The 54,454-nt window shown below is 59.2% G+C and carries 58 protein-coding genes and 1 pseudogene (2 of these 59 cut by a window edge); 29 read left to right on the forward strand and 30 right to left on the reverse strand.

Annotated elements, in window-relative coordinates; all coding sequences use genetic code 11:
• Positions 1–671, reverse strand: the 5' portion of a protein-coding gene (locus tag QQF73_RS05350) for a succinyl-CoA synthetase subunit beta (protein WP_228743322.1). It extends 232 nt beyond the left edge of the window; the window shows 671 of its 903 coding nt (coding positions 1–671); it begins with the start codon at positions 669–671; the stop codon falls past the left edge of the window.
• 47 nt (positions 672–718) lie between these two features.
• Entirely contained in the window at positions 719–997 is a 279-nt protein-coding gene (locus QQF73_RS05355; RefSeq protein ID WP_091987063.1) for a peptidylprolyl isomerase, read from the reverse strand.
• 195 nt (positions 998–1,192) lie between these two features.
• Here QQF73_RS05355 and QQF73_RS05360 point away from each other — a divergent pair, with 195 nt between their 5' ends.
• From QQF73_RS05360 to QQF73_RS05375, 4 genes are all read left to right on the forward strand, one after another.
• Positions 1,193–2,779 (forward strand): ABC-F family ATPase, encoded by a 1,587-nt coding sequence (locus QQF73_RS05360; protein WP_219866489.1) that lies wholly within the window; start codon positions 1,193–1,195, stop codon positions 2,777–2,779.
• An 85-nt stretch (positions 2,780–2,864) separates the two neighbouring features.
• Positions 2,865–3,428 carry a DUF1415 domain-containing protein gene (locus QQF73_RS05365; RefSeq protein ID WP_219866488.1) on the forward strand — a complete coding sequence of 188 codons (564 nt, stop codon included), beginning with the start codon at positions 2,865–2,867 and terminating at the stop codon, positions 3,426–3,428.
• 72 nt (positions 3,429–3,500) lie between these two features.
• Complete coding sequence (locus QQF73_RS05370; protein WP_219866487.1) at positions 3,501–4,232, forward strand: polyamine aminopropyltransferase; 732 nt, start codon at positions 3,501–3,503, stop codon at positions 4,230–4,232.
• 16 nt (positions 4,233–4,248) lie between these two features.
• Positions 4,249–5,151: an NAD-dependent protein deacetylase gene (locus QQF73_RS05375; protein WP_285367496.1), complete on the forward strand. Its 903-nt coding sequence runs from the start codon at positions 4,249–4,251 to the stop codon at positions 5,149–5,151.
• Positions 5,152–5,153: 2 nt separating this feature from the next.
• Here the strand turns inward: QQF73_RS05375 and QQF73_RS05380 are convergent.
• The 3 genes and pseudogenes from QQF73_RS05380 to QQF73_RS05390 all read right to left on the reverse strand — a co-directional run.
• Positions 5,154–5,534 (reverse strand): annotated as a pseudogene (locus QQF73_RS05380) (metal-dependent hydrolase); the annotation flags it as partial.
• Between the two features lie 137 nt (positions 5,535–5,671).
• Positions 5,672–7,084, reverse strand: a complete 1,413-nt coding sequence (locus QQF73_RS05385; protein WP_285367500.1) for a sodium-dependent transporter — start codon at positions 7,082–7,084, stop codon at positions 5,672–5,674.
• A gap of 83 nt (positions 7,085–7,167) precedes the next feature.
• The gene (locus QQF73_RS05390; protein ID WP_285367502.1) at positions 7,168–8,268 is read right to left on the reverse strand and encodes a Leu/Phe/Val dehydrogenase; all 1,101 of its coding nucleotides are present in this window, start codon (positions 8,266–8,268) and stop codon (positions 7,168–7,170) included.
• Between QQF73_RS05390 and QQF73_RS05395 the strand changes: the two genes are divergently transcribed.
• The 4 genes from QQF73_RS05395 (at position 8,267) to QQF73_RS05410 (ending at position 10,680) form a co-directional block, all read left to right on the forward strand.
• Positions 8,267–8,581, forward strand: coding sequence for a hypothetical protein (locus tag QQF73_RS05395; RefSeq protein WP_219866483.1), 315 nt, complete (start codon positions 8,267–8,269; stop codon positions 8,579–8,581). The two genes, QQF73_RS05390 and QQF73_RS05395, sit on opposite strands and share 2 nt — an antisense overlap.
• Before the next feature lie 380 nt (positions 8,582–8,961).
• Positions 8,962–9,504 (forward strand): hypothetical protein, encoded by a 543-nt coding sequence (locus tag QQF73_RS05400; RefSeq protein ID WP_219866482.1) that lies wholly within the window; start codon positions 8,962–8,964, stop codon positions 9,502–9,504.
• Between the two features lie 130 nt (positions 9,505–9,634).
• Positions 9,635–10,372, forward strand: a complete 738-nt coding sequence (locus tag QQF73_RS05405) for an AzlC family ABC transporter permease (protein ID WP_219866481.1) — start codon at positions 9,635–9,637, stop codon at positions 10,370–10,372.
• On the forward strand, positions 10,369–10,680 hold the full coding sequence (locus QQF73_RS05410) for an AzlD family protein (RefSeq protein ID WP_219866480.1): 312 nt from the start codon (positions 10,369–10,371) through the stop codon (positions 10,678–10,680). Before QQF73_RS05405 ends, QQF73_RS05410 begins: the two co-directional genes overlap by 4 nt.
• An 18-nt stretch (positions 10,681–10,698) precedes the next feature.
• On the opposite strand, the gene QQF73_RS05415 is transcribed toward QQF73_RS05410, so the two are convergent.
• On the reverse strand, positions 10,699–11,469 hold the full coding sequence (locus QQF73_RS05415; RefSeq protein ID WP_285367531.1) for a DUF3750 domain-containing protein: 771 nt from the start codon (positions 11,467–11,469) through the stop codon (positions 10,699–10,701).
• Positions 11,470–11,619: 150 nt separating this feature from the next.
• Here QQF73_RS05415 and QQF73_RS05420 point away from each other — a divergent pair, with 150 nt between their 5' ends.
• Positions 11,620–11,835, forward strand: coding sequence for a dodecin (locus QQF73_RS05420; RefSeq protein WP_219866478.1), 216 nt, complete (start codon positions 11,620–11,622; stop codon positions 11,833–11,835).
• On the opposite strand, the gene QQF73_RS05425 is transcribed toward QQF73_RS05420, so the two are convergent.
• The 3 genes from QQF73_RS05425 to QQF73_RS05435 are packed head-to-tail and all read right to left on the reverse strand — an operon-like array spanning position 11,822 to position 14,139.
• A complete protein-coding gene (locus QQF73_RS05425; protein WP_219866477.1) occupies positions 11,822–12,493 on the reverse strand; it encodes a hypothetical protein in 672 nt (223 codons plus the stop codon). The two genes, QQF73_RS05420 and QQF73_RS05425, sit on opposite strands and share 14 nt — an antisense overlap.
• 50 nt (positions 12,494–12,543) lie before the next feature.
• The gene (locus QQF73_RS05430; protein ID WP_285367534.1) at positions 12,544–13,722 is read right to left on the reverse strand and encodes a GNAT family N-acetyltransferase; all 1,179 of its coding nucleotides are present in this window, start codon (positions 13,720–13,722) and stop codon (positions 12,544–12,546) included.
• A gap of 57 nt (positions 13,723–13,779) precedes the next feature.
• Positions 13,780–14,139: a hypothetical protein gene (locus QQF73_RS05435; protein WP_219866475.1), complete on the reverse strand. Its 360-nt coding sequence runs from the start codon at positions 14,137–14,139 to the stop codon at positions 13,780–13,782.
• Positions 14,140–14,318: 179 nt separating this feature from the next.
• Here QQF73_RS05435 and QQF73_RS05440 point away from each other — a divergent pair, with 179 nt between their 5' ends.
• Positions 14,319–15,005 (forward strand): response regulator transcription factor, encoded by a 687-nt coding sequence (locus tag QQF73_RS05440; protein WP_285367535.1) that lies wholly within the window; start codon positions 14,319–14,321, stop codon positions 15,003–15,005.
• Positions 15,002–16,318 carry a sensor histidine kinase gene (locus tag QQF73_RS05445; RefSeq protein WP_285367536.1) on the forward strand — a complete coding sequence of 439 codons (1,317 nt, stop codon included), beginning with the start codon at positions 15,002–15,004 and terminating at the stop codon, positions 16,316–16,318. Before QQF73_RS05440 ends, QQF73_RS05445 begins: the two co-directional genes overlap by 4 nt.
• Here QQF73_RS05445 and QQF73_RS05450 read toward each other — a convergent pair.
• The gene (locus QQF73_RS05450) at positions 16,277–16,486 is read right to left on the reverse strand and encodes a hypothetical protein (protein ID WP_285367537.1); all 210 of its coding nucleotides are present in this window, start codon (positions 16,484–16,486) and stop codon (positions 16,277–16,279) included. The two genes, QQF73_RS05445 and QQF73_RS05450, sit on opposite strands and share 42 nt — an antisense overlap.
• Before the next feature lie 15 nt (positions 16,487–16,501).
• Between QQF73_RS05450 and QQF73_RS05455 the strand changes: the two genes are divergently transcribed.
• From QQF73_RS05455 to QQF73_RS05470, 4 genes are all read left to right on the forward strand, one after another.
• On the forward strand, positions 16,502–17,107 hold the full coding sequence (locus QQF73_RS05455) for a YigZ family protein (RefSeq protein ID WP_219866471.1): 606 nt from the start codon (positions 16,502–16,504) through the stop codon (positions 17,105–17,107).
• Positions 17,108–17,185: 78 nt separating this feature from the next.
• Complete coding sequence (locus QQF73_RS05460; protein ID WP_285367538.1) at positions 17,186–17,713, forward strand: DUF4136 domain-containing protein; 528 nt, start codon at positions 17,186–17,188, stop codon at positions 17,711–17,713.
• 36 nt (positions 17,714–17,749) lie between these two features.
• Positions 17,750–18,106, forward strand: a complete 357-nt coding sequence (locus QQF73_RS05465; protein ID WP_285367539.1) for a translation initiation factor Sui1 — start codon at positions 17,750–17,752, stop codon at positions 18,104–18,106.
• A 136-nt stretch (positions 18,107–18,242) separates the two neighbouring features.
• Positions 18,243–19,496, forward strand: a complete 1,254-nt coding sequence (locus tag QQF73_RS05470; protein ID WP_285367540.1) for a D-amino acid dehydrogenase — start codon at positions 18,243–18,245, stop codon at positions 19,494–19,496.
• A gap of 70 nt (positions 19,497–19,566) precedes the next feature.
• On the opposite strand, the gene QQF73_RS05475 is transcribed toward QQF73_RS05470, so the two are convergent.
• The 8 genes from QQF73_RS05475 to QQF73_RS05510 all read right to left on the reverse strand — a co-directional run bounded on the left by QQF73_RS05475 (position 19,567) and on the right by QQF73_RS05510 (position 27,564).
• On the reverse strand, positions 19,567–21,210 hold the full coding sequence (locus QQF73_RS05475; protein ID WP_219866467.1) for a fatty acid--CoA ligase: 1,644 nt from the start codon (positions 21,208–21,210) through the stop codon (positions 19,567–19,569).
• A gap of 155 nt (positions 21,211–21,365) precedes the next feature.
• Positions 21,366–21,647 carry a pyrimidine/purine nucleoside phosphorylase gene (gene ppnP / locus QQF73_RS05480; protein WP_218635126.1) on the reverse strand — a complete coding sequence of 94 codons (282 nt, stop codon included), beginning with the start codon at positions 21,645–21,647 and terminating at the stop codon, positions 21,366–21,368.
• Between the two features lie 107 nt (positions 21,648–21,754).
• Positions 21,755–22,087, reverse strand: a complete 333-nt coding sequence (locus tag QQF73_RS05485; protein WP_285367541.1) for a Na+/H+ antiporter subunit G — start codon at positions 22,085–22,087, stop codon at positions 21,755–21,757.
• A gap of 39 nt (positions 22,088–22,126) precedes the next feature.
• Positions 22,127–22,396 carry a K+/H+ antiporter subunit F gene (locus QQF73_RS05490; RefSeq protein ID WP_219866465.1) on the reverse strand — a complete coding sequence of 90 codons (270 nt, stop codon included), beginning with the start codon at positions 22,394–22,396 and terminating at the stop codon, positions 22,127–22,129.
• Positions 22,393–22,881 (reverse strand): Na+/H+ antiporter subunit E, encoded by a 489-nt coding sequence (locus QQF73_RS05495; protein ID WP_219866464.1) that lies wholly within the window; start codon positions 22,879–22,881, stop codon positions 22,393–22,395. The genes QQF73_RS05490 and QQF73_RS05495 overlap by 4 nt, the downstream gene beginning before the upstream one ends.
• Positions 22,881–24,398, reverse strand: a complete 1,518-nt coding sequence (locus tag QQF73_RS05500) for a monovalent cation/H+ antiporter subunit D (protein WP_285367543.1) — start codon at positions 24,396–24,398, stop codon at positions 22,881–22,883. The genes QQF73_RS05495 and QQF73_RS05500 overlap by 1 nt, the downstream gene beginning before the upstream one ends.
• Positions 24,395–24,763 (reverse strand): Na+/H+ antiporter subunit C, encoded by a 369-nt coding sequence (locus QQF73_RS05505; RefSeq protein ID WP_219866462.1) that lies wholly within the window; start codon positions 24,761–24,763, stop codon positions 24,395–24,397. The genes QQF73_RS05500 and QQF73_RS05505 overlap by 4 nt, the downstream gene beginning before the upstream one ends.
• Positions 24,763–27,564, reverse strand: a complete 2,802-nt coding sequence (locus tag QQF73_RS05510; RefSeq protein ID WP_219866461.1) for a monovalent cation/H+ antiporter subunit A — start codon at positions 27,562–27,564, stop codon at positions 24,763–24,765. The genes QQF73_RS05505 and QQF73_RS05510 overlap by 1 nt, the downstream gene beginning before the upstream one ends.
• 353 nt (positions 27,565–27,917) lie before the next feature.
• On the opposite strand from QQF73_RS05510, the gene QQF73_RS05515 reads away from it, so the two are divergent.
• Complete coding sequence (locus QQF73_RS05515; RefSeq protein WP_219866460.1) at positions 27,918–29,972, forward strand: NADPH-dependent 2,4-dienoyl-CoA reductase; 2,055 nt, start codon at positions 27,918–27,920, stop codon at positions 29,970–29,972.
• A gap of 63 nt (positions 29,973–30,035) precedes the next feature.
• Here QQF73_RS05515 and QQF73_RS05520 read toward each other — a convergent pair whose 3' ends face one another.
• Positions 30,036–30,200 carry a hypothetical protein gene (locus QQF73_RS05520; RefSeq protein ID WP_219866459.1) on the reverse strand — a complete coding sequence of 55 codons (165 nt, stop codon included), beginning with the start codon at positions 30,198–30,200 and terminating at the stop codon, positions 30,036–30,038.
• Between the two features lie 106 nt (positions 30,201–30,306).
• Positions 30,307–31,287 carry a GlxA family transcriptional regulator gene (locus tag QQF73_RS05525; protein WP_285367544.1) on the reverse strand — a complete coding sequence of 327 codons (981 nt, stop codon included), beginning with the start codon at positions 31,285–31,287 and terminating at the stop codon, positions 30,307–30,309.
• Between the two features lie 124 nt (positions 31,288–31,411).
• On the opposite strand from QQF73_RS05525, the gene QQF73_RS05530 reads away from it, so the two are divergent.
• From QQF73_RS05530 to QQF73_RS05555, 6 genes are all read left to right on the forward strand, one after another.
• Entirely contained in the window at positions 31,412–33,214 is a 1,803-nt protein-coding gene (locus QQF73_RS05530) for an acyl-CoA dehydrogenase (protein ID WP_219866457.1), read from the forward strand.
• A 181-nt stretch (positions 33,215–33,395) separates the two neighbouring features.
• On the forward strand, positions 33,396–33,653 hold the full coding sequence (locus QQF73_RS05535) for a hypothetical protein (protein WP_219866456.1): 258 nt from the start codon (positions 33,396–33,398) through the stop codon (positions 33,651–33,653).
• An 89-nt stretch (positions 33,654–33,742) separates the two neighbouring features.
• On the forward strand, positions 33,743–34,036 hold the full coding sequence (locus QQF73_RS05540) for a hypothetical protein (RefSeq protein ID WP_219866455.1): 294 nt from the start codon (positions 33,743–33,745) through the stop codon (positions 34,034–34,036).
• A gap of 195 nt (positions 34,037–34,231) precedes the next feature.
• A complete protein-coding gene (locus QQF73_RS05545) occupies positions 34,232–36,262 on the forward strand; it encodes a PhoX family protein (protein ID WP_285367545.1) in 2,031 nt (676 codons plus the stop codon).
• 218 nt (positions 36,263–36,480) lie between these two features.
• Positions 36,481–38,121 (forward strand): methyl-accepting chemotaxis protein, encoded by a 1,641-nt coding sequence (locus QQF73_RS05550; protein WP_219866453.1) that lies wholly within the window; start codon positions 36,481–36,483, stop codon positions 38,119–38,121.
• A gap of 70 nt (positions 38,122–38,191) precedes the next feature.
• Entirely contained in the window at positions 38,192–38,554 is a 363-nt protein-coding gene (locus QQF73_RS05555; RefSeq protein ID WP_219866452.1) for a DUF4870 family protein, read from the forward strand.
• Positions 38,555–38,834: 280 nt separating this feature from the next.
• Here QQF73_RS05555 and QQF73_RS05560 read toward each other — a convergent pair whose 3' ends face one another.
• Positions 38,835–39,128 carry a DUF6316 family protein gene (locus QQF73_RS05560; RefSeq protein ID WP_219866451.1) on the reverse strand — a complete coding sequence of 98 codons (294 nt, stop codon included), beginning with the start codon at positions 39,126–39,128 and terminating at the stop codon, positions 38,835–38,837.
• 163 nt (positions 39,129–39,291) lie between these two features.
• Complete coding sequence (locus tag QQF73_RS05565) at positions 39,292–40,599, reverse strand: MFS transporter (RefSeq protein WP_416383196.1); 1,308 nt, start codon at positions 40,597–40,599, stop codon at positions 39,292–39,294.
• 200 nt (positions 40,600–40,799) lie between these two features.
• Between QQF73_RS05565 and QQF73_RS05570 the strand changes: the two genes are divergently transcribed.
• Positions 40,800–41,639: a 23S rRNA (adenine(2030)-N(6))-methyltransferase RlmJ gene (locus tag QQF73_RS05570; protein ID WP_285367547.1), complete on the forward strand. Its 840-nt coding sequence runs from the start codon at positions 40,800–40,802 to the stop codon at positions 41,637–41,639.
• A gap of 83 nt (positions 41,640–41,722) precedes the next feature.
• Here QQF73_RS05570 and QQF73_RS05575 read toward each other — a convergent pair whose 3' ends face one another.
• Entirely contained in the window at positions 41,723–42,820 is a 1,098-nt protein-coding gene (locus tag QQF73_RS05575; RefSeq protein ID WP_219866448.1) for a TRAP transporter substrate-binding protein, read from the reverse strand.
• 93 nt (positions 42,821–42,913) lie between these two features.
• Between QQF73_RS05575 and QQF73_RS05580 the strand changes: the two genes are divergently transcribed.
• Together QQF73_RS05580 and QQF73_RS05585 are read left to right on the forward strand one after the other, a co-directional pair.
• Entirely contained in the window at positions 42,914–43,822 is a 909-nt protein-coding gene (locus QQF73_RS05580; protein WP_219866447.1) for a DMT family transporter, read from the forward strand.
• On the forward strand, positions 43,812–44,090 hold the full coding sequence (locus QQF73_RS05585) for a GIY-YIG nuclease family protein (protein WP_219866446.1): 279 nt from the start codon (positions 43,812–43,814) through the stop codon (positions 44,088–44,090). The genes QQF73_RS05580 and QQF73_RS05585 overlap by 11 nt, the downstream gene beginning before the upstream one ends.
• Here QQF73_RS05585 and QQF73_RS05590 read toward each other — a convergent pair.
• A complete protein-coding gene (locus QQF73_RS05590; RefSeq protein WP_285367548.1) occupies positions 44,068–44,961 on the reverse strand; it encodes an alpha/beta hydrolase in 894 nt (297 codons plus the stop codon). The genes QQF73_RS05585 and QQF73_RS05590 overlap by 23 nt on opposite strands.
• Positions 44,962–45,040: 79 nt before the next feature.
• Between QQF73_RS05590 and QQF73_RS05595 the strand changes: the two genes are divergently transcribed.
• Positions 45,041–46,072 (forward strand): alpha/beta hydrolase, encoded by a 1,032-nt coding sequence (locus QQF73_RS05595; RefSeq protein ID WP_219866444.1) that lies wholly within the window; start codon positions 45,041–45,043, stop codon positions 46,070–46,072.
• 19 nt (positions 46,073–46,091) lie between these two features.
• On the forward strand, positions 46,092–46,748 hold the full coding sequence (locus QQF73_RS05600; RefSeq protein WP_218635100.1) for a YiaD family glycine zipper/OmpA-like lipoprotein: 657 nt from the start codon (positions 46,092–46,094) through the stop codon (positions 46,746–46,748).
• A gap of 93 nt (positions 46,749–46,841) precedes the next feature.
• Here QQF73_RS05600 and QQF73_RS05605 read toward each other — a convergent pair whose 3' ends face one another.
• Positions 46,842–47,126: a hypothetical protein gene (locus tag QQF73_RS05605; protein WP_219866443.1), complete on the reverse strand. Its 285-nt coding sequence runs from the start codon at positions 47,124–47,126 to the stop codon at positions 46,842–46,844.
• Positions 47,127–47,368: 242 nt separating this feature from the next.
• Positions 47,369–48,598 (reverse strand): phosphoglycerate dehydrogenase, encoded by a 1,230-nt coding sequence (serA, locus tag QQF73_RS05610; protein WP_219866442.1) that lies wholly within the window; start codon positions 48,596–48,598, stop codon positions 47,369–47,371.
• Between the two features lie 193 nt (positions 48,599–48,791).
• Between serA and QQF73_RS05615 the strand changes: the two genes are divergently transcribed.
• Positions 48,792–50,195 (forward strand): FAD-binding oxidoreductase, encoded by a 1,404-nt coding sequence (locus QQF73_RS05615; RefSeq protein WP_285367550.1) that lies wholly within the window; start codon positions 48,792–48,794, stop codon positions 50,193–50,195.
• Positions 50,195–50,872, forward strand: a complete 678-nt coding sequence (locus QQF73_RS05620) for an SIR2 family NAD-dependent protein deacylase (RefSeq protein ID WP_285367551.1) — start codon at positions 50,195–50,197, stop codon at positions 50,870–50,872. The genes QQF73_RS05615 and QQF73_RS05620 overlap by 1 nt, the downstream gene beginning before the upstream one ends.
• 33 nt (positions 50,873–50,905) lie before the next feature.
• Here the strand turns inward: QQF73_RS05620 and QQF73_RS05625 are convergent, their stop codons facing one another.
• The 4 genes in view from QQF73_RS05625 to QQF73_RS05640 are tightly spaced (at most 45 nt apart) and all read right to left on the reverse strand, a layout consistent with a single transcriptional unit that may run on beyond the window.
• Complete coding sequence (locus QQF73_RS05625; protein WP_219866439.1) at positions 50,906–52,219, reverse strand: ABC1 kinase family protein; 1,314 nt, start codon at positions 52,217–52,219, stop codon at positions 50,906–50,908.
• Positions 52,220–52,264: 45 nt separating this feature from the next.
• Entirely contained in the window at positions 52,265–52,927 is a 663-nt protein-coding gene (locus QQF73_RS05630; protein ID WP_219866438.1) for a fumarylacetoacetate hydrolase family protein, read from the reverse strand.
• A 21-nt stretch (positions 52,928–52,948) separates the two neighbouring features.
• Positions 52,949–53,491, reverse strand: a complete 543-nt coding sequence (locus QQF73_RS05635) for an adenine phosphoribosyltransferase (RefSeq protein WP_219866437.1) — start codon at positions 53,489–53,491, stop codon at positions 52,949–52,951.
• Positions 53,492–53,522: 31 nt separating this feature from the next.
• Positions 53,523–54,454, reverse strand: partial view of an NCS2 family permease gene (locus QQF73_RS05640; RefSeq protein ID WP_219866436.1) — the 3' portion only. 367 nt of this gene lie beyond the right edge of the window; only the last 932 of its 1,299 coding nucleotides appear in the window; its start codon lies beyond the right edge, outside the window; the stop codon is at positions 53,523–53,525.

A 54,454-nucleotide genomic window follows, 5' to 3' on the forward strand; every position in this document is an offset into this window, starting at 1 on the left:
AGCGTCATGGGCAGGGGGCTCGGGTCTGGATTGAACAGGCTGATGTTCAACCGGTCATACTCGCGCCAGTCGGCCGGGAGGTTCACCAGGGACGCGCCGGAGTACAGGTCTGTGTCCAGCTCAATCCGGAGGCTTCGGCCATGATCCCGGACTGGGTGAGGCGAAGGGGCCAGGTCGCCGTGCCAGAAGGCTGAGGGGTCCTCGTGTTCAAAGTCATACAGCTTCGGCAACAGGTGGCTCACCTCGAACTGCCGGGCCGCCACCATGCCCGTGGACCCCAGTTCGACCATCACGAACAGGGTACTCGCCACGGCCAGACCGATCATCAAAGCATTGGGCCTGACCCTGCCCGCGATCAGCGGGTGCCACGCCAGAATCAGCCAGACGCCGATCAGATTGCGCAGGATGTCGTGCCAGTCCGCCTCCCGATCCAGCTGAGACTGCGCGGCTTCAATCAGTGTGCCGACGACGACCATGATCGCGGTCGCAGCCAGCCAGAGTCGCCAGCCTTCGAGCCACCGCCACGGGCGGAGCGTCAGGGTCAGCAGGGCGAAGAATACGATATGGCCCAGATTCCATACCGAGGTGCTCAGCGGGCCGGGTAGCCAGTCGGGACTGCCAATAAAAAGCAGTGGCGCCATGACAAGAACGCCCGCAGAGGCCAACGTCATCAGACGCTTTCCTTTGTGGGCGTTCCTGGGGGAAGGGCCGAAACCCATCAGCTGCGGCTGGTAACTTCCAGCAGGTGGTAGCCGAACTGGGTCTTGATCGGGCCAATCACGGTGTTCAGTTCGCTGTTGAACACAGCCTTGTCGAACTCGGGGACCATCTGGCCCGGGCCAAACGCACCCAGGTCGCCGCCATTGCGGCCTGACGGACAGGATGAGTGCTGCTTCGCGACTTCCGCGAAATCCTGGCCACCTTCAATGGCTTTCTTCAGTTCTTCACACTTCGCTTCGCTGTCTACCAGAATGTGGCGGGCTGTTGCCTGTGCCATGCTCGGTCTCCTCTTGGGGTGAATGAAAACAACAGAACCGGAATGCTGCCCGTACCCACGTTCTGAGGCAAGCGCTTTTTATCCGTGTTTCTGCGGTCTCACGGTCGGGACTCCAAACCTGTACAATGCCGGCTTTCTCTCGCCGGTGCCAGGGTGCCCGTACCCCGCCGGCCCTCACGTGTATAGGTTTCTTTCTTGATCTCCACCGCCAATATCACCATGCAGTTCGGGGCCAGGCCCCTGTTCGAAAACGTTTCCGCCAAGTTCGGCAATGGCAACCGCTACGGCCTGATCGGCGCCAACGGCTGCGGAAAATCCACGCTGATGAAGATTCTCGGTGGCGATCTCGAACCCTCTGCCGGCCAGGTCATGCTGGAGCCGAACGTCCGGCTGGGTAAACTGCGCCAGGACCAGTTCGCCTACGAGGACTGCACGGTGATGGATACCGTGATCATGGGCCACGAAGAACTCTGGCAGGTGAAGAAGGAGCGGGACCGGATCTATTCCCAGGCCGAGATGAGCGAGGCAGACGGCATGGCCGTGGCGGATTTGGAAGTCCAGTTCGCCGAGATGGACGGTTACACCGCCGAGGCCCGTGCCGGGGAGCTGTTGCTGGGGCTGGAAATCCCACTGGAGGACCATAACGGACCGATGAGTGCGCTGGCGCCGGGCTGGAAGCTGAGGGTATTGCTGGCTCAGGCCCTGTTCTCCGATCCGGACGTGCTGTTGCTCGACGAGCCCACCAACCATCTGGATATCAACACCATCCGTTGGTTGGAAAACATCCTGGTTGCCCGCAACAGCACCATGATCATTATTTCTCACGACCGCCACTTCCTGAACAGTGTGTGCACCCACATGGCGGATCTGGACTACGGCGAGCTGCGCCTGTTCCCGGGCAACTACGACGAGTACATGACCGCGGCCACCCAGGCCCGCGAACGCATGCAGGCCGACAACGCCAAGAAGAAGGCTCAGATTGCCGAACTGCAGCAGTTCGTCAGCCGCTTCTCTGCGAACGCTTCAAAAGCCAAACAGGCCACCTCCCGGGCCCGTCAGATCGACAAGATCCAGCTGGAAGAGGTCAAGCCGTCCAGCCGGGTGAGTCCGTTCATCCGTTTCGAGCAGGGCAAGAAACTGCACCGTCAGGCCGTTACGCTCAGGGATCTGACCAAGGGTTTCGATGGCCAGCCCCTGTTCAACAAACTGAACCTGCAGGTCGAGGCCGGCGAGCGCGTGGCCATCATTGGGCCCAACGGTATCGGCAAAACCACGCTGCTTCAGTGCATGGCCGGCGCCTATGAGCTCGACGGCGGCGAAGTTAAGTGGACCGACAGTGCCGAGGTCGGCTACTTCGCTCAGGACCACACCGCCGATTTCGCCGCCGACGACACCCTGACTGACTGGATGGCCCAGTGGACCACCGGCGGCGAGCAACTGGTGCGGGGCACCCTCGGCCGTATGTTGTTTTCCGGCGACGACATCGGAAAATCGGTAAAGGTGATTTCGGGTGGTGAGCAGGGACGTATGCTCTTTGGCAAGCTTATCCTGCAAAAGCCCAACGTCATGCTGATGGATGAGCCCACCAACCACCTGGACATGGAATCCATCGAGGCGTTGAACCTGGCGCTGGAGAACTACCCCGGCACACTGATCTTTGTCAGTCATGATCGGGAGTTTGTTTCTTCGCTGGCGACGCGCATTATCGAACTGAGTGCGGACGGGGTGACGGATTTCAGTGGCTCCTACGATGATTATCTTCGGAGTCAGGGTTACCTTTGATCAATTTGCGATGGGGCTTGGGCAGCTCTTCCCGGCCGCCCGATCAAAACTTTGCGCGGCCCTCACATTTTAAAGAGAGACCAGCATGGAAGAGACAGACGTCATAAACGCAACACGGAAATGGGTCGAGGACGTAGTCGTTGGTTACAACCTCTGCCCATTTGCGAAGCGGGAGTTGGTTCGGGATCGGGTACGGTTCGCCGTCTCTGACGCTGCCGATGAAGATGCCCTGCTGCAGGCGCTTCATTCCGAACTCCAGCGCCTCAACGATGAGCCTGAGGTCGAAACCACGGTACTGATCCATCCGGGTGTATTGCAGGACTTCGCAGCCTACAATGAGTTTCTGGATGCCGCTGATGGTTTGCTGGCGTATCTGGAGATGGAAGGCATTTACCAGATTGCGAGTTTCCATCCGGACTATCAGTTCGAAGGCACGGAGCCGGATTCGGCGGAGAACTACACCAACCGGTCGCCGTACCCGATGCTTCACCTGTTACGGGAAGCCAGTCTGGAAGCCGCGATTGACAGCTATCCTGACGTAAATGGTATCCCGGATAGAAACATTGAACTGATGGAACAGCTCGGGGCAGACAAGATGCGGAAAACTCTCGCCAATTGCCTGAAAGACTCCAGGGTTGCCGGGGAGTAAAAAGGGGGCTCTGCCTGCGATAGCACGGAGCCGAAACAGGCCAGCCAAGAACTCAGACAAAGAGGCAAACCCTTGGGACTTCTTTTCGAACAGATCGACAGCCAACCCTCCGAAATCGGTGAGATTACCCTCCGTCGCCGACGGATTCCGGCGATCGGCGACCGGGATATCTTCGAGGTCAAGCTCGGCGAAGAATTCCTGATGTCGAGCATGTTCGTGGATGCTGAGGTCGCCCTGTCAGACCTTGGCCTGAACGAAACCGAAGGCGATGACCTCAGCGTGGTCGTTGGCGGCCTGGGCCTCGGCTACACAGCGGTGGCGGCGCTCAAACACGAGCGGGTGGGGGAACTGCTGATCGTCGAATACCTGGAGCCGGTCATCCGCTGGCACCAGCAGGAACTGGTACCCCTGGGCAAGGACATTAACGCCGACGCCCGCAGCCGCTACGTCCACGGTAGCTTCTTCGACCTCGCCATTGGCGAGCCGGATATCGGGGGATTCGACCCCGAATCGCCCGGCAAGACCTTCGATGCCATCCTGCTCGACATCGACCACTCACCCAGGGCTCTGCTGCACGATTCCAACGCCAGCTTCTACACCGCCGAAAACATCGGTCGGATGGCCGGACAGCTGAAGCCACGTGGAATCTTTGCCATGTGGTCAAATGAAGGCGAAGATGACGAGTTCATGACGGTGTTGCGTGAGGTGTTTACCGATGTCGCCTGCCATGTTGTAACCTTCTTCAATCCGTTCCAGAACAGGGAGTCGTTCAACACCGTGTATGTAGCCCGAAAACCGGGCTGAACTATCCGGAGTTTGTATGCCTGTAATGCGCCACCGAGCCCGCCCCTTCAGCTCCAGTTACCGCTTGCCGGCGTCTGATGAAGCACCGGTTCGGCACGAACCGGAGCACGCCGGCCACCTGCTGGCGGATTTTATCCGGAAGCACCCGCGGCTGCTGATCCTCACGGGGGCGGGTGTGAGCACAGACTCGGGTATTCCGGATTATCGGGATGGCGAGGGTGCCTGGAAGCGCAAACAGCCGGTTCAGCACCAGGCCTTCATGGACAGTTACGAAACCCGGCAGCGTTACTGGGGACGAAGCCTGATTGGCTGGCCGGTGATGCGCAATGCCACCCCGAACCCCTCACACCACCATATCTCCGACCTGGAGCTGCTCAACCACAGCAGTCTGGTGGTCACCCAGAATGTGGACCGGTTGCACCAGAAAGCAGGTACCCGAGCCGTGACGGATTTGCATGGCCGCGCCGACGAAGTCCTCTGCATGAGTTGCGGCTACCGTTGTCCCCGGGATGAGGTGCATCATCGCTGTGCCGAGCTGAATCCGGGCTTTGGCCATTACCGCGCTGACACGGCGCCAGACGGTGATGCGGATCTGGAGGTGGACTTCAGTGACTTCCGGCCAGCGGATTGCCCCAAGTGTGCCGGCATTCTGAAACCGGATGTGGTCTTCTTCGGGGATTACGTGCCCAGGGAACGGGTCTACTCCGCGCTGGATGTGCTCAAGGCCAGCGACGGTTTGCTGGTGGTCGGCTCTTCGCTGATGGTGTACTCGGGATTTCGTTTCTGCCGGTATGCGAAAGAGTGGGACAAACCGATTGCCACGCTGAACCTGGGGCGGACCCGGGCCGAGCCGCTGGCGGATCTGAAACTGAATGCGCGGATCGGGGAGACCCTTAAGGCCTCCCTCGACCAACTTTAGGGTTACCGGGATTTGTTGAATCCGAGCAGTTTTCGCCAGCGATTCAGCAAGAACTCCGTGTGGTGGTCCCAGGGATGGAATTCGGGCCTGAAGTATTCCAGATACCCCGGAATGATGGCGGTGAACATGCCATTTGGGCCCCATACGCGGTTCAGGCCTTGCGCCCAGGAACGCAGGTTCAGAAGCTGTTTGTCCTCCCGCATCAACTCTACAATGAAGCTGTGAATGGCAACCATGATCAGCGTCGTGATCAGGGCCATCACCCCCATCCGGATGGCGTAATCCACCAAGGTTTTGTCATAGAGCTGCTGGTAGGTATCGAAAGCCACCGCCTTGTGTTCATTTTCTTCGATGCAGTGCCACGCCCACAGTGTGCGCATGGACGGGTCGCTGTCGACCCAGTGAGGTTACGGTAAAGGTGGGGGTAATCGCCGGTTATTACGGGCCATAAACCGGTCATCTCTGGCGAGGGACCGGATAAGAAGATCCGGGGGCCGCCTCAGCGGCCCCCGGGAGAGTGTTAAACGAGGTTGTAGATGAACACCGCCGCCACGGCAATGGGGGTGAAGTAGCGGATGGTGATGTACCACAGCTTGAACATCGGCTCGGACAGCGACAGCTCGTTCTCGATGGCCTCCCGGGACATGACCCAGCCGGCGAAGACAGCCACCAGCAGTCCGCCCAGCGGCAACAGGACGTTGGCGGTGAAGAAGTCGAGCAGGTCGAAGATGGTCTTGCCTTCGAACATCGCGATGCTGCCCAGCGGTGCGAAATCGGACCACAGGTTCAGGGACAGGATTGAGGCAATGCCCAGCGCCCAGCATACGAAGCCGGCGCCGAGGGTACTGATGGTGCGGTTCATGCCTTTCTGTTCTTCGAGCCACTCCACGATCGGTTCCAGCAGGGAAATACCGGACGTCCAGGCGGCAAAAATCAACAGTACGAAGAACAGGGTGCCAAACAGACTGCCCATAGGCATCTGACCGAATGCCAGTGGCAGGGTCTGGAAAATCAGGCCAGGTCCTGCGCCCGGCTCCAGGCCGTTGGCAAAGACGATCGGGAAGATGGCCAGACCGGCCAGCAGGGCAACGCCCGTGTCGATCACCGAGACGGCAATGGACGTCTTGGCAATGGAAATGTTCTTTGGCAGGTAAGAACCGTAGGCCATCATCACCGCCATACCCAGGCTCAGGGTGAAGAAGGCGTGGCCGAGTGCCACCAGGATGCCGGAGGTGGTGAGCCTGGAGAAGTCCGGCTGGAACAGGAAGCTGGCCGCACGACCGAACTCGCCGGTCGTCATGGCGTAACCCACCACAATCATCAACAGGACAAACAAACCGGGCATAAGGATGCTCACGGCCCGCTCAAGGCCTGAGCGAACACCCTTGGCAACCACCACCATGACCAACGCCATGAAGACGGTGTGCCAGGTCAGCAGCGTCATTGGATCGCTCAGCAGGCCGGAGAAAATGGCGCCAACTGCCTCTGCGGACTGGCCCACCAACTGACCACTGGCCGCTGTGCCAACATAGGACACCGCCCAGCCACCGATCACGGAATAGAAGGACAGAATCAGGAAACCGGCGAGCACGCCAACAGCGCCCACCATGCGCCAGGCCGGCTTCAGCCGGTCTCGTTCTGCGATCAGTCGCAGGCTGTTGACCGGGCTGCGGCCGCCCCGGCGACCAATAAGCACTTCCGCCATCATGATCGGCAGGCCGACCGCGGCGATGCAGAGAAGATAGACCAGGACAAAAGCGCCACCGCCGTTTTCACCAGTAATGTACGGGAACTTCCAGATGTTGCCGAGACCCACGGCGGAGCCGGTCGCCGCGAGAACGAAGGCAAGGCGCGAGGACCAGAGCCCGCGCTTGGCGTTGGAACCTTCCAGTGCCTCCGAATAGGTGGCACTACCTGATTGTGATACAGACATAACTGTCTCCTGCTTGATACTTGTTTTTGTTGGGGGGGGAGAGGCCGCGCCAGGCACGGCCTCAAAGACACTGGGCCCGGCTGTTACCCGACCCGGGCCAGACGCTCGGGGTTTGCATTGCCCCGGGCCTCGTGTTTGCGGAAACGTTCTTCCGCCAGCTCATTGGCGATGGCGCCCGTCGGACGGCCACTGCGATCAGAGCGGGTAAAGATTTCCGTCAGGGTGTCGCCGATGGCGTCCACATGGGCGCGAACCGTTTCGGGCGTTTCCCCGGTGCGCTCGTAGAACACGTCAATGATGCCACCGGCATTGATGGCGAAGTCCGGGGCATAAAGAATGCCCCGGTCTTTCAGGGCCTGATCGTGGTCCGCGCGTTCGAGCAGGTTGTTGGCTGCTCCGGCTACCACCTTGGCCTTCAGCTGCGGAATACTGTCGTCGTTCAGCACCGCACCCATGGCGCAGGGCGCCACCACGTCCACCGGCAGGTACAGAATGTCCTCAGCGGAGGCGGGCTTGGCACCCAGTTCATCCACGGCGCGTTGCATGTTCTCGGCAAAGATGTCGTACACCCAGAGCTGGGCACCGGCTTCTTTCAGGTGCCTGGCCAGGCGGAAGCCGACATTGCCGATGCCCTGGATGGCGACCTTCAGGCCGCTGAGGTCATCCCGGCCCAGCTTGTGGCGGACGGCGGCTTTCAGGCCGATAAAAGTGCCATAGGCCGTGGCCGGAGATGGATCGCCGTTGCTGGGCTGGCCGTCAAAGCCAATGCGCTCTGCAATGCCGGCGACATGCTGTGTGTGTCGCCCCATAACTTTCAGGTCCGGTACGCTGGTTCCGGAATCCTCGGCGGCAATGTATTGGCCGCCCAGACCCTCCAGATGCTTGCCCATGGCTTCGAGCAGGGCTTCGCTCTTCTCTTTGCGAGGATCACCAATAATGACGGACTTGCCGCCACCCAGGTCCAGGTTGGCAAGTGCTGATTTGTAGGTCATGCCTTTGGACAGGCGCAGTACGTCGCGCAGTGCCTGCTCGTCGGTGGTGTAGGGGAACATCCGGCAACCGCCCAGGGCAGGGCCGCGCGAGGTGTTGTGAATCGCAACAATGGCTTTCAGTCCGGTTTCCGGATCGCAGAAAAAGGACAGGTGCTCGTGGTTATCGAACTCGGGATGGCTGAATACGTTCATGGCGTTTCACCTTTCTTCCTTGGCTGTCGCTACCCTTGTGGGGCCTGCGGTAGCCGATGTTTTGTTGTTAGACCGCGGTAGTCGCGATTGGTTGGTACTCAGGGCGCGCGGTGCGTCCTTCCTGATTGGCTATCACCGTTTCCAGAAATCAGCAGGTGCAGTCAGCCGCAAACGGGGCTGGGGCCTGCGTTGGCTGACCATGGCGGAGCGAAAATCGGGGCCGGGCTGGCCTCTGGAAACGGAAGACGTCGATGGTATTGGGCGGGCACGAATACGCGAGGCGCACTCCCGCCGGGGGGCGTGTTGTGTCTGACATAATGAAACCCTCTCCACCTGGCCGGATCTCGGCATGAGTGGCTGTCTTGTTTTTGTCGTCCGGCTTGTGGCCGGCCTTTTGATTTCAGGTGTCCGCTTTCCTAGAGAGGAATTGCCCTTTTGGGGCCGGACGGAAAATAAATTAGTGACTTTTTACGTTAACGTCAATGCGAAAGGCGCGAACAATTCGGGTGAGCTAAGGCAAACCCCCGCAAGGTTTTGTGCACCGGGCAAAAATTTTTTTATAGGAAATGAATATATCCCGCTTTTCGTTAGCGCGAATCGTTTTCAGTCCCTCGCCGGTGGCCGCTCCGGTGTGGGTTATACTCGGATAAGAAAGCTGTGGCGACCCGCTCTGACTGAGCGAAGGAGAGAGTTATGAAACGGCTTTTCTACTTGGTTGATTCCATCGACAGCGTCGAAAGCATTTCCGATGACCTGCATCAGGAAGGCGTCACCAACTGGCGTTTCCACATCGTCAGCAAGGATGAAGCGGGTCTCTATACTCACCGCCTTCACTCTGCCAGCGTTCTGGACCGGACCGATCTGGCCAGGTTCGTGGAGCGCGGGCTGATTATCGGTGGGTTGTTCGCCCTGTGCTTCGTGTTGCCACTGGCGCTGTGGGGCGGCCTGGACTGGCCGGCGTCCGCTTTTGTTGCCATGGGCGTGTTTATGGTGCTGGCGGGTGGCTGGCTCGGTGGTTTTGGCGGGATCGGAACCGAAAACTACCGGATCCGGCGATTCCACAAGGACATTGAAGCCGGGAAGTACCTGATCATGGTGGATGCGCCGAAAGCGAATGTTGATCAGATGAAAGCACTGATGGCAAAGAACCATCCGGAGGCGGTCCTGCAGGGAGAGGGCAGCAGCTTCAATAATCCTTTCGCAGCGGGCGACGGTCGGGTTCATGTCATTCACTAGGCGGTCCTGGATCGGGTCTCAGGTACTGGCCTCAGAGATGACCTTGCAGATAGGACCTTAGTCTGAGAAAGGCCGCAAACTTCGGTATTCACCTATACGCGATCCGGGGGATCTGCCTTAGCTTCCTCTGATGTCTGTCGCTTCCTATTCTTATACCATTCAGCCGCGAAAAGTCCGTCAGGAGTTTGTCCGGCTTTTTCCCATCTCCCTGTTTGTGGTGGCATTCGGTGCTGCCTTTGGGCTCGCGGCTACCCAGAAAGGCCTGTTGCCGCTGGAAGCACTCCTGATGAGCACGGCGGTGTTTGCCGGTGCTTCGCAGTTTGCGGCGACGGACATGTGGGGCAGTGAGGTTTCGGTCCTGCCACTGATCGCGGTTGTGTTTGCCATCAATTCCCGTCATCTGCTCATGGGCGCGTCGTTGTATCCGATGCTCAAAGACGTTGCTCCGGCGAAACGGTATGGGTTGCTTTTGCTGCTAACGGACGCGAACTGGGCGGTATCTGCCCAGGATTACCAGAATGGCAAACGCAATCTGGAAGTGATTCTGGGCGGAGGCCTGGTGCTCTGGATGGCCTGGCTTGTAGGCACCTGGCTGGGTGTTTACTTCGGCGGACTGCTGCAGAACCCGAAGAGTCTAGGGTTGGATATGGTGCTCGGGTGCTTCCTGCTGGCCATGGCGCTCGGGGGGAAGAAATCGCCGCGGGTGCTGGTTGCCTGGACTGTGGCCGCACTGGCATCCCTGGCGGCGTGGAAGTGGCTGCCACCGAATACTCACGTGGTGGTGGGGGCGCTGGCCGGTGGTGTAATCGGGTACTTCTGGCTGGATAAAAAACCGGTCAGTGCCGCTGCCGAGGGAGAAGCGGCGTGACCATCGAAACCACGACGGCAGGCGTTCTGGCATTGATCGCCATCATGACGATCGTCACCCTGGCGACTCGATTCGGTGGTGTGTTTGTCATGTCGTTCGTACGAATCAGCCCCCGCATCGAGAGTTTCATCAATACCATGGCCAGCTCCGTGCTGATCGCCATTGTCGTGCCCATGGCCTTTGCCGGGGACCTCGGGGCCATCGCGGCGCTGTCGGTTACCACCGTCACCATGCTGGCGCTCAGGAAACCCCTGCCCGCGATCGCCGCCGGCATCGCCGCTGCCGGTATCGTCCGCTATCTGATCTGAAATCGGCGCGTGCTCGCGCTAGGGGGCACCGTCTTGCATCGGGTTGGGGTTGCGCAGCGCCAGCTCGCCGATACCGGGCAGTTTGATACCCAGGGCCAGGGGATTAACCCCCAGTGACAGGCCCAGAATGTTGAGCTCCAGTCCTTCCCGGACACCGGCCAGCAGGCCGAAATACCCCCCCAGGGAGAACTGGTAACCGGCGCCGCCGGGTACCTCGGCAACCACGCTGTTACCCAGATAATCCTTGCCAATGGCGTTACTGGGTAAGGCAACCTCGAGGCCGGGCACCTCCCGAATCACCCAGGCGATAAAGGTATTGCTGTTCGGTCCGGGCCAGGCCTCATACTCCGTTGGGTAGGGGTAACGCTCGATCGCCTCGTAGATCGACGGAATCAGCGTCCCGGCCTCGGCCCCGCGAACGTCTGCGTAGAGTTCGGGCCTGGCCCCGTACCAGTGGCGGTCCGGCTCGCCCGGGCGGGAGTTGACCACATAGCTGCGCCACCCGGTAACTTCGTGAACCCGGTACTCGTCGGCCCCCTTCTCCTTGGTGGCAATCCAGGTGTGGACGGCAAAGTAGCCGCGCCAGCTCCAGGCCCGGGCACCGTAAACCTGGATGATAGCGCCTTCATGTTGCTCCGGCCGGGGCGCAATTCCGGCGCTTTCCCGGCTGGCAGTTTGCCAGCTTTCTGCGCCCTGGAGGCTGCTGCTGGTGGCCAGCAGTACCGGCCCTACCAATAACAGGAACAGGCCGGCCAGGGGCCAGGCGGTGTACTTCAGGAGACGCTTCATATCAGGGTTCCGGATAGGTTGGGTGCTTTAATTCTAGTCGGTACGACATGGCCCTGTCGCCGGATCCGTTCTGGACAGTGCGGGTTTGCCGGGGTTCCGCTTGTCTTCTAGGCTCAAGGTAACAGTCATTGAAGAGAGAGGAGTGGCGTTATGACCGATCACCATGTGTACAAAAAAGTCGAAATCGTCGGTTCGTCGCGCAAAAGCATCGAGAACGCCATTGAAAATGCCCTGGAGGAGTGTGGCAAGAGTATCCGCAACATGGAGTGGTTCGAGGTGGTCGAGACCCGCGGCCATATCGTCGATGGCAAGGTCGGCCATTATCAGGTTGTCATGAAGGTGGGATTCCGCATCAAGGATAGCTGACGTTGATAACCCGGTTCCGGATGGCGCCGGCCAGGCGGCTCATCAGGTCCCGGGCTTCGCCGTCGTAAAGGGCGTGACATTTGTCCCGCAACACGCGGCGCTCATGATCGGAGGCGGAGCCGGATACTTCCTTCGACATGTCCAGGTGCTGGCAGGCTGCCAGGTGCGCCTTGATCTCGGTGTCGATCAGCCTGGTCACCAGTTCCTCCACCGATTCGCTGCAGAAAGGCCGGTTCCGGTTCAGCAGGTTGCGTGCTTCCAGTGCGGCGTTTCGTGCTTCCAGCCGAAGGTCGCCCGCTGACTCGCCATTTTCCACAGCTCGAAGAAACATGCCCAGCCGGTCATGTAGGATCCAGAGTTGGGGCCAGATCTGGTCATAGGCGTCTTTCTCGGCTTGGTATTTGGCGGCGCCGGCTTCGGAACCGGAAGAGCCGGGGCGGTCCTGATCCGGGCCGTTGAACTGACCGACGCGAAGTTCATCCACCTCCCGGCCGAGAGAGCCGGTCCGCTGCCGAAGCGTTTCGACCTCCCGGCTGGCGGTCCGTTTGGCACTGGATGCCACCCAGAGGGCAGCGAGGCCGACAAGCAAGGCCAGTGCGGCAATCAGTAGTGGGAAATGGGGGCCGTCGAGAACGCTCAGAAGTGGGTCCGTTTCCATGGGGTTGAATCCCTTTACAAAAACATTGCGTTGGACTTTCAGTATAGAAGCTAATCACCGTTGCGCTGTCGAAATGGCAGAAGGGTAAGGGCCTCCTCGTAATACCCGGCAACATGCTCGGCTTCGTCCTCGGTAAACGCCGCTATGGCCTCCCGGAAACCGGGGTGGCGGATCCCGTGCCAGGAATGGGTGATGACGGGTTCGAATCCCCGTACGAGCTTGTGTTCGCCCTGGGCGCCGGCGTCAAAGTGCGTCAGTCCGAGCTCGATGGCCAACTCAATGCCCTGGTAATAGCAGGTCTCGAAGTGCAGGTGATTGAACTCGTCGAGGCAGCCCCAGTAACGGCCATAGAGCGTATTCGCTCCGTTAAGGAAAAGGGCTCCGGCGATCATTTCCCCGTCCCTGACTGCCATCACAAGATGCAGGTGCTCGGAGAGGTTCTCTCGCACCAGTTCAAAGAACTGCCTGTTCAGGTAGGGGCGTTGGCCGCGTTTCAGGTAGGTGGCCTGGTAAAACACGTAAAAGGCGGAAAGCACGTGATCGGGAATGTCGCGCCCGTGAAACCGCTGGAAGCTGATGCCCTGTTCAGACACCTGGCGTCGTTCCTTGCGGATGGATTTGCGTTTGCGGGAGGTCAGCTGTGCCAGGAAGTCATCGAAGCCGTCATAATTCCGGTTGTGCCAGTGGAACTGGCAACCGGTGCGATGCAGTTCCTGTTCGTGCGTCAGCAGCGCCTGGTCTGCGGCGTCGGGGAACAACAGGTGCCAGGAATGGGCGCCCAGTTGTGGCATCACGGAATCCAGAAGTTCCGGGACCTGGCCTGGGCCGAGTTTTTGCCGGAGTCCGGGCTCCAGCAGCAGCCGAGGGCCCTGGGATGGTGTAAACGGGATGGCGATCAGGAGCTTGGGGTAATAGGCCAGGCCGTGGCGCTGATAGGCGTCCGCCCAGGCCCAGTCGAATACATACTCGCCCATGGAGTGAGTCTTCAGGTAGGCGGGTGCGATCCCGGCAAGCTCGCCGTTGACCCGGAACACCAGGTGGCTGGGTTGCCATCCGGTTTCCGCCCTGGTGCACCCGGAAAGCTCCAGCGCGTGGAGGAACTCATGGCGCAGAAACGGGTTATTCCTGCCGGCGAGTCGCTCCCAGTCCGACCGGGTAATGTCCGCGATGGACTGGCAGGTTTCGACAGTCAGCGAAACGGAAGGGGAGAGGTGTCCGGGTTCGGGCATGGCTCGGGTGGCTCCTTGAGGATATCCCGATACCATACGCCAAAACCCGGGATCTGATCACTGTGCGACGGGTTCACAGCGTTCCTTCAGCTCCTTCTGCCATTCTGCCCGGCGTTGCTCGTATTTCTCTTGTTTCTCCTGTCGGATCTCTTCCCAGGTTTCGAGCTGCTCTTCGGTCAGTTGCAGGCGCTCGGCCATTTCCGACCAGCGTGCCTCCCGTTTTGCCTGTCGCTCGTCATGCTTGAAGCGCCCCTTGTTCTCACGGAAGTTTTCGCACACTTGTTCCATGTTGGGCTTACCGTGGTAGCCGCTGTGTTTGTCGCCGCCATGATGGTCGGCAAGGGCAAACGGGCTTGCGGCGAGCAGGGCAGATGCCAGAATGCCGGCGGTCACGATGGAGTTCTTGCGTTTGTTCATAACAGGTCCTCAGGTTGCATGCCGAGGGTGCGGCAATGGATGTGATTCGCCGCTATGGTAGCGCCGAACGCTGTCAGCGGATGTCAGTACCGTGTAAAGGTTCTGCAAAGGAATACGCGCCGAATCAGCGGGTTGGCGCATGCGTGTTAGACTCCATTTTGTGCTTACGGAGACAGACAATGCAAAACCGGGTGTTGCTGGTAGAAGACGATGACGAACTGCGGGAATTACTGGCCCGCTACCTGACCAATCAGGGTTTTACGGTCCGCGAAGCGGCCAATGGCCAGGACGGACTGACCCTGGCCCTGGGCCAGGATTGCGATATTGTGGTTCTGGACATCATGTTGCCGGACATAAGTGGGCTGGAGGTGCTGAGGGAGTTGCGTGCGGCGACCCATTTGCCGGTCGTGCTCCTGACGGCCCGTGGCGATGAAACCGATCGGATTGTCGGTTTTGAGGTTGGAGCCGACGACTACATTCCCAAACCCTGTAACCCGAGAGAACTGGTTGCCCGCCTGCAGGCGCTGCTGCGCCGGATAGCCTGGGACCAGAAGACCGATTTGAACGCCGCCAGGGTCTACGGCGATTTACGGGTTGAGCCCGGGCACCGGCGTATTCTCCAACAGGGCGTCGCCCTTGATCTGACCGCCACCGAGTACGAGGTTCTGCAGGTTCTGCTGGCCCATGCCGGTAGCGTGGTGCGCAAAACTGACCTGATGCAGTGGGCGCTCGGGCGGCGGCTCGAGGCCTACGACCGCACCCTGGATATGCACATCAGCAATCTGCGCCGCAAACTGGGCAACGAAGATCCGCCACGCATCGAAACGGTCAGGGGGCTGGGATACAGCTATCGGGTGCCCGTGTGAGCCGTCGCCTGATGTTTCCACTGTTCTGGCGGATCTTCCTGTCAATCTGGCTGGCGATGGCGGTCACCGTGGTAGCCAGCAACCTGGCAACCCGTACGCTGCTGGATCGGGAACGGCAGGCGATAGAGCGCCAGGTTGGTCTGAGGGATCTGGGGCTGGAGGCTATCAGGGTTCGTGAAACCGAGGGACGTGGCGATGCCTGGCGCTTTCTGCGCGAACAGGGGAAACGGCTGGAACTGCGCCTGATCCTGATTGAGCTGGACGACGACAAGCGTTTGCCGTCGTCCATCCGAGAGCGGATGAAGTCCGGCTGGTACCCCCAGAAACCCGCGGTGATAGACGTGGCTGATGGTTACCAGCTCGTCGCCTGGCCCCGGGTAAACGGTGAGGGTTGGCTGGATCCGAAGTTTTTCCGCGTCATCGAGATGGGACTGGCTTTCGTGCTGATTACCCTCGCGTGCTTTTGGATTGCCCGTTTCGTTTCACGGCCGCTGAAGCACATGGAAAGTACGGCTCAGCGGATTGCCGGTGGCAACACGGAACTGCGGGTGAGCGAGGACATCGCTCGCCGACGGGATGAGGTCGGCCAGCTTGCGACTGCCTTCAATGCCATGACCGAACGCCTGTGCGGCCTGCTTGAGCGACAGAAACACCTGTTGCGGGATATTTCCCATGATCTGAGGACGCCGCTAACCCGACAGCGTATTGCCATTGAGCTGGCCAGTGATGGCGGTGCCGACGAGCAGCTGGTCGCCAGTATTCTGCGCCAGAACGAGCGTCTGGAAGCCATGACATCGCAGATACTGACGCTGTACCGGGTCGCTGAACAGGGGGGTGATATCGAACGTGAGCCCGTAAAACCGGTCAAACTGCTCAATCAGGTACTGCGAGATGCTGCGGATTACGCCGATCACCAGGGTGTGGAATGCAGGCTGTCGGCGACAGACGAGACGGCCAAGGCATCGGTATTGGGAGATGCTGGCCTGATGCAGCGGGCCTTTGACAACATCCTGCAGAACGCTCTGGATCACACACCACCGGGTAAACGGGTGCAGGTCAGGGCGTCGGTTGCTGATGGTCAGGTGACCGTCGATATTGAGGACGAAGGGGCGGGCGTGCCGGCCGAGTTGTTGCCACATCTGTTCGAGCCGTTTTTCCGGGCTGACAAATCCCGCGGCGGCAAGGGCTGGGGGCTGGGGCTTGCGATTGCACGGGATATCGTGACGGCCCATGATGGCGAGATCAGAGCGGCAGCAGGTGAGTCTGGTGGGTTACGAGTGACGGTGCGGGTGCCGGTGTTTACCGCCGGTTGAGCGCGGTGGCTCTTGGGCGTCGTCATCGGTGGGCCTGAGATCCGCAGCGCCGGAGAAGTCGATGCCCTCTTGCAACTCGTCTTCCTCGAAGCGTATGCCGCAGGCGGCTTTCCGGAGTTTTGCAGGCTCTGCGGTTCCGGGACTGTTAGGCTTGTCTTCCTCGGACATAAGGTTTACCGATCAATGACTAGAGATTACCCCGTTCCCGCAGGATACCTCGAGCGCGAGACGGAAGTGAAAAAAAGCCGGTTCATCGCCCGGGTCGCACCGGTCAGTTCCCGGGACGAGGTGAAAGTCTGGCTGGAACAGGCTCATCGCGATCACCCGGATGCCCGGCATATCTGCTGGGCATACCAGATTGGCCGTCCCGGCTCGGCAGCCGAGGCGGGGATGAATGACGATGGAGAACCTTCCGGCACCGCAGGCAAACCGATCCTGAATGTCATTCAGCACAAAGACATGGGGGATGTCCTGGTCATGGTTGTTCGTTACTTTGGCGGTATCAAGCTCGGTGCCGGCGGCCTCGTCCGTGCCTATGCCGGAGCTGCCGAGAGTGTGCTTTCCGCCGTTGAGCGGTCAGTTCAGCAGCCTATGATACCGGCCGATGTGGTGATGGGGTTTGCCGATGAACAGCCCCTGCGGCACTGGTGCGAGGTTCACGACGCCGTGCTGGAGTCGGTGGAATACGGCGCCAGTGTCAGGGCCCGGGTGGCCTTGCCCGAACACCAGGCGGATGCGTTTGTCGCGTTCTGTGATGCCCAGAAGCTGGATTACGATCTCGAAAGGTGAGGAACCAGAAGGGCATCGTGGTCCGTGTCCTATGCGTATACTGAAGCTACGAAACCTCCAATAAAGGAGAACTGCATTATGCGTTTCCTGATGATTTCGGCATTGGTCCTGGCTCTGGCAGGCTGTGCCGGCAATGTGGTGACGGACTACAACTCCTCAGCGGTTTTCGGTAACTACGCCAGTTGGGCCTTTGCCCAGAACGCCGGGAGTGGTGCGTTCGTGTCGCTTGATGGCAGCCGGGTACAGAGTGCGATTGAGCGGGAACTGAAGCGTAAGGCGATGCGCAAGGTGCCGGCCGATGAGGCAGACCTGCTCGCCAACTGGAAGATCGTGGAGGAGGATCGCCTGGAGCAGACCGGCGTGGGGCTGGGCTTTGGCTATGGCTGGAGCAACTTCGGCTGGGGTATCTCTGCACCCCCACCGGTGCGGGAGGTCACAGAGGGTAAGCTCGTGGTTGAGCTGGTGGATACCGAAATCAATGAGGTGGTGTGGCGCGCCGCGAGTCGCCGTTACCTGACTGAGCATCAGTCCCCTGAGACCCGCAGCGAATTGATTGATGAGGTAGTGTCCGAAATGTTTTCCAAGTACCCTCCGGGCATCGAATAATCGAGTTACGCAGACCAAGGGGAGTGCAGCGCAGGCATGAAAAATCGATCGGAAGGCGGACTGGTTTTTTCCACGGAACAGGGGCGGATGTGTCCTGACTGCCGGAACCCGGTATCGGAATGCACGTGTGGAACGCCCTCCCGGCCCGAGGGCGACGGGATTGTTAGGGTGAGCCGTGAAACCAAGGGCCGGAAGGGTAAGGGCGTGACCCTGATCACCGGTATCCCGCTTGACGAAAAGGAGCTCAAGGCCTTCGCCAAGGTGCTAAAAGCCAAATGCGGCACCGGGGGTACGGTCAAGGACGGAACGGTTGAGATACAGGGCGATCAGCGGGACATCCTCGTCCCGCTTCTGCAGGCGCAGGGCTGGACCGTAAAACGGTCTGGTGGCTGATGGTATAAGACGCAACGGGCCGTCGCTCACGCTACAATTAACGGCATTAACCTTTCTCTTTCCTTGAAAACGCGGAGTCTGCCCGGGATCATCTTGCGGTGTTCGGGCGCGTCGGCTCCTCTGACCGGAGGCTTGCATGCACATTCTGGTTTTGGGCGCGGGGGTCGTAGGTACGACCACTGCCTGGTTTCTGCAGAAGCAGGGTCATCAGGTCACGGTGATCGATCGACAGAATCAGGCCGGGGTAGAAACCAGCTACGCCAACGGTGGTCAGATTTCAGTTTCCCACGCCGAGCCCTGGGCCAACCCCTCGGCGCCGCTGAAGGTTCTCAGATGGCTGTTCAAGGCAGATGCCCCGCTGCTGTTCCGGCCTCGTCTGGATCCGGACCAGTGGCGCTGGGCGCTGTCATTCCTGTGTGAATGTACGTCCACGCGGGCAGCCCACAACATCCGGCAGATTGTGAATCTTGGTACTTACAGCCGGAGCCAGTTGCAGAACCTGCGGGAGGAAGTGGGCCTTGAATACGATGCTCTGCAGAAGGGCATTCTGCATTTCTATACCGACCCGCGGGAGTTTGAAGCTGCCATCAAACCGACCCGAATCATGCAGGATCTGGGTTGCGATCGGCAGATCATTGATGCGGACAGAGCCATTTCGTTAGAGCCTGCCCTGAAGCCGATCCGGGACCGGATAGCCGGCGCCACCTACACCTCGGAAGATGAGTCCGGCGACGCCCGAAAATTCACCCATAACCTGGCACAGAAGTGTGCCGAGGCGGGCGTTGAATTTCGCTATGGCACCGAAGTGCTCGGTTTCGAGCATGCCGGGGATCGGATCCTGGGGGTTCAGACGCTGAAAGACGGCTGTCATGAAATCCTCCGGGGGGACGCCTACGTCCTCAGTCTCGGGAGTTTCAGTGCGCCTCTGGTCAAGAAGGTGGGGTTGACCCTCAGTATCTATCCGGCCAAGGGCTACTCAATCACAGTGCCGGTGAAGAATGAGGACGCCGCGTTCCGCGTCAGTCTGACCGACGACGAATACAAACTGGTTTATTCGCGGCTAGGGGACCGTCTGCGGGTGGCCGGCACGGCGGAGCTCAGCGGTTATTCCCGGGACCTGAACTATACGCGTTGCCGCGCGATTGTCCGGCGCACGGCCGAGGTCATGCCCGAGGCGGGCTACTGGGATCAGGCCGAGTTCTGGAGTGGTTTGCGCCCGGCAACCCCGTCCAACGTGCCCTATGTCGGCAAGAGCCACTTCCCCAATTTATATCTGAACACCGGCCATGGCACTCTCGGCTGGACCCATGCCTGTGGTTCGGCTGCGGCGCTGGCGGACATCATAAGCGGACGCCGGCCGGACGTGGACTTCGCCTTTACGGGTATCTGAGGGGCCGGCCAAAGCAAAGAGCCAGCTCAATTGAGCTGGCTTCTGATTGCTGGCCGAATCATGTCGTGGCTTATTGCAGCTGGTCCCGAATCAGCTTCTTGTTGATCTTGCCCACACTGGTTTTCGGGATGTCTTCAACGAAATCGATCTTGCTGGGTATGGCCCACTTGTTGATCTCGCCGGTATCGACAAACTGCTTCAGATGGTTCTGGATATCTTCCAGTGTCGCATCCTCGCCCGGTTTCAGGGTGACCAGGGCATGGGGACGCTCGCCCCATTTCTCGTCGGGCACACCGACCACGGCGGCCCCGGCGACGGACGGGTGCTGACTGATCAGGTTCTCCAGATCCAGCGATGACAGCCATTCCCCCCCGGTCTTGATGACGTCCTTGATGCGGTCCTTGATCACCAGCGTGTTGTCAGGCTCCATGGAGGCTACGTCACCTGTATGCAGCCAGCCGCCTTGCCACAGTTCTTCACCTTTCTGCTTTTCCTTGAAGTAGCTCTGGGTCAGCCAGGGCGCGCGGGCGACTACCTCGCCTTTGGCGTCGCCATCGTGGGGAACCGGCGTGCCATCGGGATCGACGATCTCAAGTTCCACCATGGGTACCGCAATGCCGGTTTTGACTCGCTTCGCGGTCTGTTGTTCCAGCGGCAGTTCCAGGTCTTCAGGATCGAGGTGGGTGGCGCTCAGCAATGGGCAGGTCTCGGACATGCCGTAGCCGGTGTACATACGAATGCCCAGTTTGGCGCCAGCGTCGCACAGGCCCCTGGTCAGGGCGCTGCCACCGATCAGGACGTGCCAGTTGCTCAGGTCGGCGGTCTTGATCGACTCGGTCCCCATCATCATCTGCATGATGGTCGGCACGCAGTGGGAGAACGAAACCTTGTGCTCCTTGAGCAGATCAACCAGCAGCTCGGGTTCGTAGCGCCCGGGGTAGACCTGTTTGATGCCCATCAGGGTGGCTGCATAGGGCACGCCCCAGGCATGGACGTGGAACATCGGGGTTACCGGCATGTACACCGACGATGAACGGAGTAGCGGCATCTCGTCGTAGGCCGATAGCGAGCCGGTCATGGCCAGTGTGTGCAGCACCAGCTGCCGGTGGCTGAAAAAAACGCCCTTCGGGTTGCCGGTCGTGCCGGTGGTGTAGAAGGTGGTTGCGACACTGTTCTCGTCGAAATCCGGAAACTCGAACTCGGTGTCGGCCTTGGCCAGCAAGGCTTCGTACTCGCCCGCGGTGTCGAGTTGGGTTGACTGCGCGGCGGCCTCGTCGGTGAGCTGGATGTAGGTCTTGACGGTCTCGATCTCATCCTTGACCGATTCAAGGATGGGCAGGAAGTCATCGTGGACCAGAACCACGTCGTCTTCGGCATGGTTCATGGTGTAGACAATTTGCTCCGGAGACAGCCGCACATTCACGGTGTGCAATACCGCGCCGATCATCGGAATGGCGAAGAAACACTCCAGGTAGCGCGGTGTGTCCCAGTCCATCACGGCAACCGTGTCGCCGGCTTTCACACCTGCATCTGTGAGGGCGTTGGCCAGGCGATGAATACGTTCCACCAGGTCGGTGTAGGTGTACTTGCTGCGATTAGCGTACACGATCTCCTGATCCGGATTATAGCGCGGGCCAGAGAGCAGGAGCTGCTTGATCAGCAACGGGTACTGGTAGGCGTTGTCCGCCGGCGGGAGAATTCGGGTTTGTGCCATCACCTGTTTCCTCTTTCTCAGTTGTTGATGTTGTCGCGAGAAACAGGGGTAAATCTGACACAGATTGAGTAAAACGGAAACCGTAACGAAGGAAAAAACCGCAGAACATACCGGCGCTTAAATGAAACGACTGTTACGCTCTGCGGTTCTGGAGATTATTCGTAAGTGCAGAGGTAAGCGGTGTCGATATCGGCTTTTGCTTTGAAGCTGGCCTGACCGGCAACATCGAAACTCTCACCGGCTCCATAGGTCATCCACTCATCCACACCTGGCAGCAGCACGGTCAGGGCACCGCTGATGACCGTCATGGTCTCTTTCTTGCTGGTTCCGAACTCATACTCACCCGGGCTGATAACGCCTACGGTTGCCGGCAGGGTTGAGGTCTGGAAGGCGATGGACTTGGCCTTGCCATCGAAGTATTCGTTAACCTTCAGCATACGCTGGTTCCTCAAAAATGGATGGGGCGCCTACTATACGGAAAAATGTTGCAAGACCAATGACTATTTTGGTGCCGGGCTGCAACTGATCAGTTTAGCTCAACCGCTTACTGTTCCCACGGTTTTCCCCGGGTGTTGTTCACCGTGGATACACCGATGTGCATGGCGGCCTTGGCCAGAATGTTGGCACTCACCGGCGCGGTCATGAACAGGAACACCGTGATCAGGATTTCCGCGATGCCAATGCCTTTCCCCTGACTGCTGAAATAGATCACGGAGCTTATGACAATGGCACCGACACCCACAGTGGTGGCCTTGGTGGGGCCGTGGAGCCGGGTAAAGAAGTCGGGAAGCCGGGCCAGGCCGATGGCGCCGACCAACGTAAAGGCGCCGCCGGTCAGCAGCAGCAGACAGATGGCGTATTCAGCAAACTGGCTCATCGCAAAGGTCCTCCAAACGCGGTTGAACGTGGCGCCGGCTTATTCAATGACGCTGCCTCGCTTAAGGTATTTGGCCATGGCCACGGTACCCACAAATCCCATGACCGCAATCAACAGGGCTGCCTCAAGGTACATGCGAGTCCCGAGCGTTATGCCCAGCAGAATGATCAGGGCTATGGCGTTGACGTACAGGGTATCCAGGGCCAGCACACGATCGGGCGCATCCGGGCCCTTGATCAGCCGGTAAACGTTCAGCAGGGCCGCGAGGGTCACCATGCCGATGGTAATGTAGAGCGTGATGGTGATCATTCGAACATCTCCAGCAACGGTTTTTCGTAGCGGGTGCGGATGGCGTCAATCACCTCGTCATCGGTCTCCGCATCCAGGGCATGCACCAGCAGGATCCGGTTATCGTCGCTGATATCGACACTGACGGTGCCGGGCGTCAGCGAGATGGTGCTTGCCAGGATACTGATCGCCAGCGGGTGCTCCAGTTCCAGAGGGTAAGAGACGAATACCGGCCGGGGTTGGCGCGGGCTGAGAATCAGCTTCGCCACCTCGAAGCTGGCGACAACAATATCCCGGATCACCCGCACCAGGTACGCCGGCATTCGCCAGGACTTGATGAATGCAGGCCGTTCCGGCCAGAAGCCGTGGGTAATCTGCGGGATGGCCCAGGCCAGGATAATGCCCATGACCACGCTGGCGCCGGATACGCCGTCGTTCAGGAACTGCCAGCTGGCGAAGAGGATCAGGCTGAGCCACGGCTGGGGAAAACTGAGGCGATCGAACATTAGTTATCCTCCCCGACCATGGGCGTCTTGAGAATCTCGATATAGCCTGAGGGATTCTGAAGCTGGATTGCAGTGGCATCCGTGTAGTCGCTGATCGGACCGGCGAGGGCAACGACGACAATGCTCAGGGCCACCAGGGCTCCGGCGGCAACTGAGACGTTGCCACCCAGCGGGCCGGGTTCCTCAATGTGCCCATCCACGGTCCGCCAGAACACGATGCTGCCGGCGCGGCTGTAAGCAATGACGGTAAAGAAACTGCCAATCAGGATTACCGACCACAACCATGCCATTTCGGGCCCGGACATGGGCGATTGCAGAATGAGAAGCTTGGCGAAAAACCCGCTCAGGGGCGGTAGGCCCGCCGCCGCCACCGCGCCGAGCAGGAACAGCACGCTCAGGAAGGTTCGATTGCGCATTCGGGGAGCGGTCACAATCCTGTCTCTTGCGCTGCCCCGTTGGCGGGCGACCAGTTCGGCCACCAGGAACAGCCCGCCCACGGTCCAGGTGGTGTTGAGCAGGTAGAACAGGGCAGCAGAGATGCCCGCCACCGAACCCAGGGCAATAGGCGCCAGCAGGGTACCGACGGAAATGATGACCTGCCAGGCAACGAGGGTTTTCAGGTTGTCTGCACCGAGCGCACCGATAACCCCCATGGCAAGGGTCAAGAGCGCCAAAGGAAACAGCCAGTCCATACCCAGGTTGGCAAGTGCACCGGCGTCGTCGCCGAAAACGAGCAGGTAAACCCTCAGAATCGCGTAGATGCCCACCTTGGTCATGACCGCGAACAGCGCGGCCACCGGTGCGGTGGCCTTGGCATAAGCCTTCGGTAGCCAGAAGCACAGGGGGAGCAGGGCGGCTTTCAGGGCAAAGACCACCAGCAGCATCATGCCGCCGGCCCTTACAATCTCAAGATTTTCACCCCTGACCTTCGGTATCTCTATGGCAAGGTCTGCCATGTTCAGAGTGCCGGTGACGCTGTAGATCATGCCTACGCTGATCAGGAACACGGCGGATCCCGCCAGATTGAGAACCACGTAATGCAGTCCGGGAACGGTGCGCGCCCGCCCCCCGCCATGCATCAGCAGGCCGTAGGAGGCAATCAGCAGTACCTCGAACGCCACAAACAGATTGAACAGGTCACCGGTGAGGAAGGCAATGTTCAGGCCCATCAGCTGGAACAGGAACAGGCCGTGGAACTGACGATTGCCTTCATCGGCGCCACCGATGGCAAAGAGATGACAGAGCAGCGCGAGAATCGCCGTCAGTATCAGCATCAGGGCCGCCAGGCGATCCAGCACCAACACAATGCCAAAGGGCGGCTGCCAGTTTCCGAATGCATAGAGGCGGTAGCTGTCGTCGCTGGCCAGGACGACCAGAACGACGGTCGACACCAGGAGCAGCACCGTGGTGGCGATGGCCAGGGTGCGTCTCAGGCTGATGGGCGCATAGCCCATGAAAACCTGAAGGATGCCGCCGAGCAGTGGGATCAGGATAGGTGCGGTAAGCCACTGGTTCATTTACCGGTACCCTCCTCGTTCTGTTCCGGTTGGGGCGCTTTGGCATCCTGATGTCCGTCCACATGATCGTCCTCGTGGTCAGCCAGGCTGCGCAACGACAGCACCACCACGAAGGCGGTCATGGCAAAGCCGATCACAATCGCCGTCAGTACCAGCGCCTGGGGCAGCGGATCGGTGTAGGTGTCAGTTGTCCCGATAATGGGCTGGGCTCCGGTCGCGAGCCGGCCGCTGGAAAACAGGAAGAGGTTGACGCCATAGGAAATGAGCGTCAGGCCGACGATCACCGGGAAGGTCCGCGCCCGCAATAGCAGGTACACGCCAGATGCGGTCAATGCGCCGATGACCAGTGCAAAGACAAGCTCCATTAGGTGCCCTCCCGAGTACTTTTAATGGCGGAGTGAGGTGAAAGTCGCCCGATACTGACCAGTGCCAGCAGAGTGGCCCCGATCACGGTCAGGTAGACGCCTAGATCGAAGACCAGTGCCGAAGCCACCTCAAACTTGCCTACCACCGGCCAGGTAATGTAACCGAAGGTGGAGGTCAGGAACGGATAGCTGAAGGCAAAGCTGCCTGCACCGGCAACGACGGCGAACAGCAGACCGACCCCGATAACGCTGTGGTATTTGAACGGCACCCGGTCCTGGGTCCAGATCATGCCACTGGCCACGTACTGGAGAATCAAGGCGATCGAGGTGATGAGGCCGGCAATAAAACCACCGCCCGGAAGATTATGGCCGCGGAGAAAGATGAACACGGAAACCATAAGGGCCAGCGGTAACATGGGTCTTGCGATCAGTCGCAGCATCAGTGGGTGCGCGTCCCGGGTCCAGCCGTGGCCCTGGCCATCGCCCGGAGGCGGTGTCAGGGCCGTGTTTTTAAGCATGGCGTAGATACCCAGGGCGGCAATGGCCAGAACGGTAATCTCACCCAGTGTGTCGAAGCCCCGGAAATCCACCAGAATGACATTGACCACGTTGGTGCCGCCTCCGCCAGGCTTGCTGTTCTCCAGGAAGAACTCCGAGATGGAACTGAACGGCTGGGTCAGCATGGCCAGAGTCACCAGAGTCATGCCCACCCCGGCAACCGCGGCGATGATGATGTCCCGGGCTCGCCTGGGCTTGGACGTTTCCAGCGGTGTCCAGGATGGCATGTAATAGAGTGCCAGCATCAGCAGCACGATGGTGACGACCTCTACGGACAGCTGGGTCATCGCCAGATCGGGAGCTGAGAACCGGGCGAACGCGAGCGCCACCAGCAAACCCACGACGCTGAGCAACACCAGAGCATAAAATCGGGCGCGATGAAAGGCCGCGGTGAGGCAGGCACAGAGAATCAGGATGCCCGCGCCAACAACCGTTGGGCCATCAATCGGGCTCAGGCCCGCCTCACCGATGAATACCCCCAGGTTGCCGAGAGGCGCAGCAGCGACGGCGATCACGCTGAGCACCAGGAGCAGTCCGTAACGTTGCAGCGAACCGTTTTCCAGCGTTGCGGTCAGGCGGTGCGCCAGGTTTTCGACCCGCAAGACCACGGCCTCGAATACGGCTTTCTCGTCGATTTCCTTGAACCGGGCATGAAAGTCAAAGAAGCGTTGACGCTGACTGTACATCAGCAGGCCACCGAAGAATGCCAGGAAGCTCATGAGCAGCGGCAGATTGAAGCCATGGGCGATGGTCAGATGGTATTCCGGAACATCGCCACCGAGGGTCGCCGCGGCGGCGGCATACAGCAGTGGCCCCACGGAAATTGCCGGGAAGATACCGACCATGATGCAGGCAAACACCAGAATCTCGACCGGAATCTTCATGTACCGGGGTGGTTCGTGGGGCGGGTAGATGGGCAGGTCTACCGGTTTGCCATTGAAAAAGACGTCGTGAATGAAGCGGGCGGAATAGGCCACCGCAAAAATCCCGGCAAGGGTTGCCACCAGTGGGGGCAGCCAGGCCCAGAACCCCGGAAGGTTCAGTTCCAGCGACTCGGCGAAGAACATTTCCTTGCTCAGGAAGCCGTTCAGCAACGGTACCCCGGCCATGGACGAGGCAGCCACCATGGCGAGCGTGGCGGTGTGGGGCATGTAACGCCACAGGCCGTTGATCCGTCGCATGTCGCGGGTGCCGGTTTCGTGATCGATGATGCCTGCAGCCATGAACAGCGAGGCCTTGAATATGGCGTGGTTTATCACGTGGAAAACCGCCGCTACGGCCGCCAGTTTCGTGCCCATGCCGAACAGCAGGGTGATCAGGCCCAGGTGACTGACGGTGGAATAGGCCAGCAGTCCCTTGAGGTCATGCTTGAACATCGCCACATAGGCGCCGAGCAGAAGGGTGGCCATGCCGGTGAAGCTCACCATATAGAACCACTGCTCGGTGCCGGCCAGGGCAGGATACAGGCGTGCCATCAGGAAGATGCCGGCCTTCACCATGGTCGCCGAGTGAAGGTAGGCGGACACTGGCGTGGGCGCCTGCATCGCATGGGGCAGCCAGAAATGGAACGGGAACTGGGCGGACTTGGTAAAAGCCCCGAGCAGCACCAGAGTCAGCGCGACCGGGTACATGCTGCTTGCCTTGATCTGGTCGCCCGCTGCCAGCACATCGTCCAGTTCGAAGCTGCCGACGATGTTGCCAATCATCAGAATGCCCGCCAGCAGCGCCAGGCCGCCACCGCCGGTAACCGCCAGAGCCATGCGGGCGCCGCGTCGGGCATCCTGCTTGTGCGTCCAGAAACTGATCAGCAGGAAGGATGTGAGGCTGGTCAGCTCCCAGAAAATCATCATCAGCAACAGGTTGCTGGAGAGCACAATACCGAGCATCGAACCCTTGAAACACAGGAGCAGGGCGTAGAACTTGCCGACGTTTTCCTTGGCCTTCAGGTAGTAGCGGGAATACAGGATGATCAGCAGGCCGATAATCAGGATCAACAGCGCGAACAGCAGCGACAAGCCGTCAAGCCGGAAGCTCAGGGACAGTCCCAGGGCCGGCAGCCACTCGGCAGTGAACAGCACCACGCCCCCATCGGCAAGGGTCTGCCAATGAGGATAGAGCGCGGCCAGCGCAATGAGGGCCGGAACGGAAGATGCTATAGCGATTGCCGTGCGCCCGCCCTGGGCAAACAGGGGCGCGGCGATGGCGCCCAGAAACGGCAGTAAAACAACCAGCGGTAGCGACATCGCAACCTCGTTATCGGTTCTTCTTTTTCATGAATGGAAACGGGTGTTTGCCTGAGTCTAGTCTCGGGCCAGCCTTCCTGCATAACTCTGGAAACATGCTTGGAATCAGAGCTCTGCGGGAGAGTTCAGACCGGGGCAGGTGGGTCGGGGAAGTAGGGTAAACGACCCCGGTGCCGCGCGATGTCAGCGGTAAGCGGTGGGCGCTTGGAGTGCATGCAGCCGAAGGACCTTGCGGTCATGGTTGCTCCGTCAGTCAAACTTGATTGCCGATGATACGTGGCCCGTCCCGCAGGTCAAGTCAACTTGCCATAGATCAAGTGTATACTCGATATAAATTTTTCAGAGGTCATGTTATGAGCGCCACTTACCCGAATCTGCTGAAACCCCTTGATCTCGGTTTTACCGAGCTCCGGAACCGGGTGCTGATGGGGTCCATGCATACCGGTCTGGAGGATCGGTTCTGGAACATCCATAAGTTTGCGCGCTATTTTGCCGAACGGGCCGAAGGTGGCGTGGGCCTGATGGTGACGGGTGGCTACTCGCCCAACATCGCCGGCCAGCTTGCGCCGTTGGCCTCCACGATGAATAACCGAGCCACCGCGTTGCTGCATCGTCACGTGACCGGGGCCGTTCATGAAGCGGGCGGCAAGATCTGTCTCCAGTTGCTGCACGCGGGCCGTTATGGCTACCAGCCTCTGATCGTCTCGGCCTCCGCGACCAAGGCGCCGATCAGTCCTTTCAAGGCACGAGCGCTTTCCAGCAAAGGCGTTGAGCGGCATATCAATGATTTTGTCAGTGCCGCCAAGCTGGCCAGGTTCGCCGGTTATGATGGTGTCGAAGTGATGGGGTCCGAAGGCTATTTCATCAACCAGTTCCTGTGTGAACGTACCAACAAGCGCACCGACCAGTGGGGTGGTCCCTACGAGAATCGCATGCGTCTGCCGGTGGAGATCGTTCGCCGTATTCGTGAGGCGGTTGGGCCCGAGTTCATAATAATCTACCGGCTGTCGATGCTGGATCTGGTGGAAGGGGGCCAGACCTGGGATCAGATCGTGACCCTGGGCAAGGCCATTGAGGAGGCCGGCGCCACGATCATCAATACCGGTATCGGGTGGCACGAGGCCCGGGTGCCGACCATTGTGACATCCGTACCCCGGGGCGGGTTCGCCGATGTCACGGCCAAGTTCTACGGCGAGGTGGATATCCCGGTCTGTACCACCAACCGCATCAATACCCCGGAAAAGGGCGAAGAAATCCTCGCCGCCGGCAAGGCGGATATGGTGTCTATGGCGCGCCCGCTGCTGGCGGACAGCGAGTTCGTCCGCAAGGCGGAGCAGGGGCGCGCGGATGAAATCAACACCTGCATTGCCTGCAATCAGGCCTGCCTTGACCACGCTTTCCAGGCCAAGCGGGCATCCTGTCTGGTCAATCCAAGGGCCTGCCACGAAACCGAACTGGTGCTGACGGTTGCTCCAGTGGCCCGGCGCGTGGCTGTGGTTGGCGCGGGGCCGGCGGGACTGGCGGCGGCGACGACGGCGGCAAAGCGGGGACATCGGGTGACCCTGTTTGAGGCTGACGACAGGATTGGCGGCCAGTTCAATTACGCCAAGCGTATTCCCGGCAAGGAAGAGTTCTACGAGACATTGCGTTACTTCCAGCGTCAGATTGAACTGCTGGGCATTGACCTGCAGTTGAACACCCGGGTCGACAGCGAAAAGCTAGTCGCCGATGGATTTGACGACATCGTCATTGCGACCGGCGTGAAGCCACGCACGCCAAAGATTGACGGCATTGACCACCCCAAGGTTCTGGGTTACCTCGACGTGCTGCGGCACAACAAGCCGGTGGGCACGAGCGTGGCGGTTATTGGCGCCGGCGGGATCGGCTTTGATGTGAGTGAATTCCTGACCCACGATTTCAGCCATCAGCCCGAGGGCGAGCAGGTCAGTGTCGAAGCCTGGCAGGCGGAGTGGGGCGTGAATCCCGACTTCGAGGGCCCGGGGGGGCTGGCGGAGCCAAAACCGACGCCGTCACCGCGCAAGATTTACCTGATGCAGCGCAAGACCGGCAAGGTGGGCGCAGGTCTTGGCAAAACCTCGGGCTGGGTACACCGCAATAGCCTCAAGCATCGGGACGTGGAAATGCTCCGAGGCTGTCGCTACGATCGGATTGATGACCACGGGCTGCACATCGCGCTGACCGACAAGGACGGCAAGGCGCAGGAAACGCGGGTGCTTGAGGTGGACAATGTGGTGATCTGTGCGGGGCAGGAGCCCTATCGGGAGCTCTATGATCAGATCGAGGCAAAGGGTGTCAGAGCGCATCTGATCGGTGGAGCGGATGTCGCTGAAGAACTGGATGCGAAACGGGCAATTCGCCAGGGAACCGAAGTTGCCGCGAATATTTAGCCGCCGAAGCGTGGGGCTTCCCGCCCCAAAGTGATCAGTATCTGACGCGGAGCGTCAGTCTGATCACTGGAACATTTTGAGCGCGGCGGAAATCGCCTCGGCCTCTGCTTCGAGTACCTGGCAGCGCAGGCTGTTGCCCTGCTGAAGCGCTTGAGCCAGCTGTTTCTGCTTCATGTCATAGAGCCGGTTGAGAATATCGGCCTGACTTTGTCTGATCGGTGCGTTCATGGTTACCTCCCCACTTTTACACCTGTGTCGAAAACTTTTACGTTCGGCACCAACTTTTGGCCCTCCCATAAGGTTAGATGCATAACGCAGGCCAGTTGTTACAGCGTCAACGGCCAAATCGCGAGCGATAGGCACCGGGTGCCAGCCCCGTGTGTTTGCGGAATAGCCGGCTAAATGAGCTCACGTCCTCATAGCCGACCCCGTTGATGATTTCGTCAATGTAGCGTCGTGACGTTTCCAGATGATGACGAACATGCTCCACCCGAAGCAGTTGCAGGTAGGTGTTGGGAGTATCGCCGGTGGCGGCCTTGAATCGCCGCAACAGAGAACGCTCGCTCAGCCCGGCCTCCCGGGCCAGTTCCGCCAGCGAGACGGTGTGCGCAAAGTTTGTGTCGAGCCAGTCCTGCAGTTTCAATACCGTGCTGTCGGAGTGGTAGCGCTTCGCCTGCAGGGCGCTGTATGGCGCCTGACTTGTGCGTCCGGCATCAATGACAAAAGCTTTCGCCAGTTGTCGGGATACCTCCGGTCCAGCGTACCGCTCCACCAGGTACACGCCCAGATCCCACCAGGCCATGCCGCCCCCGGCGCAGGCGATGTCGCCGTCGACCGTTACCAGCTTCTCCGGTCGGCAGATCACCTCCGGGTAGCGCTGACGGAACTGGTTGCTGAAGCCCCAGTGGGTGGTTGCCTCCTTACCGTCAAGCAAGCCCGCTTCCGCCAGCAGAAAGGCACCGGTGCAGTTGCTGGCCAGCAACGAGGGGGAGGCATCCTGCCGGGACAACCAGTGAACCAGCCCGGTATTGCGTGCCAGTATGTCCGCGATCGGCGCACCGATGGTCGGCACGATGATGATATCCGCGGCCGGCAGCTCATCCCCGTTCCAGCTGCCATCGGCGAGCAGCGTGATGCCGTTGATGCAGCGGCAGGGGGCGCCGGCCTGCGTGAGCAATTGTGTCCTGAACATAGGCTCGGGCTCCTCTCCATGGATACGGGCCCAGGTCACGCCCGCCAATCGGAACAGGTCGATGATGCCAGTAATGGCGCTGGCAAGGGCGCCATCAAAACCGATGATTGAGACCGTGTGCATGGACTACTCCGTTGGCAGGACGTCTGGCAGGCGTGGCGGTATTGGCCATGATTATGTCATAAATGCCGGTTTTCTATCCCCCCTTGCTGTGACACTCTGTGTGCAATTAACAGGAGAACCAAGCATGACTGACACTTTGATCGAACGCCGGGATCTGGCATTTCAGCTCTACGATGTGCTCGATACGCAATCATTGATCCAGCGGGAGCGCTTCAGCGAGCACAGCCGCGACACCTTTGACGCGGTAATCGAAACCGCCGACCGCATTGCCCGGGACAAGTTTGCGACCCACAACAGTGCCGCCGACAAGGACGAACCGCGCTTTGTGGATGGCGCCGTCGAGATGCTGCCCGAGGTCAAAGAAGCCTTTGATGCTTACGCGGAAGCCGGCTTCATTGCCGGTCGCTACGATTACGATCTCGGTGGCATGCAATTACCGGAATCGGTGATGGCTGCCTGCAACGGCTTTTTTACCGCTGCCAACCCAGGCACCGCCGGTTACCCGTTCCTGACTACCGCCGCTGCCAACCTCATCCGCGTTTTCGGCAACCAGCAACAACAGGACACATTCCTGCCCCACATGCTGTCAGGGCGCTTTACAGGTACCATGGCGCTCACCGAACCCCATGCCGGTTCCTCTCTGGCGGACATCCGCACCTCGGCGACACCCACCGATGATGGCCATTATCTGATCAAGGGCGCGAAGATCTACATCTCCGGAGGCGAGCAGTCGCTGACTGAGAACATCGTTCATATGGTGCTGGCCAAAATCAAGGGCGCTCCGGCAGGGGTGAAAGGCATCTCCCTGTTCATCGTTCCCAAGTTCCTGGTCGACGAGGAGGGGAACGCCACTGAACGGAATGGCGTGAACCTCGCGGGCCTGATTCACAAGCTTGGGTACCGGGGCACCACCTCCACCGCCCTCAGCTTCGGGGATGACGCCCCGTGCCATGGCTATCTGGTGGGCGAGCCGCACCAGGGCCTGAAGTACATGTTCCAGATGATGAATGAAGCCCGCGTCGGCGTGGGCTTTGGCGCGGCGGTCATCGGATATCGCGGGTACATGCACAGTCTGGAGTATGCCCGGGACCGACTTCAGGGGCGCAAGCCCTCGGAAAAGAACCCGGAAGCGCCGCAGGTTCCCATTATCGATCATGCCGATGTCCGGCGAATGCTGCTGGCCCAGAAAGCCTACAGCGAGGGTGGCCTGGCGCTGTGCCTGTATGGCGCCCGGTTAATGGATGACCAACATACCCACCCGGACGAGCAAAAAAGGACGGAGGCGGGCAAGCTGCTGGATCTGCTGACCCCGGTGATCAAGGCCTGGCCTTCGGAGTATGGTCCCAAGGCCAACGACCTCGCGATCCAGGTGTATGGCGGGGCAGGATACACCCGGGAATATCCGGTGGAGCAGTGCTGGCGCGACAATCGCCTGAATCCGATTCACGAGGGGACCAACGGCATCCAGGCACTCGACCTGCTGGGCCGCAAGATCTGGCAGGACCAGAGTCACGGCCTGCAACTGCTGATGCAGGAGATGCAGGTGGATCTGGAGGCGGCGTCCACCGCCCGTTGCCAGCAGTGGGCGCTGTCGCTGAGCGAAACCCTGCAGCAGGCAGTAAAAGTTACCCAGAGTCTGGGCAAGTCCTTGATGAGCGAGAACCCTGACAACGTGCTTGCCAATGCCTCCTGTTATCTGCACCTGTTTGGCCACATCATCGTGTCCTGGATGTGGTTGCGTCAGGCCAACGTCGCTGAAAAGCTGCTGGTGGAAGCGGGGTCTGACGACGAGCGTAACTTCTATCAGGGCAAACTCCAGGCTGCCCAGTACTTCTTCCACTGGGAATTGCCGACGGTGGCCCAGGACCTGGTGCTGTTGAAAAACCAGGATGATACCTGCCTGAACATGAAGCCGGAGTGGTTCTGACACCCCTAACCTGAATCACCGGCGAGCGCCGGGTCGAGGCAAGGCTCGCCGGTGGTCAGGGGGAAGTGGCGAAATCGGCCGTTGTGATCCAGACTTTTGAGGTCCGCCTTTGCGGATTCCTCAGGGCATGTTGAGTAGACCAGGAACAAGATAAGAACTCGACCACAGGGATGGTAAAATCATGGCAACACCGAATGCTCATTCAGTGGCGGTGCACTGGTCTGTCCAGGATATGCTCACTGAATACCTTACGTCAGGTCGGCTGGCGGAGGTGGTCTATCGCGACAGCGCCGGCCAGGTTTGTGTGGTTCACGACGTCATCAGGGATCTGTTCAGGCGGGCGGGCCAGGATTTCATCCTGCTCGGTCGGGGGAACCTGGTGGGCATAGATCATGTGATTACCCTGGATGGTCAGCTTCTCTCCGTAAGTCATTACTAACCAAAGAGTAACCCTGATGTAATTGTATGTAGCAGGATGTGGCCGTAACCTGTTTCGTCGAAATCACCGACCAACAGAAGGATATGGTTATGAACAAGTTCACACTGGGTGTACTGGCGTTCGCGATGACACTCGGCCTTTCGGCCTGCAGTTCCGAAGACAACGAAGGTGTCGATGTCGAACAGGCTGCCGACAATGCCGGTGAAATGATGGAAGACGCCGGTAACGCAGCCGAAGAGACGTACGAGGAAGCGACCGGCCAGGACGAAGGCGCCCTTGGCGAACTGGAAGAGGGTGCGGAAAATGCGGCGGATGAAATGGGTGATGCCGCTGAAGAGGCCGGAGAAGACATGGAAGAGGGCTACGAGGAAATGACCCAGTAACACGTCGGAGTCACCTTGCGCTGTCCGGCGCAGAGCCGTACCTCTGTGCCGGGTTGTCAGTCCTGCAACCCTGCCGGCAAGCACCTGTCAAAAAACGGTAACCATTCTGTCTTAACTCTGTTCCCGCCCTGTCATAATTACTGTTGAAACTGACCTCTCCGAAACGAATGCCTGTCATTATAGGGAGAGAGCACCATGGCCAAGCACGACCTTGATCCGAATTACCTGGATCCGAACTACGAACCGGTAGTCAACCACGCCGGCAACAACCCGTTCCATGAGGTCCTCGCGGCCCGTATGCAACGCCGCTCGGTGATAAAAGGCACTGTTGGTGCCGCGCTGGCCAGCATCATGGGCGTCGGCCTGGCAGCATGCGCCAGCGACGGTAATAGTAGCAGTGGCAACACCAATGCCAACTCCGATAACGCCTCGGCCACCGAGCTGGGTTTCAAGGCCGTTGCTGTCTCAGCCGCCAACCAGGTGGTTGTTCCCGAAGGCTACTCCGCCCAGGCTTTCCTGCCCTGGGGTACACCGATTACCGGTTCCTATCCCGCTTTCCGGGCCGATGCCTCCAACAGCGGTGAGGACCAGGAACAGCAGATCGGCATGCATCACGATGGCATGCATTTCTTCCCGATCGACCAGAAAGCCGGCGGCAGCAGTTCCACCGAGGGCCTGCTGGTGATGAATCACGAGTACATCAATCAGGGCGCCCTGCATCCGGATGGCCCCACCAGCGCTGACGCCAACGGTGGTGTGCGTCCCGAGGACGAAGTTCGAAAGGAGATTGCCGCCCATGGTGTGTCCGTGGTGCATATCAGGCAGGACAGCCAAGGCACCTGGGATGTGGTCTTTGGCAGCCCGTTCAACCGGCGGATTACCGGCGGTACCGAGATGGATATCCGCGGCCCCGTACGTGGATACGAGAAACTGATCACCAGGTTCAGCCCGGATGCCACCGAAACCCGCGGCACCCTGAACAACTGCTCCATGGGCCCGACACCGTGGGGCACTTACCTGACCGCCGAAGAAAACTGGCACGGTTATTTTGCCAATAGCGCGGGCACGCAGCCCCGGGAACAGGCCCGCCATGGTGTCGGCAGCTCCAGTCGATACGACTGGGAGCTGGCGGACAACGGGGCGGACGCCTACGTCCGTTTTGATATTACCCCGGGTGCCGGAAACGCGGACGAGGACTATCGCAACGAAGCCAACACCTTCGGTTACATGGTAGAGATCGATCCCTTTACGCCCGAGAGCAAGCCGCAGAAGCGCACCGCCCTGGGTCGTTTTGGTCACGAGGGGGTGATTTTCGCGCCGGTCAAGGAAGGCCAGCCGGTGGTCTGCTATTCGGGTGACGATTCCCGCTTCGAGTACATCTACAAGTTCGTGTCATCCCAACCTTATTCGGCAGCGACTGCCGGTGGTTATCTGCTGGATAAGGGTACTCTGTACGTTGCCCGCTTCAACGAGGACGGCTCCGGGGACTGGCTGGCACTGTCGCTTGAGGATGCCGACTTTGCCGCCAAGGTGGCTGCCGCCGAAGGCACCACGGTCGGTGAAGTTGCATTCGACGGTTTTGCCAACCAGGCCGATGTGCTGCTGAACACCCGACTGGCCGCCGACATTGCCGGCGCAACACCGATGGACCGACCCGAGTGGGGAGCCGTCGATCCGAACACCGGTGAGGTCTATTTCACGCTGACCAATAACTCCCAGCGTACGGAAGAACAGACCAACGCGGCCAACCCGTTGGCAGAAAACCGCACCGGCCACATCATCCGTTGGGCGGAGGAAAACGATGACCACGCCGCTGTTGCGTTCAACTGGGACATCTTTGTGTTTGCGGGTGAACAGGGCACCGAAACGGTTGTCGATGGAAACACGGTTGTTTCCTTGAGTGACGACAATATTTTCAACAGCCCGGATGGTCTCTGGTTCGACTACAACGGCCGGCTGTGGATTCAGACCGATGGCTCCGACGATGCGCCATACCAGAACAACATGATGCTGGCGGCCAATCCGGTGACCCGCGAAATCAAGCGCTTCTTCGTGGGACCTCAGGGGTGTGAGGTCACCGGTGTGGTGACCACGCCGGATGTGAAGACCATGTTCGTCAATATTCAGCATCCGGCGGCGGATTGGCCGTTCGGGACCGAAGGCGACCATCCGCGAGATGCCGCGGTGATTGTCACCCGTGACGATGGTGGAGTAATCGGCGCCTAGGCGCCCTGCCAACCGCTGACTGCAACCGCAGGGCTGGTCGATTCCGTCAGGGAATCGGTTGGCCCTGCGGTTTTTTTGTTCAAGAAATCGCCGGCCACGCCGTTACAATCAAAGTATCAACTAAAGTATGAGTTATTAGCTTAAGCCAATTCATTAATCTCCCTAATGGCCTTCAGGCGAAGAATGATTGAACGAAAAACAATAATTTCGAGGTTTGTATGGCATTACTCGAACGGACAACAGTTCTCTGGGGGGTGGCAGTCGCGGTCGTCGGTGCGGTTACCGGGGTATTGGTGGCACCAGTGTTAGGTCTTGAACCCGCGTCCGTGTTTATTGGACTGATTGGCGGTCTTGCGCTTGCCGGTGGTTACTTCATCTTACGGGTTCTCGAACCCATTGAACGGGGCATCAAGGGCCTGAACGACGGCTCCTTGCCTGATGATCATCCGCTTCGAACCCAGTGTGACGGTCTGCTTGCTGATGCCAAGGCGGGGCGTGCCCTGGTTGAGACGCTGGCTGGCAGTGCTGACCAGAATGCCATTTCTGCGGCCCAGGTCTCTTTCGCCGCTGACCAGTTGAAACTGCGTCTTGACCGACAGGTGCAAGAGACCGCCCAGATGGCCGACTACGCTGGCCAGATCACGGAAACTGTCCGTGAATCCTCCGCCCAGGCCACTGAGGCCGCTACCATGGCGCACCAGGCGAGTGTGACCAGTGCAGAAGGGCGGCAGGCTCTGGTCGATGCCATCGACAGCGTGCGGCTGGTTCATCAGCAATCGGCAGAGAACCTCACGCTCATCCAGGAACTGAATGAGAAATCCAACAAGATCCAGGGTGTCACCACCACCATTCAGGGCATCGCCGAGCAGACCAACCTGTTGGCTCTCAACGCCGCCATCGAAGCCGCTCGCGCTGGTGAGCAGGGCCGGGGATTTGCGGTAGTCGCGGATGAAGTTCGGCAACTGGCGGGTAGAACGGCCCAGGCCACCAGTGAAGTCGCCGAAACCCTGCAGGAAATTCGATCAGGCACCAACCTGGTTGTCACCCGGATTGAGGATCTTGCCCGTAGCGTCGAGGAAGGGCTGACGTCCGTGGAGAGTGTTGGCGAGCGTCTGGACCAGATTCGTGACCAATCAGACCGGGTGCAGCAGCAGGTGGCCCGGATTGCTGAAATCGACCAGAAAAATGAGCAGAGTCTGGAGCAGATGTTTGCCGGCATTGAAACGGTCCGGGATCAGATTGAAGAGAGTGACTCCAGCGTTGCGTCACTTGCGGAACAGGCCGCAACCCTGATGGAACTGGCGGAGAAAGCCAACGCCGCCTTTGCCCTGAACAGTGATGCCAGTTACCACCGGTTTTTTTACGACCAGGCCAAGACCGGCGCCGCGAAGATCAGCCGGTTGTTTGAACAGGCGATCCGTGACGGCAAGCTGTCGGAACAGGCGTTGTTTGATAGGAAGCGGGAATTGATTCGCAATACCCACCCGCCCAAGTACGCGAGCAGTTTTGACCGATTTACCGACCAGTACCTGCCTGCCGTTCAGGAAGCCGTCAAGAACGCCCACGAGTCCCTGGTCTTTGCCATCTCTGCGGCACCGGACGGCTACGTACCTACCCATAACCGCGACTTCGCCCATGCCCCGACCGGCGATCCCAAGGTGGACCTGGTCAAGAGCCGGAGCAAACGGCTGTTCAATGACCGGACCGGTATCCGTTGTGGTAGTCACACCCAGGATATGTTGTTGCAGACCTATCGTCGGGACACCGGGGAAATCATGCATGACCTCTCCGTGCCCATCTATGTAAAGGGTAAGCACTGGGGCGGCTTTCGCCTGGGATACCGTCCGGACAACCACTGATCCTTCAGGAAGTTTCGGTGTCTGCGGGCTGTGGTAGACTCCAGAAAGAAACCCCGAAGGAGAGTACGTTTTGGCAGAACAGGAACATATCCCCGCTGATCCCGACCCGATCGCACGTCGTTCAGACCCGGCGCGCAATCTGGCGGTTGTGGTCTATATCCTTCAGGCCCTGTCATTCTTTGTTGGCGGCATCACCGGTCTGGTGGGCGTGATCATCAATTACGTCAAGATGGATGACGTCCGCAATACCTGGATCGAGCGCCATTTCCAGTGGCAGATTCGCACCTTCTGGATCGGTCTGCTGTGGACAGTTATCGGTATCGTGACAGCGCCGCTGATCATTGGCTGGTTCATCCTGCTCGGGATCTCTATCTGGATCATTTACCGGATTGTCAAAGGCGCACTCGCGCTGAACGAGGGAAAACCCGTCTGATGTTCCAGACGACCGGGCGGTTCGACACCGTGGAAGTGGAGTTTGCACCGTCCCTGCTGTCTTTGCTGATATCCGAGCCGGGTCTTCAGGCCCGACTGAACACCGAATCACAAAGCCGTATTCACGGCCCTTTCTTTATTTTTCCTGTATCAGAGGGTGCTCACATAACTGAGAGCGGCCAGACTGAGCAGGAAAAAGCACAGGGCGAAGGTCACCCTGGCTCGGCGGTGGGGTGGGAACAGACTTTCACGGTAGCTCATGTTCAGACTCCGGTGGCCAATCATGGAGTTGCTACTGCCAGCGAGTGCCAGAAGATCCTGGCCTCGACGCACAGCCCGCAGTTGGTCTTGGAACACTGATCTGCATCGTGTAGGTGCACGGCCTTCAAAGCGCCGGGCGTTCGTTTGTTCAGGCCTTTGTAGGCTTTGATGTGGCAACTAAGAGCGTCGGAAGCCTCTTTTGACGTCGCGAAAGGACCCAGATCCGCCTGTTCGCGGGTCAGGGCATACCAGCCATACAAGGTGTGCATGAGCCGGTTCTGATGTGTGCTGGGTATTGCGGTGTCTGTTCTCATGTCTCTGCCTCTGTTTACAACGACTACGCAGTAGAACGACACTTCCTTGTTGTTATCTTCCCGCTGGTCTGGTCCGTGATTGTGGATACCGCTCACCACGGACAATGCCCCAAAATGGTTCCTCGGGCATTGCTTTTTGTGACGCAGCTCTCAGACGGACGGGTCAATCTGACGTCACTTCCCGGAGCCTAAGGGCACTTAACAAGCCCGCGAACCCCATCAAACCCAGAACAAGAATCACGGCCACCTCCGACACTGTGGACACCAGTGCAGTGAGGCCACCGGTTATCAGCAGTAGAAAACCGATCACCGTATTACTAACTGCAGTGTAGTCGGTTCTTTTGTTGCCGCCAGCCATATCGACCAGGTAGGTTTTCCGCCCCAGACGGACGCCAGCGTGGGCGATGCTCAGGATAAAGAAAGCGGCCGGATAAAACCAAACACTGCCCATATCCGTGCCCACGAACAGGGCGGTAATGCCAACGGCGAGGCATACGCCGCTGGCCATGGCGGCTCCTCGGATCATCACCTGGCGACTGGATTTGTCGGCCATCCAGCCCCAGAAACTGGCGCTGACGGAACTTGCCAGACTGCTGGCAAGCAGGAAAATGCCCAGCATCCACCCGGCGTCTGCCTCTTTCTGGGCCAGAACCACAAAGTACGGGGACGCAAGGGCAGAGCACAGCAGCAAGGCTCGGGTAATCACGAAGTGGCGAAACGGGGCATCGTCCTGCATAAGCGAGAGGCTTTTCAGGGCGTCGGAGAGGGCGTTGCCGCCACCACCGGTTTCTCCCGCATATTCCTGGACGCCAGCGAACAGGAACCCCGCAATGATCCAGAAACCGGCGGCAAGCAGCAGCAGGGCGGTGTAAAAGGCGATGCTGGGGTCGCCACGATCCCAGAACAGCAACACTGTCATGAGTACCGTTGCCGTTCCACCCAGGGTGGTGGCAAGTCCGGACAATCGGCCCCGGCGGGTCTTGGGAATGCATTTTCCCTGAACGTCCTTCATCGCCACGGAGCAGAAGCCTCTGGCGAGCGAGAACGCGATCAGTGCCGCGATTATGCCACCGCCCGCGGCATAGCCCTCCAGAAACCAGACACTGGCGGCCATGGCAATGACACTGACGGCCTGACCGAAGCTACCGAGGGTCCAGAACCACTTACGTACCGCTTTTCGCCGGACCCAGGCGCCAATCACCATCTGTGGTACCAGGGAGCCTGCTTCGCGAATGGGGACCAGCCAGGCCACGAGAGCTGGAGCGCCAACAGTGCTCATTAGCCACGCCAGTACAGTTTTCGGGCTGATCAGCAGGTCTCCGAGTTTGGTCAGAACGTTGCTGGCCAGAATCAGGAAGAAATTGCGCGGGACTTCACGGCAGGCTTCCTCGGGTATGTCCTTGCAGACGCGAGCATCTTCCTCGTTGGCAATGAGGCTGTAGAGCTGATCGATGTGATCTCTGTTCTGCATGGGCAAACCGGCGTCCTCGGAGCGAGTGTATGGCAAGGATACCAGCTAACCACGATATCCCTGAACCCGGGATCTACGCAGGGGGCAACCGGTCAGACCAGCCAATCACGGAACACTGCAGCAACCGCCGGAGGCGCCGCTTGCTTGCCTGATGATTTTCCTTGATGCCTAATGGGCCTCCGTACTTAGGGAGCCGATCCATGCTGAGTTATCTCCACGCCTTCCATGCCGGAAACTTCGCCGATGTTCAGAAACACGCAGCCCTGACGCTGGCCATTGCAATGATGCAGGCCAAGCCGTCGGGTATTGCCTTTTTGGATACCCACGCCGGCAGCGCGATTTACGATCTCGAGAGTGAGCGGGCCCGGAAGACGGCTGAGGCCGATCACGGCGTCCAGAGAGTCTGGACTGCCCGGGCCCGACTGCAATCGCCGGACTGGCAAACGGTGCTGGATACGTTGTCAGCGAACAACCCGGGGACCGGCCGGCTGAAACATTATCCCGGTTCGCCGGCGTGGTTTCGCCGCTTTCTCCGCCCCGGAGACTCGCTGGCGGCCTTTGAGCTTCACCCCACCGAAGGCAATCACCTGGAAGACTGGGCATCGGAGCAGGGGGTCAGGGTGGTCCGTTCGGATGGTCTTACCGGTTTGCTGAAGCAGCTTCCGCCCCAGCAGCCGCGATTGCTTGTGCTGATTGATCCTTCCTATGAAATCAAGTCCGATTACGCCAATGTGGCGGCAACATTGGCAAAGGCATGGCAGAAGTGCCGGCATGGCGTCTTTCTTATCTGGTATCCGATTCTCACCAGTGGACTCCAGCAGGGCTTGATAGACGCGGTCCGGCAGAGTGGGATTCGAAAGGTCCTGCGTAGCGAAGTGCGCCTTGAGCACCCGCCGGAACGGGGCATGACCGGTTCGGGCATGCTGGTCGTGAACCCACCCTGGGGATTCGATGACCGCCTGGCAAGTATGATGGGGGAGGTCGAGGGAGCCGACCTGCTGGACATCAGACACCAGTTGGATTGGCTGGTGCCTGAGTAGAGCGAAGTATCAACCCGTTGTGGTAGTTATCGCAAACGAACCCTGATGCAGGTGTCCTGGCTGATGAAGGCGTTGGCTTTGTCTCAGCCCCCGTTCTCGGTCGGTGATGTCTGCGCTCGGCTCTCAAGCGTTTCAACCAGCTGGCGAATCCGCTTGAGAATTTCACTCCCGCGTTCGCCGGTTGCGTCCATGTAGTCCTGATGCACCGGCTTGCTGGCTTCTGCAAACGCCGCGCGTTCGGACTCGGTGAGCCGAACCACCTTGATATCGCCGGCTTCGAGCATGCTCTCCAGACGGGTCTGATTAAGTTCTTCCTGGGTTTTCCAGGACACCTCGGCGACTTCGGCCAGAGCGCTATCGAGCCACTGCTGCTGCTTGGCAGGTAACGCCTTGTACCAGTCTCCGTTGGTGACCAAGGAGGAAATGAACTGGGCAGGGCGGGCATCCGTCAGGGTGCTCTGTACTTCGTAGAAGTTCATCTCCTCGATCGCAAAAATCGGGTTGGTCTGGGCGTCAATCTGGCGCAGTTGCAGGTCGCTGTATACCTGGGAATAAGGCGTCTGGCTCGGCTTGGCGCCATAGGCACGGTAAGTTGCTGCCGCCATGTCCGAGGTCATGGTCCGGATTCGCAGGCCCTCGAAATCCGCCGGCGTACGTAGAGGCTTGTTGGCGGTCCACGCCATCCACCCTTCCGGTACAAAAGCCAGCAGTTTCAGGTTCCGACTGGCGTAGGGCGTTTCGAACATCGCCATGAGTTCAGGGCTGGCCAGGAGCTGGCGGTTCACTTCCCCGTCATCGGACAACAGATAGTGCAGGGTGAATACACCCACCTCGGGAATCTGGTCGGCCAAGTGCCCCGGGGAGGCAAAAGCGAGATTCACCGAACCATTTTTGGCGAGTTCTGTCAGCTGAGCCGAGGTCCCCAGAGAACCATACGGAAAGATATCCAGCAGGATTTTGCCGTCAGACAGTTCCTCAATACTCTCCTTTAGCGCTTCCGCATAGGCGTGTTGTACACTGCCCTCGATTTCTTCCAGGGCAAAGCGCCAGGTGACGGGGTATTCCGGTGGTTCGGCTTCCGGCGATACGCTGCCTGCCGACGTGGGTTCACTTTCGGAACAGCCGGCCATGAGTGCGAACAGGATTGCCAGAAAGGAAAACCTGAGGCTGGTGGTGCGCATTTCCCGTTCTCCAGAGCCGGGGTGAATGGTGAATTGCCGCTAAGTTAACACATTTGGGCAGGCGGGTTCCTGCTCTCAATCGTCGGAGGGAGTATGAAAAACCAGAAGCAGGCGATGCTGTTCGGCCTCGCGACGGTCCTGCTTTGGTCTACGGTTGCCACGGCGTTCAAACTGGCGTTGCGGGAGTTGTCGCCGGTCGAGATGCTCTTGATTGCGTGTATTTCCTCGGTGTTGGTGATTGGCGGTGTGCTGGTGGTCCAGGGCCGCTGGCATCAGGTGTTTGAGCTTAACCGTCGACAATACCTGCAATCGTTCGGCATGGGGCTGATTAACCCCTGCCTGTATTACTTCGTTCTGTTCGGTGCCTTCGACCGATTGCCGGCGCAAGAGGCGCAGCCGCTCAATTATACCTGGGCCCTGGTGCTGGCCTACCTGTCAGTGCCCTTCCTTGGGCAACGATTACGGAGGCTGGATATCCTGGCCGGTCTCGTGTGTTACGGCGGTGTTGTGGTCATTGCCACCCGGGGCGCAGTGACCTCGCTGAGCTTCTCCGACCCGCTGGGCGTGGCCCTCGCCATTGGCAGTACCCTGATCTGGGCGTCCTACTGGATCCTGGCTACCCGCGACACCCGGGATCCGGTGGTTGGCCTGTTCCTGAATTTCCTGTTTGGACTGCCCGTCATCGCCCTGATCTGTGGGGTGACGGAAGGCTTTGCCGTACCATCCGCCGGCTCTCTGGCCGCAGCGGTCTACGTGGGTGCGTTTGAGATGGGCGTGGCGTTTGTGCTTTGGTCCTACGCTATGAAGAAGGCAGAGAACACCTCGAAGATCAGCAATCTGATTTTCATCTCGCCGTTCCTTTCCCTGGTGTTTATTTACTTTATTCTCGGAGAGCAGATCCTGCCTTCCACCTACGTCGGGCTGGTGTTGATTGTCGCCGGGCTCTGGTTGCAGCAGAAAAAAGTGCGAAATCGTGAGCAGGCGCTGGCCCATGGCTCCTGAATGGTTTGTTTATATGGTCAGGACCGCGAAAGGTTCGCTGTATACCGGCATCTCCACCGACGTACACCGACGATTTGCCGAACATCAGGCGGGTGCGCCCAGGGGCGCAAGGAGCCTGAGGGGCAAGGGGCCGCTGGAGCTGGTGTTTCATTCGCCAGCGGGGGACCGAAGCCGGGCGTCGCGCCTTGAATGGCACATCAAGCGGTGGCCGCGCGCGCAAAAAGAGGCGTTGGCACGTGGTGAACTCAGGCTGCCAGATGACGTTTGATGTGGGCGCCTGCGTCCTCAAGCGCCTCGGTGGCCCGGTCCAATTGCCCGCTGTGAACCTGGAACACGTGCCAGAGACTGTTGAAGACTTCGAGTGTGGTCGGGACGTTGTCCCTCTGTGCGACAGCGGCAAGTCGCTGGGCATCGTTGAGCAGGATTTCTTCACTGCCGACCTGGATCAGCAGTGGTGGCAGGTCGGTCAGATCACCGAACACCGGCGAAATAAGCGGGTTGGTGAGCGTTTCGCCGGCGCTGTAGGATTGCGCGGATTTCTCGGTCCAACGGGCCTGAAGCACCGGCTCGCATTCCGGTGAATAGAGTTGTTGCTGGCTGAGGTCTACCCAGGGCGAGAAAACCGTGAGCGACGACGGCAGGGGCAAATGCCGGTCGCGGAGCCGCATGGCCAGTGCAACGCTCAGGCCGCCTCCTGCTGAATCTCCAGCCACGGCAATCTGTTCCGGCTTGTAGCCCTGTTCGAGCAGCGTCGTGTAGACTGCTTCAGCGTCATCAAGCGCTGCGGGGAAAGGATGTTCCGGCGCCAGCCGATAATCTGGGGTGATGATCTGGCAACCCGTGGATTTTGCGAGGTGCCCGGTAAGCCCGCGGTGGGTACTGGAAGAACCAATAATGTAGCCGCCGCCATGCAGGTACAGCACCACGCCGCGGGTGTTCGGGCCGAAGCTGCTGCGGGTGACCGGGATGCCGGCGATGGCGTCCTGTTCGAAGCGGCAGCCGCGTGGAGGTTTGGACGTGCGATAAGCCTGCCGAACCAGGGAACGCTGGAGCCTGACCGGGACTGCAGGATGAAGCATGGGACGAACCAGGTGCTTCATGGTTTGGCGAAGACCGGCCTCGAGAAGGTGTTGAAGCATCTGTGTTCTACCCCCGCTATGCGTTAGGATTGCAGATCAAATAGCTTATTAATCAATCATGACAGGCGTTTAACTCTACGTGTACTGGAAAACAGATACCATAGAAATTCCGGATTGGGACAGGCATTCACTGTTGGATCGACTGGAAGCGTTCGATCCCGCCGCGCCAAGAGAGCTCCGCGATGAAATGGTAGCCTATTGCCGTTTTTATGGTCTGGACCTGTGGGTGGAGCACCCGGAAGTGAGCTACCACCAGGGGTATGTGGAGGCGAGTCGCCATCAGGTCATGGTTCATTACTACCGGTTACCCGAGTCATCCAGCCAGCGGGGAACGGTTTTCATCCTGCATGGCTATTTTGACCATGTCGGGTTGTATAGCCAACTCATTGACCGGTGCCTCGGGGCGGGGTTTGATGTCCTGGCCTACGATCAGCCGGGCCATGGTTTGTCCAGTGGTACGCCCGCGGCCATCGGCAGTTTCATCGAGTACCAGGGGGTGCTGTCGGATGTTATGGCCCGCGTCAGGGGCAAGGTTCGGGGTCCCTGGTTCGCGGTTGGTCAAAGCACCGGTGGGGCGATCCTGATCGATTACCTGTTGTCTAACCACCACTCCCAGGAGACGTCGGCGTTCCGCCGGGTGGTTTTGCTGGCGCCCCTGATACGCCCGGTGGGCTGGCTCGGCGCAAAGGTGCTGCACAGCATGGTCAAGCCCTTTATCACCCGTTGGCGCAGGGTTTTTTCGGCGAACAGCGGCGATTCCCGTTTCCTGCGGTTTCTGCGAGAGCATGATCCGTTGCAGGCACGGGCCGTACACGTGGACTGGGTCAGCGCATTGCGCAGTTGGGTGCCCCACATCGAATCGGCGCGCCCGGTGGACTTTCCGGTCACAGTGGTTCAGGGCGAAAAGGACCTGACTGTGGACTGGGAGCACAATCTGAGAATTCTTCGTAACAAATTTTCCTCAGTTGAGGAACTGAGAATCCCTGACGGTCGTCATCATTTAGTGAACGAAGCTCAGGATTTGCAGGCGACGGTATTCAATACCATCATTGACACGTTTTCGAACGAAGCGGTGCAAACTGTTGGGAACGGCCCAGCGGGCCGTGAATAAATAAACACAGGAGAATGCTGTGAAAAAGACGATTCTTGCTTTCGCGGTTGCGACCGTAGGTCTTGGCGGTTGTATGACCTATGATCCGTACACCGGTGAAGAAAAAACCTCCAGCGCTACCAAGGGCAGTATCATTGGCGCGCTGGGTGGTGCGGCTATTGGTGCAGCAACTTCGAGTAAAAGTGACCGGGGCAAGGGTGCCCTCATTGGTGCAGCCGGTGGTGCCGCAATTGGCGGTGGTATCGGTTACTACATGGACAAGCAGGAAGCGGAACTGCGCCGCAAGCTGGAAGGTTCCGGCGTGCGTGTGGTTCGAAATGGCGATGAGATCGAGCTGATCATGCCTGGCAACATCACCTTTGACCTGAACCAGTCGTCCATCAAGCCTTCTTTCACTGACACCCTGGATTCGGTGTCTCTGGTTCTGAAGGAATTCGACAAGACCATCATCCAGATCGAAGGTCACACAGACAGCTCAGGCTCCCAGAGCTACAACCAGTTGCTGAGTGAGCGTCGTGCCAGTTCGGTTCGGGATTTCCTGCTGAATCGCGGCATTGAGCCCAAGCGCACCCGGGCCGTTGGCTACGGTGAACGTTACCCGATCGCATCCAACGACAACGCCGCTGGGCGCGAGCAGAACCGTCGTGTGGAGCTGACCCTGGTTCCGATGCAGTAAGAAAGCCAAGCCAGATATATCAAAGCGCGGCAACCCTGGTTGCCGCGCTTTTTTTGTTTTCTGCGGGTGTCCGGTTTACCGGGTGGCCTGTGCTCAGTTGGTGTTGCTGGGCAACCATTCGTCGATACGCCGCTTCAGGTTGTCCAATTGATCTTCCCCCGAATCCCTGAGCTCGCCAAGTCTTGCCCGGGCGGTTTCAATCTGGTCCTCAAGGGATTGGATCTTCTCTGAAAATTCCCTCTGGATCTCGGCTTCTGCCTTGTCATCTTCGGCCTTCGCCATCTTGGCCTCGGCTTCTGCCCTTACCTGGTCGATCTGCTTGCTCCACCGTTCGGTCTGGGTTTGCAGTTTGGTCAAAAGGGATTCTCTAACGGACATGGATGCGCTCCTGTCTTGAGATGAATGGACTGGTTATATCCAGTTCCTACTCTTAAACATGGCCGGTATCCCTTCTTTCTCAAGGCCAGATCATGAGATTCTTATTAAATCCCGGAAATAAAAAGGCCTTTGGCCTCTTCTGCTTGGACTTGATCAGGTTTGGCCGTGAATGTTTACCGTCAAAAAAAAGCCCGGGTCTATGCCCGGGCTTCGATGGTACTGGCGAATCTGGAACGACAGGCTCAGAACAGGACGCGGCAGCGGATTGTGCCCTTAACGTGGAGCAGCTTTTCCAGCGCCAGTTCACCGTATTCCTTGTCAACGTCAACCACCACGTAACCAATGTCTTCCTTGGTTTGCAGGTACTGGCCGCAGACGTTGATCTCGTTCTCGGAGAAAACCTGGTTGATCTCGGACATGACGCCCGGCACGTTCTCGTGAATGTGCAGCAGACGGTGCTGGTTCGGATGAGACGGCAACGCCACTTCCGGGAAATTGACCGAGGACACGGAGGTGCCGTTGTCGCTGTACATGGCCAGCTTCTCGGCCACTTCGCGGCCGATGTTTTCCTGGGCTTCGATGGTGGATCCACCCACGTGCGGGGTCAGGATCACGTTGTCGAATTCGCGCAGCGGCGAGACAAATTCTTCGGTGTTCGACTTGGGCTCAACCGGGAATACGTCGATGGCTCCGCCCAGAAGCTTGCCGCTTCGCAGCGCGTCAGCCAGCGCGTCGATGTCCACCACGGTACCGCGAGAGGCGTTCATCAGGATGGATCCCGGCTTCATCTGTGCGAACTGTTCCGCCTTGAACATATACTTGGTAGACGGCGTTTCCGGCACATGCAGGCTCACCACGTCAGCTATGTTGAGCAGTTCCTGCAGGGTGCCCACCTGGGTGGCGTTGCCGATCGACAGCTTGGAAACCACGTCGTAGAAGTAGACGTCCATGCCCAGGCCTTCCGCGAGGACGCTGAACTGGGTTCCGATGTTGCCGTAGCCGATGATGCCCAGTTTCTTGCCACGAATCTCGTAGCTGTCCTTGGCGGACTTCAGCCACTCGCCGCGATGGGCCTTGGCATTTTTCTCCGGCACGCCGCGCAGCAGCAGGATGGCCTGTGCCAGCACCAGTTCGGCCACGCTTCGGGTGTTGGAGAAAGGCGCGTTGAACACGGCAATACCCCGACGGGTCGCCGCCTGCAGGTCGACCTGGTTGGTGCCGATGCAGAAACATCCCACAGCCACCAGCTTGTTGGCGGCCTCAAATACTTTCTCGGTCAGCTGGGTGCGCGAGCGAATACCGACGAAGTGCGCATCGGCAATCTTCTCAATCAGGTCTTCCTCGGCCAGCGAGTGAGTCAGATACTCGATGTTGGTGTAGCCTGCAGCGTTCAGGGTATCAATGGCAGATTGATGCACGCCTTCCAGCAGCAGGATCCGGATTTTGCTCTTTTCGAGAGACGTATTTGACATGGGCTTGCTTCCGAACCTTTCGTCACGTGAAATGACCCGTGGCCAGTGATCGTCAGGGCTGGCTCACAGAACAGGGGCGGTATGATACCATAAACGCAGAATTTCACAGCGCGCCGGTTTGCCTGAATCAACTGTCTTGAAAGCCGCCGGTTTTCGGGCCTCCGGACCAACCTTTTACGAGACTTACGCATTCATGAATTCCGAACAGATCATTGCTTCCCTGAACGACCTGGTTGCCTCCGGTGACAACCCCGGAAAGGTGCTGACGGACCCCGCTGATCTTGAGAACTATGGCAAGGACTGGACCAGGATCTATCCACCCAAGCCGCTGGCGATTGTTCTGCCCAAGACCACGGAGCAGGTTCAGGCCCTGGTGCAGTTCGCCAACCAGAACCAGGTGGCACTGGTGCCTTCGGGCGGTCGTACCGGCCTGAGTGCCGGCGCGGTTGCGGCCAACGGTGAGGTGGTGGTCGCGTTCGATAACATGAATCAGATCCTCGACTTCAATGCCAGCGATCGAACCGTTCGTTGTCAGGCCGGTGTGGTCACGGAGCAGCTCCAGAATTTTGCCGAGGAGAACGGCCTCTATTACCCGGTCGATTTTGCGTCAGCGGGGTCAAGCCAATTGGGTGGAAATCTGTCCACCAATGCCGGTGGTATCAAGGTGATTCGCTACGGCATGAGCCGTGACTGGGTGGCAGGTCTGAAGGTGGTCACCGGAAAGGGTGATGTTCTCGATCTCAACAAGGATCTGGCCAAGAACAATACCGGCTACGATCTGCGTCATCTGTTCATCGGTGCGGAAGGAACCCTGGGCTTTATCACCGAGGCCACCATGAAGCTCTCCCGCAAACCCGACAACCTCACGGTGCTGGTGCTGGGATTGAACGACCTGACCAACACCATGGATGTGCTCCAGACATTCCAGAAGCAGATAGACCTGACCGCCTACGAGTTCTTCTCGCACCAGGCCATGGGGCATGTCCTGGCTCACGGTCAGGTCCAGGCACCGTTCGAGTCCGAGGCGCCGTACTATGCGCTTCTGGAGTTTGAAGCGGTTTCCGATCAGGTCATGGACGATGCCATGTCCCTGTTCGAGCAATGCGTGGAGAATGGCTGGGTGCTCGACGGCGTCATCAGCCAGAGTGAAACCCAGGCCCAGAACCTTTGGCAGTTGCGGGAACGGATTTCGGAGTCCATTGCACCCCGCACGCCCTACAAGAACGATATCTCCGTGGTGGTTTCCAAGGTGCCCGGATTCCTCGAGGAAATCGACGCGGTGGTGACCGAACACTACCCGGATTTCGAGATCATCTGGTTCGGCCATATTGGCGATGGCAACCTGCACCTGAATATTCTCAAACCTGAAGACATGGCCAAGGAAGACTTCTTCGAGAAGTGTCAGCAGGTCAACAAGTGGGTATTCGAGATTGTTGAGCGCTACCAGGGCAGTGTTTCGGCCGAGCACGGCGTAGGCATGACCAAGAAGCCTTATCTGCAATACACGCGCAGCGAGTCGGAAATCGCCTACCTGAAAGGCATCAAGCAGGTGTTTGACCCTGCGGGCATCATGAATCCGGGGAAAATTTTCGACTGATGCGGGACCATATTGTCGTACTCACCGGCGCTGGTATCAGCGCTGAAAGCGGACTCTCCACCTTCCGTGATAACGGCGGCCTGTGGGAGGAGCACAGTGTGTACGACGTGGCCACGCCCGAGGCGTTCGCCCGCAATCAGGAACTGGTGCTGCGGTTCTACAATGACCGGCGGCGCCAGCTGGAATCCGCGCAGCCCAATCAGGCCCACCGCCTGCTGGCGGAGCTGGAATCCCGGTACCGGGTGACAGTGGTCACCCAGAACGTCGATGACCTGCATGAGCGTGGCGGCTCCAGTCAGGTTATTCATCTCCACGGTGAACTCACCAAGGCCCGCAGTTCCTGGCATCCCGAACTGGTGTATGACATTGGCTATCGGGATATCCGGCCGGGAGAAACGTGCGAGCGGGGTGCCCAGCTGCGCCCGCACATTGTCTGGTTTGGCGAGGAGGTGCCGATGCTGGACACGGCCGCCGATGTGGTGCGTACCGCAGACCATCTGCTGATCGTCGGCACGTCGCTGCAGGTCTACCCGGCGGCCGGCCTGGTGTACGAAGTGGATCGGGACGTGCCCATTACGGTGGTGGATCCCGGCGCGCCCGCCTCGGTGTCCCGGGCCCGGTTCATTCGCAAGGGGGCCTGTGAAGGCGTTGCCGAGTGGGTCGCCGGTCTGCGCTGAACCGGAGACTTGGCCAGCCAGCGCTGTTGGCGGTCAGCCCGGGGTTGTTTCCAGGTATCTCTCCAGCTCCGAGCGAAACGCCGCCTGCACCCCCAGACGCTTCAGCATCCAGTAATGCCCGGCAATCATACGGTCGATGAAGATGCTCTCCACCGGCGGCTTGAAGTAATCCAGGTATTTAAAGACGGTACTGGTCTTGGCCGCTACGTGCTTGTGCAGGTCCGCTTCGGCGAAGTCGTAGGGTTCGTCCTGGTTGAAAGGGACAATCAAAATGTCGCGCCACATCGCGTAATAGGCTTCGTCCACGGCTGGCTGGCTTTCGACCCGGGCACCCAGATCGATCAGGTGGCGGTCCAGTGCCTGATAATCCTCCTCCAGTGCCGCAACCAGGGCCTTGCGATAAGACTCAACGATGCCCGGCTTCAATTTTTTCACGCAGCCAAAATCGTACATGATGATTGAGCCATCTGGCCGGTAGGCGAAATTACCGGCGTGCGGATCGCCGTGGATGCACTGAAAGCGGAACAGTTGGTCGGCCATGGTGGTGAAGATGCGCTGGCCGATGAGGTTGATGGTTTCCTGATCGTAGCGCTCCGGTGTGACCTCGCTGACATGGTCGCCCTCGACCAGTTCGAGGGTGAGTACCCGACGGGTCGAGTGGCTGTCGACCACCGACGGAATGATGACCCAGTTGTCGTTCTGGTGGAACTTTCGGAATAACCGGATGTTGTCGGCTTCGTTAACGTAGTCGAGTTCTTCCTTGAGCCGTTCCCGGATCTCGCCAAATAACTGATCCACTGCTTCCCTGGGCATTTTCAGCAGCCCGCCAAGCTTGAGGGTCATCCGTAGCTGCTTGAGATCCGAATCGCAGGATTCGTCTACACCCGGGTACTGGACCTTAACAATGACATCGGTGCCGTCGTGCAGGCGGGCCCGATGTACCTGACCGATTGAAGCGGCGGCGTAGGGTTTTTCCTGAAGGTATTCGAACAGTTCCGAGACGGGCTTACCCAGTTCCGATTCAATCTGCTCCACAATGACATCAAAGGGCATAGGCGGCGCTTCTTTCTGAAGCGTCTGCAGGGCGTCGGAGAATTCCTTGGGCAGGAAGTCCTGGGTCTGGGAGGCAATCTGCCCCACCTTCATGACGGCGCCTTTCAGCTCGCCCAGGGTATCTGCAATCTGCCCGGCCATGCGGGTATAGCTCTCGCTCTGGGCGCCTTCGTCGTTTTCACTGCGAAACATCCGGCGCGCGCGCTGGCCAGCATACTGGCCGGCCACGGATGCGGTCATGCCTGCGAGTTTCAGAAATCGTCCGCGTCGGGAGGTTACCGGTTTCTTTGCCATGCCAGATGTACGTCCTTCACCGGAGATAGGTTTGCTGACTGAACGTTAAACCACTTTGGTTTCCACGAACAGCACATCCTCCATTTCCAGTGACAGCGTCTGGCCATTCTGCAGGGGGCCAACACCCTTGGGCGTGCCGGTCAGCACGACGTCACCCGGCAGCAGCGAGAACAGGGTGCTGATGTGCGCAATCAGCGGGACCACCGGATTGAGCATCTCGCGGGTATCCCCGGTTTGCCGGCGCTCGCCGTCGATGTCCAGGGTGAAGTGGATGTTGTCCGTGCGAAGTTTTTCCTTGGCGACAAACGGTGACAGCGGGCAGGCGCCATCGAATGCCTTGGCACGTTCCCAGGGGTGCCCCTTTTCTTTCAGCGTGGTCTGAACATCCCGGAGGGTCAGATCCAGTGCCAAACCATAGCCGAGGATGGCGGTTTCCGCTTCACTCGCCGAGGCATTGGTCAGCGGGCGTCCGATCAGCACCGCCAGTTCCGTCTCGAAATGAACCGATCCGAGATTTTGGGGGAGGACCAAGGGGCGGGTGATGTGCACCGCCGCTGTCGAGGGTTTTATGAACAGCAGCGGTTCATCGGGCACCGGGTTGTCCAACTCCCGGGCGTGTTCTGCGTAATTGCGGCCGATGCAGACGATTTTGCCCAGCGGCAGGTGCACCGGAGTGCCATCCTTCCAGTGATGTTGGTAATCCTGCATAACCGCCTCCTGTCTGCCTGTTCAGTCGCCGTCAAACGAGCAGACAGTATAAACCTGAAGTCCTTCATCCTGCAGCTTACGGGAGCCGCCGAGATCTGGCAGGTCGATCATCGCTGCCACTTCCACGATTTCTGCACCAATGCGGCGGATCAGGCGGGTGGCGGCGAGCATGGTGCCACCAGTCGCGATCAGGTCATCCACCAGGACCACCTTGTCGCCGGGCTTGAAGGCGTCCTTGTGCAATTCCACGGATGCGGTGCCGTATTCGAGTTCATAATCCTCGACCAGCGTGTCGAACGGCAGTTTGCCCTTTTTACGGACCAGCACCAGGGATGCGTTCAGTTCGTAGGCGAGAGCCGAGCCAATGATGAACCCGCGTGCATCGACCGCTGCCACCGCATCGATTTCATGACCGTGGTAGCGATGGACAAAGGCGTCAATCAGCTTGCGAAACGCGGTCTTGTCCTGCAGGACCGTGGTGATGTCTCGGAAGGCCACCCCGGGTTTGGGCCAGTCAGGTACGGTGCGAATGGCTTTCTTGATGCTTTCGGAGAAATAATCCATGACGGGTCCGGTTTATTGCTCTGGAGGCGGCTCAGGCCGCGTCCAGGAAAATGAATTTCAGCACGAATACAACGGCGATGGTAACAACGCTGGCGTTCAGGTCAGACCAGCGACCGCTCAGGGCTTTCACGATAGCGTAGGTGATAAAGCCCAGGGCAATGCCGTTGGCGATGGAAAAGGTCAGCGGCATCATCAGCGCGGTAACCACCGCCGGCGCGGCGTCGGTAATGTCTTCCCAGTCGACCAGCTTAAGACCGCTGGTCATGAGCACGGCGACATACAGCAGGGCGGGTGCCGTAGCGTAGGCCGGGATGATGCTGGCGATGGGCGAGAGCAGCAGGCACGCCAGAAAGAGGGCGGCCACGACCACGGCTGTGAGACCAGTGCGGCCACCGGCCGAAATGCCGGCCGTGGATTCTATATAGCTGGTGGTTGTGGACGTTCCCAGGGCCGCCCCGGACATGGTGGCCACCGAATCGGACATCAGGGCCCGGCCCAGGCGAGGCAGTTTGCCTTCCTTGTCCAGCAGGCCGCCGCGATGGGCCGCGCCGATCAGGGTGCCGGAGGTGTCAAACAGGTCCACAAAGAGGAATGCGAACACAATACTGATCATGCCCACATTCAGCGCACCGGCAATGTCCAGCTGCATAAAGGTGGGGGCCAGGCTTGGCGGCGCGGACACAAAACCCTCGTATTCGACCATGCCCAGCATCATGGCAATGAGCGTAACGGCAATGATGCCGATCATTACCGCTCCGGTAATCCGCCGGAAGGACAGTGCACATATGAGCACGAACCCGCCAAAGAACAGCAGGCTTTCGGCTGTCTTGATCTCGCCCAGGCCAACGAGTGTGGCGGGGTGATCGACCACGATGCCGGCATTTTTAAGCGCGATCAGGGCCAGGAAAAAGCCAATGCCGGCAGAAATTCCAAAGCGGAGTGACATCGGAATACTGTTAATGA

The organism is Marinobacter albus (assembly GCF_030238305.1).
Classification (GTDB): domain Bacteria; phylum Pseudomonadota; class Gammaproteobacteria; order Pseudomonadales; family Oleiphilaceae; genus Marinobacter; species Marinobacter albus.

What these genes read in the sequence shown, in the direction of transcription:
- QQF73_RS05455 (WP_219866471.1), top strand. Translation starts at nt 16,502, where the DNA reads ATGACTAGAGATTACCCCGTTCCCGCAGGATACCTCGAGCGCGAGACG.
- QQF73_RS05505 (WP_219866462.1), bottom strand. Translation starts at nt 24,763, where the DNA reads ATGGAGCTTGTCTTTGCACTGGTCATCGGCGCATTGACCGCATCTGGC.
- QQF73_RS05525 (WP_285367544.1), bottom strand. Translation starts at nt 31,287, where the DNA reads ATGCACACGGTCTCAATCATCGGTTTTGATGGCGCCCTTGCCAGCGCC.
- QQF73_RS05490 (WP_219866465.1), bottom strand. Translation starts at nt 22,396, where the DNA reads ATGATCACCATCACGCTCTACATTACCATCGGCATGGTGACCCTCGCG.
- QQF73_RS05390 (WP_285367502.1), bottom strand. Translation starts at nt 8,268, where the DNA reads ATGAACGTATTCAGCCATCCCGAGTTCGATAACCACGAGCACCTGTCC.
- QQF73_RS05435 (WP_219866475.1), bottom strand. Translation starts at nt 14,139, where the DNA reads ATGAACAAACGCAAGAACTCCATCGTGACCGCCGGCATTCTGGCATCT.
- QQF73_RS05475 (WP_219866467.1), bottom strand. Translation starts at nt 21,210, where the DNA reads ATGGCACAAACCCGAATTCTCCCGCCGGCGGACAACGCCTACCAGTAC.
- QQF73_RS05460 (WP_285367538.1), top strand. Translation starts at nt 17,186, where the DNA reads ATGCGTTTCCTGATGATTTCGGCATTGGTCCTGGCTCTGGCAGGCTGT.
- QQF73_RS05520 (WP_219866459.1), bottom strand. Translation starts at nt 30,200, where the DNA reads ATGAACGCACCGATCAGACAAAGTCAGGCCGATATTCTCAACCGGCTC.
- QQF73_RS05515 (WP_219866460.1), top strand. Translation starts at nt 27,918, where the DNA reads ATGAGCGCCACTTACCCGAATCTGCTGAAACCCCTTGATCTCGGTTTT.
- QQF73_RS05630 (WP_219866438.1), bottom strand. Translation starts at nt 52,927, where the DNA reads ATGCAGGATTACCAACATCACTGGAAGGATGGCACTCCGGTGCACCTG.
- QQF73_RS05590 (WP_285367548.1), bottom strand. Translation starts at nt 44,961, where the DNA reads ATGCTTCAACACCTTCTCGAGGCCGGTCTTCGCCAAACCATGAAGCAC.
- QQF73_RS05575 (WP_219866448.1), bottom strand. Translation starts at nt 42,820, where the DNA reads ATGCGCACCACCAGCCTCAGGTTTTCCTTTCTGGCAATCCTGTTCGCA.
- QQF73_RS05395 (WP_219866483.1), top strand. Translation starts at nt 8,267, where the DNA reads ATGGCGTTTCACCTTTCTTCCTTGGCTGTCGCTACCCTTGTGGGGCCT.
- QQF73_RS05580 (WP_219866447.1), top strand. Translation starts at nt 42,914, where the DNA reads ATGAAAAACCAGAAGCAGGCGATGCTGTTCGGCCTCGCGACGGTCCTG.
- QQF73_RS05635 (WP_219866437.1), bottom strand. Translation starts at nt 53,491, where the DNA reads ATGGATTATTTCTCCGAAAGCATCAAGAAAGCCATTCGCACCGTACCT.
- QQF73_RS05535 (WP_219866456.1), top strand. Translation starts at nt 33,396, where the DNA reads ATGGCAACACCGAATGCTCATTCAGTGGCGGTGCACTGGTCTGTCCAG.
- QQF73_RS05385 (WP_285367500.1), bottom strand. Translation starts at nt 7,084, where the DNA reads ATGTCTGTATCACAATCAGGTAGTGCCACCTATTCGGAGGCACTGGAA.
- QQF73_RS05560 (WP_219866451.1), bottom strand. Translation starts at nt 39,128, where the DNA reads ATGAGAACAGACACCGCAATACCCAGCACACATCAGAACCGGCTCATG.
- QQF73_RS05420 (WP_219866478.1), top strand. Translation starts at nt 11,620, where the DNA reads ATGACCGATCACCATGTGTACAAAAAAGTCGAAATCGTCGGTTCGTCG.
- QQF73_RS05545 (WP_285367545.1), top strand. Translation starts at nt 34,232, where the DNA reads ATGGCCAAGCACGACCTTGATCCGAATTACCTGGATCCGAACTACGAA.
- QQF73_RS05470 (WP_285367540.1), top strand. Translation starts at nt 18,243, where the DNA reads ATGCACATTCTGGTTTTGGGCGCGGGGGTCGTAGGTACGACCACTGCC.
- QQF73_RS05485 (WP_285367541.1), bottom strand. Translation starts at nt 22,087, where the DNA reads ATGAGCCAGTTTGCTGAATACGCCATCTGTCTGCTGCTGCTGACCGGC.
- QQF73_RS05450 (WP_285367537.1), bottom strand. Translation starts at nt 16,486, where the DNA reads ATGTCCGAGGAAGACAAGCCTAACAGTCCCGGAACCGCAGAGCCTGCA.
- QQF73_RS05540 (WP_219866455.1), top strand. Translation starts at nt 33,743, where the DNA reads ATGAACAAGTTCACACTGGGTGTACTGGCGTTCGCGATGACACTCGGC.
- QQF73_RS05400 (WP_219866482.1), top strand. Translation starts at nt 8,962, where the DNA reads ATGAAACGGCTTTTCTACTTGGTTGATTCCATCGACAGCGTCGAAAGC.
- QQF73_RS05425 (WP_219866477.1), bottom strand. Translation starts at nt 12,493, where the DNA reads ATGGAAACGGACCCACTTCTGAGCGTTCTCGACGGCCCCCATTTCCCA.
- QQF73_RS05465 (WP_285367539.1), top strand. Translation starts at nt 17,750, where the DNA reads ATGAAAAATCGATCGGAAGGCGGACTGGTTTTTTCCACGGAACAGGGG.
- QQF73_RS05565 (WP_416383196.1), bottom strand. Translation starts at nt 40,599, where the DNA reads ATGCAGAACAGAGATCACATCGATCAGCTCTACAGCCTCATTGCCAAC.
- QQF73_RS05355 (WP_091987063.1), bottom strand. Translation starts at nt 997, where the DNA reads ATGGCACAGGCAACAGCCCGCCACATTCTGGTAGACAGCGAAGCGAAG.
- QQF73_RS05625 (WP_219866439.1), bottom strand. Translation starts at nt 52,219, where the DNA reads ATGGCAAAGAAACCGGTAACCTCCCGACGCGGACGATTTCTGAAACTC.
- QQF73_RS05495 (WP_219866464.1), bottom strand. Translation starts at nt 22,881, where the DNA reads ATGTTCGATCGCCTCAGTTTTCCCCAGCCGTGGCTCAGCCTGATCCTC.
- serA (WP_219866442.1), bottom strand. Translation starts at nt 48,598, where the DNA reads ATGTCAAATACGTCTCTCGAAAAGAGCAAAATCCGGATCCTGCTGCTG.
- QQF73_RS05570 (WP_285367547.1), top strand. Translation starts at nt 40,800, where the DNA reads ATGCTGAGTTATCTCCACGCCTTCCATGCCGGAAACTTCGCCGATGTT.
- QQF73_RS05415 (WP_285367531.1), bottom strand. Translation starts at nt 11,469, where the DNA reads ATGAAGCGTCTCCTGAAGTACACCGCCTGGCCCCTGGCCGGCCTGTTC.
- QQF73_RS05365 (WP_219866488.1), top strand. Translation starts at nt 2,865, where the DNA reads ATGGAAGAGACAGACGTCATAAACGCAACACGGAAATGGGTCGAGGAC.
- QQF73_RS05585 (WP_219866446.1), top strand. Translation starts at nt 43,812, where the DNA reads ATGGCTCCTGAATGGTTTGTTTATATGGTCAGGACCGCGAAAGGTTCG.
- ppnP (WP_218635126.1), bottom strand. Translation starts at nt 21,647, where the DNA reads ATGCTGAAGGTTAACGAATACTTCGATGGCAAGGCCAAGTCCATCGCC.
- QQF73_RS05500 (WP_285367543.1), bottom strand. Translation starts at nt 24,398, where the DNA reads ATGAACCAGTGGCTTACCGCACCTATCCTGATCCCACTGCTCGGCGGC.
- QQF73_RS05620 (WP_285367551.1), top strand. Translation starts at nt 50,195, where the DNA reads ATGCGGGACCATATTGTCGTACTCACCGGCGCTGGTATCAGCGCTGAA.
- QQF73_RS05615 (WP_285367550.1), top strand. Translation starts at nt 48,792, where the DNA reads ATGAATTCCGAACAGATCATTGCTTCCCTGAACGACCTGGTTGCCTCC.
- QQF73_RS05405 (WP_219866481.1), top strand. Translation starts at nt 9,635, where the DNA reads ATGTCTGTCGCTTCCTATTCTTATACCATTCAGCCGCGAAAAGTCCGT.
- QQF73_RS05510 (WP_219866461.1), bottom strand. Translation starts at nt 27,564, where the DNA reads ATGTCGCTACCGCTGGTTGTTTTACTGCCGTTTCTGGGCGCCATCGCC.
- QQF73_RS05530 (WP_219866457.1), top strand. Translation starts at nt 31,412, where the DNA reads ATGACTGACACTTTGATCGAACGCCGGGATCTGGCATTTCAGCTCTAC.
- QQF73_RS05375 (WP_285367496.1), top strand. Translation starts at nt 4,249, where the DNA reads ATGCCTGTAATGCGCCACCGAGCCCGCCCCTTCAGCTCCAGTTACCGC.
- QQF73_RS05430 (WP_285367534.1), bottom strand. Translation starts at nt 13,722, where the DNA reads ATGCCCGAACCCGGACACCTCTCCCCTTCCGTTTCGCTGACTGTCGAA.
- QQF73_RS05440 (WP_285367535.1), top strand. Translation starts at nt 14,319, where the DNA reads ATGCAAAACCGGGTGTTGCTGGTAGAAGACGATGACGAACTGCGGGAA.
- QQF73_RS05605 (WP_219866443.1), bottom strand. Translation starts at nt 47,126, where the DNA reads ATGTCCGTTAGAGAATCCCTTTTGACCAAACTGCAAACCCAGACCGAA.
- QQF73_RS05550 (WP_219866453.1), top strand. Translation starts at nt 36,481, where the DNA reads ATGGCATTACTCGAACGGACAACAGTTCTCTGGGGGGTGGCAGTCGCG.